The organism is Vibrio sp. R10-SG3-ISO10 (assembly GCF_059834185.1).
Map to the genome: position 1 here is coordinate 230686 of NZ_JCBDHG010000023.1, position 42632 is coordinate 273317.

Here is a 42632-nt window from a genome sequence, read left to right on the forward strand (position 1 = left end):
TAAGTCTTCAAAAAAACGAGCTAAATAGCTCGTTTTTTTCGTCGTTCTTGGGTTACTTTTCTGCTGCAATCACAGAGATTTCAACCAATAAGGCTTCACGTGCCATATCTGCGGTTACACATGCGCGAGCAGGTGCATGACCTTCCGGAACCCAAGCATCCCAAACAGCATTCATTTCTTGGAAATCTTTCATATCCTTGATGTAGATAGTCGCTGAAAGCATATGCTCTTTATCACTGCCCGCTTCTAGCAGTAACTCTTCAACCTTATCTAGCATTGTTTGAGTCTGTTCAGTAATGCCTTTAGTTGCGTCTGCGCAAACTTGGCCACAAAGGTAGATAGTTCCATTGTGCTTTACAATACGGCTCATTCGTTGTTTGGTTTGTTGACGTTCGATCATGTTTATCACTTTGAGGTTAATTGAGATATGCTAAGACCTCGTATGTTACCCAATTAACCGCAATCATGACATGTAAATACTGCAAAAATAGTGACTGGTTCTGGAAGAAAATAGGCCGATGCCAACGCTGCATGGATCAGCTCACTGTCTTATCCGTGTTATGTTGGATCGTCTGGTGGTTCGCTTTTCGTGACAACCCTCAGAGCATCGAATCTATCGCGCTCATTATGGCAGGCTTTGCTTTCAACGGTTTGCTGTTCCTTCATCTCTGGATGCGATTTGTCATCTTGCCTTGGCGAAAAAGGAATGGAAAAGAAGATAAGTAGACGACGCCTAACTCGCTCGCCTCTATTTGCTATGCGCTAAAAAGAAAAAAGCCCCAAAACCAATTATGGTTTGGGGCCTTCTTAGATTCTTCTAAGAAAAAGCAGTGGTACTTTAATAGACCGGGCTTTTTCTTAATAGTTCCCAAAAACTTCGATCTTTTTTGATCTTTTATTTGGATCTTTCTGAATCAGTTACTTAGGCAACGTTAACCCGTGCTATTGCTTGCTCAGCGAGGTTCACTTCTAATGCCACCTCATCACATGCGTGCTGTCTTGGGCACTGGTCGCAATCTTTAAGCACTTTCTCAGGTAGCAAAGACTTCGATGTTGGCAAGAAGGATTGCTTCATAAAGAACTCAGGAGTACGAGTCAAAACGAATACTTTCTTAATCGCCATCTGACGCGCTTTCTCAACCAGATACTGAACAATTGCGCTACCCTGCCCCTGACCTTGCCAGCCCGCTTCAACACCTAGCGAGCGAACTTCTGCTAACCCTGAATCATAGACATACAAAGAGGCGCAGCCAGTAATTTCACCATTGTGTTCAGCTACAGCAAAAGAACCGATATCACGCACTAACTCACTACGTGAACGTGGTAGGTTTTCACCCATGTTCGCCCAATAAGCGACCATACCTTCTAATGATTCGATATCGGTTAAACGAGCCGGACGTACATTCACTGCTGAAGCGTCGCGCTTAATCAGTCGGCCTTCGGCCTGTTCTACTGCGTAAGCAACCTGTTTTGGCGATACGCCACCAAGCGCACTACGTTTCTCTAGGCAAGACTCAATGGTTAATATGTCGTAGACATCCTCTTCAATCACTGGCGAGAACTCTTTTAGCTCAGCAATCGAAAGTTCTTCTAGTGCACAACCTTTAGCTATCGCACCAACAACCGCTACACCCACTATATGGTGTGCTTCGCGGAACGGAATCTTTTTCGCGACTAGGTAATCTGCAAGTTCAGTAGCATTAGCATAGCCTTGCTTAGCCGCTTCTAGAGTACGCTCGCCGTTGACCTTGATACCATCGAAACATAACGCTGCCATTTCCATACAGTCGTTCCAAGTATCTAGGGCATCAAACAGGCCTTCTTTGTCTTCTTGCATATCTTTGTTATATGCAAGCGGCAAAGCCTTCACTGTCATCATCATGCCAGCGAGTGAGCCATAAACGCGCCCCGTTTTACCACGGATAAGCTCAAGAGCATCTGGGTTTTTCTTCTGCGGCATCAGTGAAGAGCCCGACGTTACTGTATCAGCTAGCTCTATAAAGTTGGACTCACCCGAATTGTAGAAGATCATATCTTCAGCAAGACGAGATAAATGCAACATCGAGATTGACGCCACTGACATCAGCTCCATCACATGATCACGATCTGACACTGAATCCAGCGAGTTACGAGTCGCACGACGGAAGCCAAGGTTATGGGCTACTTTTTCACGGTCGATTGGATACGCAGTACCCGCCAAGGCTCCAGAACCTAAAGGACACGTATCAAGACGAGTAATGGCATCTTCTAAACGTGAGTAGTCACGCTCAAACATTTCTACATAGGCGAGACACCAATGGGCAAATGTAACCGGCTGAGCACGCTGCAAGTGGGTATAGCCCGGTAAAACCGTGTCTTGATGCACTTTCGCTACAGAGACCATTTGTGCTTGAAGACGATCAAGCGCCATCAATAACTGCTGACCTTGTTGACGACACCAGAGTTTTAGGTCGGTTGCCACCTGATCATTACGTGAACGCCCAGTGTGAAGCTTTTTACCAAGATCGCCCACTTTGCCAATTAACTGCTGCTCGACCCAAGAGTGGATATCTTCGGCATCAGAACGCAGGATTTGATGTGGGTCTTCCATTACTTCGAGCTTAAGCTCATTCAAAGCAAGCTCTAGTTTTTGCTGTTCTTGTTCCGTTAAAACATCAACAGAGAGTAAAGCCTTTGACCAAGCGATTGAACCCACGATATCTTGTTCAGCTAATCGGTAATCGAAGCGCAATGAGTCGTTAAAATCTTTGAATCTCGTATCTGCTGCTTGGGTAAATCTTCCGCCCCATAATGCCATCGCGTTTCTCCTGATTACCTGTGCTCACTAGTCGTGCTGGTTAGTAAAATTGCTTTCGTTAACTCTGAATTAGATTCAGTATTGTTTGATAGTTCAAAGTTACGGCAAATGAGAACAAAAATAAAGTATTAATTCACTTTTTCAACATATTTATTCAAATCATTATTTGTTAGCCTAACACCACTCAAAAAAAGCAAAAAGCCCACTTGGTTAACCAAGCGGGCTCTAGATTTCTAATCGTTAGTGATTATTTCTTCTGACTATTCAGAGCACGGATACGGCTTGATAGCGAATAAAGGCGGATAAAGCCTTCAGCGTGGCTTTGGTCATAAACTTCATCTTCACCAAAGGTTGCAAACTCTTCACAGTAAAGGCTGTTGTCTGAACGCTTCTGAGTCACTGTCGCTTGGCCTTTGTATAGCTTAACCACGACTTCACCATTCACGTCTTGAGCCAGCTCTTCTGATGCCGCCAAAATTGACTTACATAGCGGAGTAAACCAACGACCGTCATAAACTAGGTGAGAAGCTTTTACACCAAGCTCTTCACGGAACTCAAATGCAGTTTTATCTAGCACAAGCTGCTCTACTGCGCGAAGCGCTTCCATCATAATAGTGCCTCCCGGAGTTTCGTAACAACCACGAGACTTCATCCCTACCAGACGGTTTTCAACGATGTCGATACGTCCAACACCATGCTTCACACCTTTGTCATTCAGGTACACAAGTGCGTTGTACGGTGTCATGTTTTCACCATCAACACCTACCACTTCGCCTTTTTCAACTTTTAGCGTTACGAATTCCGCTTCATTAGGTGCTTGCTCTGGATCGACTGTCCATGCCCAGCAATCATCGTTTGGTGCATTCCAAGTGTCTTCTAACACACCACCTTCTGTCGAGATGTGCCAAGCGTTCGCATCACGTGAATAAATTTTCGTTAGAGAGGCAGTACAAGGGATATTACGCTCCGCTAGGTAATCAAGACACTCTTCACGACTGACAAGATCCCACTCACGCCAAGGAGCAATCACATGTAGGTCCGGTGCAAGTGCCGCAAATGCACCTTCAAAACGAACTTGGTCATTACCTTTACCGGTACAGCCATGACAAAGCGCATCTGCTCCAACTTTACGTGCCACTTCCACTTGCGCTTTAGCTATGATTGGACGAGCCATTGAAGTACCTAATAAGTACTTACCTTCGTAGTAAGCACCTGTTTTTAGAGTTGGGTAGATGTAGTCTGCCACCATTTCTTCTTTGAGGTCAGCAATGTAGCACTCTGATGCACCAGAGGCTTTGGCTTTTTCTTCAATGCCTTCTAGCTCTTCCGCGCCTTGACCGACATCAGCGACGAAAGCAACCACTTCACAATCGTAATTCTCTTTTAGCCATGGAATGATCACTGATGTATCCAGACCGCCAGAATATGCGACAACTACTTTATTTACTTGAACTTTGCTCATTTTTCTTTCTCCAAATCCCGGCGCTGCGCGTGGCGGTCAGTGCTGCGGGTTACTTCCTGTTTAATCTGTTTTTATCACTCAATGCGCTATGCATTCAGCTCTAATTCTTTACTACCAACTACTGTGGTAAAAACTGGGTTCCAATGCTCTGTCCGGCAAATAGCTCGGCGAGCTTTTCTGGATAACGCCATGTTGCAACTTCAATTGGTCGACCCAAGTCATTAGCCGCTTCGAGTGCAGCGTTCACTTTGACAATCATGCCGTCAGTAATCACATGACCATTGATGAGGTTCTGCGCTTCTTTCTCATCAAGGCTTTTGATTAAATGACCTTTGCCATCTAGCACACCGCTGACATCCGACAGTAGAACCAGTTCAGCATCTAAGGCTCCAGCCACAGCTACCGCAGCTTGGTCTGCATTAACATTCATCATCTGGCCTTGCTCGGTTAGGCCGATAGAACTTATGATAGGTAGCGCGCCCGTTTGTAAAATCGCTTGCAGCACGGTTGAGTCTCCCGGTGTCGCCTTACCTACCGCGCCCAGCTCTGGGTCAAGCTCTTTGACATGACATAAGCCGCCATCCGCTAAACTCAAACCAACTGCATTGAGGCCATCTTTGATCGCTTGACCTTGCAACATCTTGTTGGCTGTTCCAGCTAGAGCGCCAGCAATGACTGGGATTTGCTCATAAGGGGTTACGCGAAGACCTTCTTTCTTGATTGTCTCAAGTTGCAGTTTCGCCATTAGATCGTCCACCAGATAACCACCACCGTGAACGATCACAATTCGTCGCTGAGCTTGCTTTTGGTATTGAGCTATCGCACCAAATACCTGGCTTAATGTCTCAGTACACGACAGTGCAGCACCGCCAAATTTGATCACTAATGGAGTAAGTTTGTTATCTGTCATTACTTTTCCTTCCCTGCTCAATTAAACAAGAGCAGTCAGCTCTGGAAATCCGTAGTGGATGTTTAAACATTGCATCGCTTGACTTGATGCACCTTTGAGCAAGTTGTCTATCGCTGAAACAACGATGACGTGCTCGCCTTGAACCTTCCAACCTAAATCGCAGAAAGGTGTATTTTCTACATTTTGAATATTCGGCAATGCTGACTCTAAAAGACGCACTGCCGATTTGTTTTCATAAGCTGCTTTAAACGCAGTGTTAACTTGTTGTTCAGATGCACCAGCCACCAAATTGAGCGTAATAGTGGCGAGAATGCCACGCTTAAAATTGCCAAGATGCGGGGTAAAAATCACATCTGTGCCTAAGTGGCTAGCGATTTCCGGCTGATGACGATGATTAAATACACCGTATGGCTGTAAGCTGACCTCACAAAAACTATTGGTCATCGATGCTTTTCTGCCAGCACCGGAAACACCACTAGTGGCATTAATCACAGGCCATTGAGCCGTATCCACCAAACCCGCTTCGAGTAAAGGCTTAACCGCTAACTGTGAAGCTGTTGGATAACAACCGGGCACCGCAATAAGCTGACTCTGTTTAATCGCTTGTGCGTTCCATTCAGCTAATCCGTAGGCTGAGTTGTCTAACCAAGCATCATGCTGGTGTTCAAAACCATAAAACTCGCTGTAGAAACCTTCTTTTTTAACGCGAAAGGCGCCAGACAAATCAAAGACCTGACAACCTTGCGCTAAAAACTGCGGCGCTAGGTCATGGCTTACTTCATGCGCAGTGGCAAGGAAAACCACATCCGTTTGATTAGCCACAGCTTCAACATCTTTGAGAGGAAGCACTGGTTGACTAATAATTCCGGCCAGCTTGCCGTGAAGCTGTGCGATGTCTTTACCTGCATCAAGGCTATTGGCGGAGACATATAAACCTGATAGCGTAAGTTCAGGGTGTTTATGTACCATCAAAGCAAGCTCTGCTCCGGTATAACCGCTTGCGCCTATGATTGTGGTTTTGAGCATCTCAGACATCCATTTCGAGTAAAAAACGTCATTTCAATAATGACTATAAATTTAAATTATTAAGCTTTTATTGGTTTTTTATTCAATAAAAGTGATTTAATATGTGTTTTACCTTCTTAGCCGAACTCTGTCAACAGGGAATGTAAACTAAATATGCAATTACCAAGTTTTATTGAGGTCTACAGCGGCCTGATTTCTACCTCTTCTATAAGCTCAACGGACTCCAGTTGGGATGAAGGCAACGCAAAAGTGATTGAAAAGTTAGCGACTTGGCTGAAAGACGTAGGCTTTGAAGTAAACTTAACTGAAGTAGAAGCGGGCAAATTTAACCTAATCGCCAAAAAAGGCTCTGGTGAAGGCGGACTGCTTTTGGCAGGGCACATCGATACCGTGCCGTTCGATGAAGGGCGTTGGAATTTCGAGCCACATGCGTTGACGGAAGCGAACAACCGATTTTATGGCTTGGGTACAGCGGATATGAAAGGCTTTTTTGCCTTTATTATAGAAGCGGTTAAAAAAGTTGATTGGAGCAAACAGACCAAACCTCTCTATGTGCTCGCAACATGTGATGAAGAGACAACTATGCTCGGCGCACGCCACTTCACTGAAACCGCCCCATTTAAACCGGATTACTGCATCATCGGCGAACCAACTAGCCTAGTACCTATTCGCGGTCATAAAGGTCATGTTGCCAATGCGGTGCGAGTGACCGGTAAATCGGGCCACTCATCTGATCCTGCTTTAGGGGTTAATGCTATCGAAATCATGCATGAGGTTTTATTTGCCTTAATGCAGCTACGTGACAAGCTGATTAAAGAGTATCACCATCCAGGATTTGCCATTCCTAGCCCGACGTTAAATCTAGGCCACATTCATGGTGGTGACAGTGCTAACCGTATCTGCGGCTGCTGTGAACTGCATTACGATGTTCGTCCTTTGCCGGGCATCAGCCTAGATGGACTAGATAACATGCTGCGCGGCGCACTCAAAGAAATCGAAGCCAAGTGGCCGGGTAGAATCTCGATCACGCCGCTTCACGAGCCTATCCCCGGCTACGAATGTCAGCATGACCATCCATTTATCGGTGGCGTTGAAGAGATCTGTGGCACCAGCTCTGAAACAGTAAACTACTGTACTGAAGCCCCATTCTTGCAGCAGCTATGCCCAACACTGGTTCTAGGCCCTGGCTCCATTGACCAAGCCCACCAGCCAGACGAGTTCCTCGCCTTTGAATTTATCGATCCAACCATAGATGTATTGTCGAAAGCGATGCATAAGTATTGTTTTTAAATACAGAGCGCGAACGCTTTGCTGCGGGATAAAGGAAGCGGGAACGGGCTACGCCCTATGGAAAACTGGAGAGCTGGAGAGCTGGAGAGCTGGAGAGCTGGAGAGCTGGAGAGCTAAAGTTGCTCCACTATGGTTAAGAGTCAAGTCTAGCTTTCCACAAGGGCGCAGCCCGTTCTCGTTTTCCACAGGACGAAGTCCGTTCCTATAGGCGAAGCCTCTCTCTCATTCTGTAAGAAAGTTTCAACATAATTAGTCAATCGGATAGCTCGCAAAGCGTTACATTCATTTGCATAATATTTGCAAACTTAGCCTACAGTATTTGACTCGAAGCGATATTTTTCGCTAGATTGTCTACCTAACAAGGAACATTGGATGTAATTTTTTTACAAGGCAGGATGACAATGAACGAGAAATACTCTGCGCTCAGAAGCAATGTGAGCATGCTAGGACACTTGCTCGGTAACACCATTAAGGATGCACATGGTGACGTACTTCTAGAGAAAGTAGAAACCATTCGTAAACTTTCAAAGTCCGCCCTCGCAGGCAATCAACAAGACAGAGATAGCTTGATTGATGAGATTAAAAGCCTGCCAAATGAGCAATTAACCCCTGTTGCTCACGCATTCAACCAATTTCTCAACCTGACTAACATGGCAGAGCAGTACCATACGATCTCTCGCCACTGTGATGCTCATGTTTGTGAACCAGACGCGATTAACTCCCTATTCTCTAAACTTGCTCAAAATGACATTAGCAAGTTAGATACAGCGCAAGCAGTGCGCGATCTTAATATTGAACTAGTACTGACAGCGCACCCGACCGAAATTACTCGTCGAACCATGATCCACAAGCTCGTGAAGATCAATAAGTGCTTATCTAAGTTAGAGCTTGGTGACCTTTCAGCGAAAGAGCGTCAGAAAACAGAACGCCGCCTAGAGCAATTGATTGCCCAAAGCTGGCACTCAGACACCATTCGTAAGCAACGACCAACGCCGCTTGATGAAGCGAAATGGGGCTTTGCTGTCGTCGAGAACTCACTTTGGGAAGCGGTACCTGACTTTTTGCGCGAACTTGACCAGCGTCTTGAAGGTTACCTTGGCGAAGGTCTGCCGATTGACGCGCGACCAGTGCATTTTTCTTCTTGGATGGGCGGTGACCGCGATGGCAACCCATTCGTAACGCATACCATTACTCGTGAAGTTCTGCTTCTTTCACGCTGGAAGGCGGCTGACCTTTACCTAAATGACATCAATGAGCTGGTTAGCGAACTGTCGATGACTCAGTGTAACGCTGCTGTGCGTTCTCTAGCTGGTGAAGATGAGCATGAACCTTACCGCGCTGTACTAAAAGAACTTCGCGCATTGCTCAATGAAACCAAAGAGATTCTTGATGCGAAGATCCACGGTCAGAAGCTAGCAGTAAAAGCGCCGCTGCAACGCGTCGAGCAGCTTTGGGAACCACTATACGCATGTTACCAATCACTGCACGAGTGTGGCATGGGGATCATTGCTGATGGCTCACTGCTGGATACATTGCGCCGTATTAAAGCGTTCGGTGTCCACCTAGTTCGTCTCGATGTTCGCCAAGAAAGTACTCGTCATTCAGATGTCCTATCTGAGCTGACTCGCTACCTGGGCATTGGCGATTACGATCAGTGGAGTGAGCAAGATAAAGTTGCTTTCTTAACTAACGAATTGGCTTCGAAGCGCCCGCTGCTACCTAGAGACTGGCAACCGTCAGAAGCGGTTAAAGAAGTGCTCGATACTTGTAAAATCGTTGCTGCTCAGCCACGTGAGGCGTTTGGTGCTTATGTTATCTCAATGGCCCGTACAGCTTCTGATGTCCTTGCCGTTCACCTGCTATTGCAAGAATCAGGTTGCCCTTACCGCATGGATGTATGTCCGTTGTTCGAAACACTCGATGACTTGAACAATGCTGAGTCCGTTATCAAACAACTAATGGGCATCGACCTATACCGTGGCTTTATCCAAAACCACCAAATGGTCATGATCGGCTACTCTGATTCAGCCAAAGATGCTGGTGTTATGTCGGCAGGTTGGGCTCAGTACCACGCTATGGAATCACTAGTTAAGGTAGCCGAAGAAGAAGGCGTTGAACTGACTCTATTCCACGGCCGTGGCGGTACTATCGGTCGTGGTGGTGCTCCTGCACACGCTGCACTACTATCTCAGCCACCGAAAAGCTTGAAAGGTGGTCTACGTGTTACTGAACAAGGTGAGATGATCCGCTTTAAACTTGGCCTTCCTGAAGTGGCGGTCAACAGCTTTAGCTTATACGCAAGTGCGATCCTCGAAGCGAACCTGCTGCCACCACCAGAGCCAAAGCAAGAGTGGCGTGACTTGATGAATGTGTTATCGGAAGTCAGCTGTGAAGCTTACCGCAATGTGGTTCGTGGTGAAGCAGACTTTGTTCCTTATTTCCGTCAAACCACACCAGAGCTAGAACTAGGCAAACTGCCGCTAGGTTCAAGACCTGCAAAACGTAACCCGAAAGGTGGCGTAGAAAGCTTACGTGCAATCCCTTGGATCTTCTCATGGAGCCAAAACCGACTGGTGCTTCCTGCTTGGCTTGGTGCCGGTGAAGCCATTCAGTATTCAGTAGATAAAGGCCATCAAGCGCTACTAGAAGAGATGTGTCGAGAGTGGCCATTCTTCTCAACTCGCCTAGGTATGCTAGAAATGGTTTACACCAAGTGTAATCTAGAGATTTCTCGTTACTACGATGAGCGCTTGGTCGACAACAACTTACTGCCTCTTGGTGACCGCCTGCGCGAACAGTTGCAAAAAGATATCAAGTCAGTACTTAACGTAGAAAACAACGAAAACTTGATGCAAAGCGACCCATGGGGCCAAGAGTCTATTCGTCTGCGTAACATCTATGTTGAGCCATTGAACATGCTTCAAGCTGAACTGCTCTATCGCACTCGCCAAGATGAACAGGCAGCGCCAGAGTTGGAAGAAGCCTTAATGGTAACCATTGCCGGCATTGCGGCGGGTATGCGTAATACAGGCTAATTTCCCGTAAAATGTAAAGAAGGTTGGTGTGAACTCACCAACCTTTTTTTATGTCTTTCAGAGCATTTCTTATAGAAAGTCGAACCACAGGTGCGACATTTATACTCAAATTACAAAACATTTCTCTAAATGTGGCGCACTATTGAGATTTTTGTCAGTTTTTTGGGATATTTTGTCCTTCTATTCTACTTTATGCTTATTATTTAGATATACTACTTCACCGCTGTGGCGACTTATATAAAATCAACATGCTGCAGCTCTTCGATATCTTAACTATCGATCCTAGGTGATAAACGGCTTTTTTAGGTGACATGACCAACATTGTTGGTGCCACTTTTTCTACTGATGATCAGTGCCATTAAGAAGCACGACAGAAATTAAGTGGTTGTATTTAGTAGTTTATTGACCATTTGGATTGAAGACATGTCATTACCACACGTTATCTTAACCGTTCTAAGCACACGCGATGCGACTGGATACGATATCACTAAAGAATTTTCAGCCACTATCGGCTATTTCTGGAAAGCGAGCCACCAGCAAGTTTATCGCGAGTTAAACAAGATGGCTCAAAACAACCTAGTAACCTGTGTACTAGAGCCTCAAGAAGGCAAACCAGACCGTAAAGTATATTCAATTACTGATTCTGGTCGTACTGCACTAGGTGAATGGTTTGACCAACCAACCTCTCACCCAACCGTCCGTGACGAGTTTTCAGCTAAGCTTATGGCTTGTGCCGTTCAGCCATCTGCGCCATACCGCGCTCAATTGGCCGAGCTAGTTGAAGAGTCGCGAAAACTGGTTGCTCACTACCAAGAAATCGAAAACGCGTACTACTCAACAACTGCGACGTTAGATAAGCAGCAACGTTTAGAGCGCCTAACGCTACGTAGAAACCTGCTTATCCGCCAAGCGTGGATCGAATGGGCTGAAGAAGTTCTTACTGAACTTGATGCTCTAGGTTAAGCGAGAAGCGAGAAGCGAGAAGCGAGAAGCGAGAAGCGAGAAGCGAGAAGCGAGAAGCGAGAAGCGAGAAGCGAGAAGCGAGAAAAATTAAAGGATTGACACCAAGTGTCAATCCTTTTTATTTAGGAGCAGTTCTCCATGGATTCGGGATGTGCTAGCGAAAAACTCTCGAAGGACGAAGTCCGGTCTCGACTCTCGAAACGCAGTGTTCTCGGAAGACGAAGTCCGTTCTAACTCCTATATCCCATCCCCGCCAATAAAGCTTTGTGAACGACCATTAAATTGTTGGTCCATATCCAAAGATGGCTTATCGGTCTTAGGTCTACCAACAATCTTAGCCGGAACCCCTGCGACTGTGGTATGAGCGGGAACAGCTTGAAGTACTACTGAACAAGAGCCAATCTTAGCCCCTTCTCCAACTTCAATATTACCGAGAATCTTAGCACCAGCACCTATCATCACACCTTCACGAATTTTCGGGTGACGATCGCCGCACTCTTTACCAGTACCACCTAATGTCACGTCCTGTAGGATAGATACATCATTCTCTACAATGGCTGTTTCACCAATCACGATACCCGTGGCGTGGTCTAGCATGATACCGCGACCAATTTTAGCCGCCGGGTGAATATCCACCTGACACGCGACTGAGATTTGGTTTTGTAGGTAAGTAGCGAGCGCAATACGTCCCTGCTTCCACAGCCAGTTTGCTACTCGATAACCTTGCAAGGCGTGATAACCTTTTAGGTACAGCAGCGGCATTGAATACATTGCAACAGCAGGGTCTCGGTTTACCGTGGCACATATGTCACAAGCGGCAGCAGCGCTGATACTTGGGTCTGAGTTTAGGGCTTCTTCAACCACTTCCCTGACCGCCATCGCCGGCATTGACGCTGTATTAAGCTTATTCGCTAAAATATAGCTTAACGCCGCGCTCAAACTATCATGCTTAATAATAGTGGCATGATAGAAGCTTGCTAACATTGGCTCTTGTTCAGAAAGCTCTCTTGCTTCCTTAACAATGGTTTGCCAAACCTTCTGTTTCTCACAATGTTTCATGAATTTTCCTAGTACTGAATCCCTAGTATCTAGATACAAAGTCCAGTGTTGCTATTGTTCTTTATGCTTCCGCTTTCTTATCGCGAGCGAGCAAATCTTTCGCCGCTAAGTTTGCATCCTTCCCTTGATACAATACTTGATATATTTGGTCAACAATTGGCATCTCGACACCCATACGCTCAGCTAACAGGTAGACCTCTTTAGTGTTGCGATAACCTTCGACAACTTGACCAATTTCATCTTGGGCGGTATCGACATCTTTACCCTGACCTAGTGCTAAGCCAAAGCGGCGGTTACGAGATTGGTTATCGGTACAAGTTAATACCAAATCACCCAATCCTGCCATGCCCATAAAGGTTTCTGGCTGTGCACCTAGCGCAGCACCCAATCGGGTCATTTCTGCTAAACCGCGAGTGATCAAAGCCGTACGCGCATTGGCACCAAACCCAATGCCATCAGACATACCTGCGCCAATCGCAATCACGTTCTTAACTGCACCGCCTAATTGCATACCAATGAAGTCACTGTTTGCGTAAACACGGAAAGTTTTGCTGCAATGGATTTTTTCTTGTAGATCAGCCACAAAGTCGTTGTCTGGTGACGCAACAGAAATCGCTGTCGGCATTCCCATTGCAAGCTCTTTCGCAAACGTAGGTCCAGATAAAACCGCCAGAGAGTAGCCTTCACCTAGCGCTTCATTTGCGACTTCTTTCAATAGGCGGCCAGTTTCTGGCTCTAGCCCTTTGGTTGCCCAACATATACGCGAGTCGTCTCTCAAGTGCGGTTTAACATTGTTTAGCACAATGCCAAACACATGACTTGGCACAACCACCAGCAGATCACGACTTGCTTGCACTGCCTTCTCAAGATCAGATTCAACAATCAATGATTGAGGAAACTCAATTCCAGGTAGAAACTCGTGGTTGGCACGATCTGCTTCCAGACGAGCCATATGCTCAGGTTCATGGCCCCAAATTACTACGTTGGCACCATTACGTGCTAAAGAGATGGCAAGCGAAGTACCGTAGGAACCGGCACCAAGTACGGTCATTGCAATTTCTTTCCCGTAGGCATTGTTGGTCTTATCTTTCATTATTCCGCCTGATTGTCATTAGGGTGACTAGAATCTTGCCGCTAACTATTAGTATTGCTACTAAATATCAGTGGCAAGAATCCAATCCTATAAACAAAAAATGCACATCGCATCAAATAGAGACGCTCTGTGCATTTTATACCGCACCTCTGTTACACAGAGGAATCAGTCATTACGCTTCAGCTTCACCTTCTTGCTGAGCTTGCTGCTGTAGGTAGTTCATAAACAGAGCATCAAAGTTAACTGGTGCAAGGTTTAGTTGTGGGAACGTACCTTTAACCACTAGGCTTGAGATAGTTTCGCGAGCGTAAGGGAATAGGATGTTCGGGCAGAATGCACCTAGACAATGCGCTAGTTGGCCAGCTTCCATCTTATCTGCAGTAAAGATACCACCTTGTTGCACTTCACACAGGAACGCAGTCTCTTCAGCGTTCTTAACCGTTACTGTCAGACGTAGAACAACTTCGTATACGCCTTCACCTAGCTCACGGCTTTGAGTGTCAAGATCTAGCTTAACATCTGGATTCCACTCTTTTTGGAACATGTCTGGTGAGTTTGGAGCTTCGAAAGATACGTCTTTAAGGAAGATACGTTGAATTGCGAAGTTTTGTGCTTCTTGTTGTGGTGCTGCTTCAGCCATTTTAAAAATCCTTTAATCCTGCGATAAATAGTCTGATTGGAGACTAACTGAGAGAGCTTGCTATGACTAGGGTTCCAATGAATTTCGTGGAACTCTTCACATCTCTCTAAAACAAACGCCGATTTTTCAATCAGCGTTTAAGGCATTCGGTGTTTGAATTACTTCTTACCTTTCACTAAAGGCATGTTTGCTTCACTCCAAGCAATCAAACCATTTTTAAGCAGACTTACATTTTCGAAGCCCGCTTTAGCAAGAAGGTTAGCGCTCTCTTGAGCCGTTTGACCTGTCTTACACACTACAATGATTGGGTCTGATTTGTGGTTTTCAAGGCTTCCGAAGTTACCTGCTTTGATATCAGACGGCAAAATGTGAAGTGCATCGGTAATGTGTCCTTTACGGAACTCATCTTTACTGCGGATATCAACGACTACACCACTCTGATGGTTCATTAGCTGAGTAGTCTGTGCTGCGGTGATTTCTTTGTATGCAGCTGTCGTTGATTTAACGATATTCATGATAAGGGCGACTAGTAGACCAACCCATACCAGAGATAAAATCATGTTCTCTTGAAAAAATGCGATGTACTCTTGCATGTCCTGTGCTCTTTGATGATAGAGCTGCCACTTCAACAATGAAGGATGTATTCCCAAAATAGTTGGAGTTGCAGCTAGGCGACAAGCCAATTCAGTCCTATGTGATTAGGGTGAATTGGCGTAGTCAACAACGCTGCGGCTTCAACAATGAAGGGAATAGCAGCTCTAGACTAAAAATTCAGATTGGAAGTATAGCGAGGTTAAGATGCCTACGCGAGTCAATTACACTCAGAATAAGAATCTGTTGCACATTTCCTTACGCTATCGGAAACGGAAACGCCGTGACCTGATCAATATGATCGCAACCGATCGCGAGCATGATTAAGCGATCAACCCCTAGTGCCACACCTGCACATTCAGGTAAACCTGACTTGAGTGCTGCGATTAAATGATGATCGATCGGTTGAGGACATAGTCCCATCTCAATGCGCTTGGCATTATCCTGTTCAAATCGCTTGAGTTGTTCTTGCGGATCATCAAGCTCATGGAAACCGTTCGCGAGTTCTATGCCTTTAAAGTAAACCTCAAAGCGATCAGCAACACGTGAGTCTTGCTTATTGATCTTAGCCAGTGCCGCTTGGGAAGCCGGGAAGTCGTAAACAAAAGCCGGGGCACTTTGGCCTATCTTACCTTCGACACCAATACTAAATAGTAGTTGAAGCAAGGTATCACGGTCTTCCTCTGGCTGCGCAATATCACTTAAGCCTAGCTTCTCGGCTGCTAGCTTTAGCTCTGCCATTGTGCCTTCTAATGGGCACACGCCAAGTACATCAATAAAAGCTTGTTGGTAGGTCATTCGCTCCGCTTGACCACATTCAAGAGCGACTTGCAGTAAAGCGTCCATTTCATCCATCAGTTTATGGTGATCAAAGCCGACTCGATACCATTCAAGCATGGTGAACTCTGGGTTATGGAAACGGCCGTTCTCTTCGTTGCGAAACGCTTTATTAATCTGATAGATACAACCACTGCCCGCTGCCAGCAATCGCTTCATATGAAATTCAGGGCTAGTCATTAAATAGAGTTTGCTGCCATCCGCATATCCCGGACCTATAAACTCTGTCTGAAAAGTATGCAGGTGAATATCCGTCACTGTCGCATGGCTCATTGCCGGAGTATCGACCTCCAACACGTTTCGCTCAGCAAAGAATTGCCGTATCTGCGCAAGCACGTTCGCGCGCTGTTTAAGTTGCTTTATCGACGCTGTGGGTTGCCACTGATCACTCATAACTCAAATCTCACTGCTTTATCTGGCTGAAAAAATATCAAGTTTCCTGCTATTTTCCTAGCAAATTACCACCGCTCACAAGCTTACAAGTGAAGCAAGATTTCAACGTATTACAGAACAAAAATTCGCCTAGCCTGTAATAGATATTGCCCAAGCTAATGTCATGTAACAGCGCCTTAACAAACCTCTACTATCTACTGCTCTGTCAATCATTTCTTGCCGTGATTGCAATCACATAACCTATATTTTTTATGCTCTTGAATGCATTACCGGAGCAAAAACCTAAATACATCAATTTTTCTGCAAACTAGCTCTTCTACACTAACCCTACCACTTTTGGGGAATTACCCCATTTAACTATAACAAGCGGATTACTCCGCAAATTCACACTGGAGGATAACTGTGCAAACTATCACCACAGATATCGCAGTCATCGGCGCAGGCGGCGCTGGTCTTCGCACTGCAATTGCAGCAGCTGAAGCAAACCCTGATTTAGAAGTCGCACTCATTTCTAAAGTTTATCCAATGCGTTCTCACACGGTCGCAGCGGAGGGTGGCTCGGCAGCAGTTATCAAGGATGAAGATAGTCTAGACAACCACTTCAACGACACTGTTGGCGGTGGTGACTGGCTATGTGAACAGGACGTTGTTGAATATTTTGTAGAAAACGCGACTCGCGAAATGATCCAAATGGAGCAATGGGGCTGCCCATGGAGTCGTAAAGAAAACGGTGAAGTCAACGTACGCCGATTTGGTGGTATGAAAGTTGAGCGTACATGGTTCGCGGCTGATAAAACTGGCTTCCACATGCTTCACACCCTATTCCAGACATCAATGAAGTACGACAACATCAAGCGTTTTGATGAGTACTTTGTGGTGGATCTGCTTGTCGATGAAGGCGAAGTGCAAGGTCTTATCGCTATTCACATGTCAGAAGGTGAACTCGTTACGATTAAAGCCAAGTCTGTTGTTTTAGCAACAGGTGGCGCAGGTCGTGTTTATCACTGTAATACTAACGGCGGTATCGTAACCGGTGATGGTATGGCAATGGCTTACCGCCATGGCGTACCTCTACGTGATATGGAATTCGTTCAGTACCACCCAACAGGTCTTCCAGGTACAGGTATCCTGATGACCGAAGGCTGTCGTGGTGAAGGTGGTATCATCGTTAACAAGAATGGCTACCGTTACCTACAAGACTACGGCATGGGCCCTGAAACTCCAGTTGGCCAGCCAAAGAACAAATACATGGAACTCGGTCCTCGCGACAAGGTTTCACAGGCTTTCTGGCACGAACAGCAGAAAGGCAACACCATCAAACATCCTCTAGGTGATGTGGTTCATCTAGACCTTCGCCACCTTGGTGAAGAGTACCTGCAAGAGCGTCTACCGTTTATCTGTGAGCTAGCGAAAGCATACGTTAACGTTGACCCTGCGAAAGAGCCGATTCCAATTCGTCCAACGGTGCACTACACCATGGGTGGTATTGAAACTAACGGCGAATGTGAAACGCGCATTAAAGGTCTATTCGCAGTAGGCGAATGTGCTTCTGTTGGTCTTCACGGCGCTAACCGTCTAGGTTCTAACTCACTGGCTGAGTTCGTGGTATTCGGCCGTGTTGCTGGTGAACAAGCAGTGAAGCGTGCAGCGGAATTCAAGGGCTGGAACGAAGAGTCTATTGCAGCTCAAGTCAAAAATGTTGAGCAGCGTATCGCAGCATTAATGAACCAAGAAGGCGATGAAAACTGGGCAGATATCCGTACTGAAATGGGTCATACCATGGAAGCGGGCTGTGGTATCTACCGCCAAGAAGATTTGATGCAAGCGACCATTGATAAAATCACTGAGTTGAAAGAGCGTTACAAGCGCATCAGCATCAAAGACAAAGGCAAAGTGTTCAACACTGACCTTCTGTACGCTATCGAAGTCGGTTACGGCCTAGAAGTCGCAGAAGCTATGGTTCACTCTGCGATCCTACGTAAAGAGTCTCGTGGTGCCCACCAGCGTCTAGATGATGGTTGTACTGAGCGTGATGACGTAGAGTTCCTCAAACACTCGCTGGCTTTCTTCCAGCCAGATGCTGCGCCAACTATCGACTACAGCAAGGTGACTATCACTAAGTCACAGCCTAAAGCTCGTCTATACGGTGAAGCCGCAGAGAAAGCAGCCGCTGAAGAAGCCGCAAAAGCGGCACAGAAGAACGCAGAGGAGCAAGCATAATGTCAGCAAATCGCATCCAAAAAGTAGAGATTCTGCGTTATGACCCAGAAAAAGACGCAGAACCGCACTTCCAGACCTTTGAAGTGCCATTCGATGAAACTATGTCGACCCTTGATGCACTTGGCTACATCAAAGATAACCTAGATAAAGACCTGTCTTACCGTTGGTCTTGTCGTATGGCGATCTGTGGTTCATGCGGCATCATGGTTAACGGCGTGCCGAAACTAGCGTGTAAAAGCTTCCTGCGCGATTACCCAAACGGCGTGAAGATCGAGCCACTGGCAAACTTCCCAATCGAGAAAGACTTGATTGTCGACATGACGCCATTCATTGAGCGCCTTGAAGCTATCAAGCCTTACATCATCGGTAATGATCGTAAACCTGAAGATGGTACTAACCTGCAAACGCCAGAGCAAATGGCCAAGTACAAGCAGTTCGCAGGTTGTATTAACTGTGGTCTATGTTACGCAGCGTGTCCGCAGTTTGGTCTAAACCCTGAGTTTATCGGCCCTGCTGCACTGACTCTTGCCCATCGTTACAACCTCGACAGTCGTGACAATGGTAAAGCAGAGCGTATGGCGATGATCAATGGTGAAAACGGCGCTTGGGGCTGTACCTTCGTGGGCTACTGCTCTGAAGTATGTCCGAAGAACGTCGATCCGGCGGCTGCAGTAAACCAAGGTAAAGTCGAGTCTTCTATGGACTTCGTGATTGCTATGCTGAAGCCTGACGGCACACCAGCAAAAACAGCAGAGGAGGCATAAGAATGAGTAACCGTAAACCTTACGTTCGTGAAGTAAAACGTACTTGGTGGAAAGATCATCCTTTCTACCGCTTCTACATGCTTCGCGAAGCGACTGTACTGCCTCTGATCCTATTTACTGTCTTCCTGACTTTCGGTTTAGGTTCATTAGTGAAAGGTCCCGAAGCTTGGCAAGGCTGGCTTGAGTTTATGGCCAATCCAGTAGTCGTAGCGATTAACATCGTTGCGCTAGCGGGCAGCCTACTGCATGCTCAAACGTTCTTCAGCATGATGCCTCAGGTTATGCCGATTCGCTTAAAAGGTAAGCCAGTGGATAAGAAGATCATTGTGCTGACTCAATGGGCAGCCGTGGCATTTATTTCTCTGATCGTGCTGGTAATCGTTTAAGGAGCTATGACTATGAAACCTAATTTTTCTGTAGATAGAGCCCCTAAGCGTTCTGATGAGCCTATTTGGTGGGGACTGTTTGGCGCTGGCGGTACTTGGTTTGCCATGATTACCCCAGTGACTATTCTGGTTCTTGGTGTACTTGCTCCATTGGGCATCATCAATGCGGAAGCCCTAAGCTACGAGCGAGTGGTTGATTTTGCAACAAGCATCATTGGCGCTCTATTTATCATTGGTACGCTAGCGCTACCGATGTGGCATGCAATGCACCGTGTCCATCATGGTATGCATGACCTTAAGTTCCATACTGGTTTGGTTGGCAAAATCGCCTGTTATGCATTTGCAGGCTTGATCTCAGCCCTCGCAGTGATCTTTATCTTTATGCTTTAATCTAACTAGAACTAATGAAAAATCCCTCGCCTAAGCGAGGGATTTTTTTATCGTACCAATCGGGATAAATCTCTGCTTGGTATCAAATTAACTTCTGTTGCTTGGCCATCTCATGCGCTAACTGCGGTGCCGCCCACAGTGAGGGCAAGATAATAAACGAAGCAGGCACAGCGGTAATGACGATAAAAGATTGCAGTGCAGAGATACCACCTTCCCCCATCGAGATCAGCACTATCGCAATCACCCCCATGACCAGCCCCCAAAATGAGCGAATTAACGCATTCGGTTGACTGTCACCCGTCATGACCATGCTAATGGTATACGTCATTGAATCGCCAGTGGTGACAATAAAAGTAGTGGTCAAAATCAAAAATAGAATGGAAATCAACGTAGGGAAAGGCAGTTGCTGAGTCATGGCTAGCAATGCGCCAGGAAGATTAAAGCCTTCAAAGCCAGCTTTCATACTGCCCGGGTTCGCCAGCTCAAACGCTAAACCACTACCGCCAACAATGCTAAACCAGAAACAGGTAATCAATGGTGCTGCTATGCTGATCGCTAGAATCAATTGGCGAATGGTGCGGCCTCGGGAAATTCGCGCAATAAAGATCGCCATCATAGGCGCGTAACCGATGAACCACCCCCAGAAAAACACTGTCCACCAGCTCAGCCAGTTTGTATCACCGCGATAGAGCGCCATGGCGACAAAGTTGTCTGCCAAATTGCCTACACCTTGGATATAACCATCGATGATAAAGCTAGTTGGCCCGGCAAGCAGGATAAAGACGACTAATGCCAATGAAAGGATGATGTTGTAACGGCTGACTATCTGAATCCCCCTGCTTAAGCCGCTCAGTGCCGACAGGGTATAAGTTGCCATTGCCAGTACAACGACAATGGTTTGAGTCATCAATCCGTCTGGGATGCCAAACAGCTCGTTCACCGCGTAGCTAATTTGCAAACCCAGAAAGCCAATAGGGCCGATGGTACCCGCGGCAACCGCGATGATACTTAAAGCATCCACTAAATTACCCAGCTTGCCATCAATCACTCGCTGGCCAAATATTGGGTAAAGCAAGGTGCGCGGTTTGAGCGGCAGTCCTTTGTCATAGTGAAGATGCATTAGAACAATTGAAGAAAGCGAGCCTAAAATTGCCCAAGCAAGAAAGCCCCAGTGCATAAAGGATTGCGATAATGCATTGATTGCCATGTCACGAGGTTGAGCTTGACCAAACATCGGCGGCGCAGATACATAGTGAGCAATGGGCTCAGCCGCAGCCCAAAACACGCCGCCGCCCGCCAATAAGGTACAAAGTAAAATTGATAGCCATTTAAACGTGCCTATCTCAGGGCGGGGTAAAGACCCTAAGCGCACATAGCCTGTTTGACCAAAAGCTAGATATAAACCGATGAGAAAGTTTGCCAGCATCAGAATCTGCCAATATCCGCCAAAGTATTGCGTGGCATAACCAAAGCCACTGTTCACCAGAGACGTAAGTAACTGGGTATCTATCAGCGCAAGCATGACAAACAAGGTTAGGAAACCACCGCTAAGCCATAACACTGGATTAGATAGCTCAAGTTGAGCGGCAATTTTTGATTTATTCGATAGAGAATATGAAGAGGTCGAATCATCGACATTAGAAGTGCAGGGGTCGCCTGCTGCCAAACTGGCTCTAGACATGTAAGTCTCGCTTTTGCTGCCCGAATAACTCGGGTAGACGAATTTACCTCAACAGTTGCATTAGAATGTGAGGACGGTCATAAAAGCGCGCCATCATACAGACAATAAAACTAAATTGACACCTCAAGTCGATGCTTTTATATACAACTCCGTGGTAGATGCAGCAGCTTATACGCTCAAACCTCGAACAGCGACAAGAGAGAATACTCATTCAAACATAGAGTTAGATATAAAAAAGCCCGCTCGTATTGAGCGGGCTAAACAAGCTATTGGTGATCTAAAGAATAAAGCGGCTTAGGTCTTCATCTTCAATAGTATCGCCTAGTTTGCCTTTCACGTATGCAGCATCAATGGTTAACTTAGAACCAGACTTGTCTGTGGCTTCGAATGAAATCTCATCCATCAGGCGCTCCATTACTGTGTGTAAGCGGCGAGCACCAATGTTTTCTGTTGTCTCATTCACTGTCCAAGCCGCTTCTGCGATTTGAGTGATACCATCTTCAGTAAACTCAACATCGACATCTTCTGTCTTCATTAGCGCAACGTATTGCTCTGTCAGTGATGCTTTAGGCTCAGTCAGGATACGTTTGAAATCATGACTTGAAAGTGCTTCTAGTTCGACACGAATCGGTAGGCGACCTTGAAGTTCAGGGATAAGATCCGATGGCTTAGCCACTTGGAATGCCCCTGACGCAACAAATAGAATGTGGTCTGTTTTCACCATGCCGTGCTTAGTTGAAACTGTGCTACCTTCAATCAGTGGTAGTAGGTCACGTTGCACACCTTCACGAGAGACATCAGGGCCAGAACTTTCGCCACGCTTACAAATCTTATCGATCTCATCGATAAACACGATACCGTTATTCTCAACGTTAAAGATCGCCTGCTCTTTCAGCTCTTCTTGGTTCACAAGCTTAGCTGCTTCTTCTTCGGTCAATGCTTTGAAGGCATCTTTGATCTTCAGTTTACGCTTCTTCTTAGTATCTCCCGCTAGGTTTTGGAACATACCTTGAAGTTGGTTAGTCATCTCTTCCATGCCCGGAGGAGCCATGATCTCGACACCCATTTGCGGAGCCGCAACATCGATTTCGATCTCTTTGTCGTCTAACTTGCCTTCACGAAGCTTCTTGCGGAAGATTTGACGTGTATTAGAAGCGCTATCATCTTGCTGCTCGTTTTGCCCCCAAGCATCGCGAGCAGGCGGTAGCAGAGCATCAAGAATACGTTCTTCAGCTTGCTCTTCAGCGCGGAACTTTACTTTTTCCATCGCTTGTTGATGAGTCATCTTAATTGCAACATCAGTAAGGTCACGGATTATCGTTTCCACTTCCTTACCAACATAACCGACCTCAGTAAACTTAGTCGCTTCAACCTTGATAAACGGTGCATTCGCCAGTTTCGCTAGGCGGCGAGCAATTTCAGTTTTACCGACACCAGTAGGACCAATCATTAGAATGTTTTTTGGTGTCACTTCAACACGCAAGCTCTCTTCAAGCTGCATACGGCGCCAACGGTTACGCAGCGCAATCGCCACTGAGCGCTTTGCGTTCTCTTGGCCGATAATATGGCGGTTAAGCTCATGAACAATTTCGCGGGGAGTCATTTCAGACATAGTCAGTTTCCTTAAATTCTTATAGCCACTATCTTTGCTTGTTCAGCCGTTTTACTCAGCTTGAGCGGCTGGGATTTCTAGTTCTTCGATAGTGTGGTGATGGTTGGTGAACACACAGATATCACCCGCGATTTTGAGTGATTTTTCTGCAACTTCACGTGCATCTAATTCGGTATTTTCTAATAGTGCAGTAGCAGCAGCTTGGGCAAAGTTACCGCCAGATCCAATGGCAATCAGATCGTTTTCAGGCTGTACCACATCACCGTTACCAGTAATGATCAATGATGCAGTTTCATCAGCGACTGCCAACAGTGCTTCTAACTTACGTAAAGCACGGTCACTACGCCAGTCTTTAGCTAACTCTACTGCCGCCTTAGTCAGGTGACCTTGGTGCATTTGCAGTTTACTTTCAAACTTTTCAAACAGCGTGAAGGCATCTGCCGTACCACCAGCAAAGCCAGCGAGCACCTTATTGTTATACAGGCGACGCACTTTACGAGCATTACCCTTCATTACTGTGTTACCCAGAGATACTTGTCCATCACCAGCGATGACGACTTTGTTGTTACGACGTACAGATACAATGGTAGTCACGAGTAGGGCCTCATAGTTGTTTTAATCTCAGTGTTAAGGATTATATGAGGTTATAGCGAGAGGAATTCAAGGGGTAGTGCTAGAGAGCTAGAGAGCTAGAGAGCTAGAGAGCTAGAGAGCTAGAGAGCTAGAGAATCTTGAAGGACTGGCGTATTGCTTCAATCCTTTTTATTTTGGATAACTGGGCAACTAACGTTGAACCGCACTTCAATAAGGAGTCAACCTAACTATCTAGAAGGGCGAAGCCCGATCGAGTTTTCTGTAGGGCGCAGCCCGTTCCAGCTATCCACACAAAAAAACGAACCCATCAGGGTTCGCTTTAAAATATCTTTATTGCGCTTCTTTCCAGATTGCACAAGGCTCGATTTTGGCGCGCTGAAGTTTATGCTTATCGCGTTCAGCATCACGCTTAAACTTGTATGGACCTAGAACGACACGGTACCAACTGCTGCCTTCCTTCTTACGAATTTTGCTGTTGATACCTTGGAATGCGATATCCAGTTTACGTGTCTCTGCTTGCTGAGCGGTTTTGTAAGCGCCACACTGCATAATGTATGGGATTTCCGAAACGACCTGTTCTTTCGCTTTTACCTCAACTTCACGGCTTGGCAAGGTATCGACGTAATCCCACTTCTCTTCTGGAGGAGGTGGCAGCTTCGCTTGTGGCTTTGGTTTAGGCTTAGATTTTACTGGCTCTGCAACAGGAGCAGGCGGCTCTGGATCGTTACTTAGAACATACAATCCATAGCCAAATACACTCGCCAATAAAATGGCAAGTAAACCACTTCGCCATGGTTTGCGTCGCGGGGCAGACTTTTTCTTTGCAGGCTTACGGCTACTTCCGCCACGGCCTCTTTTTACGTAATCTCGATTCGCCACTAGTAAACATCAATACCATCAATTACCACTGCCGATATGTTAAATCAGATTGCTCAGTTATGACAGAGTAGAAATGGAAGCGGCGCATCAAAAATGCGCCGCTTACAAAGGTTAGACTCTAGAGCACTCTTGGTGGCGCAGCGCTTTCACGTACCACGAGTTTGGTTTCAAGCAACCTCGAACCAGCGCGAACATCATGCCCACGTAGCAGTTCAAGCATCATAAGCATTGCTTGACGACCGATCTCATAACGAGGCTGAGAAATGGTCGTTAACGGCGGATCGCAGTATTGAGCAAAGTGAATATCATCAAACCCTACAATAGAAAGGTCTTGAGGAACACGTAAGCCTAGCTTCTTCGCCTCTTGGATCGCACCAATGGCCATCGCATCGTTATGACAGAACACTGCCGTTGGAGCATCTGGCAATGACAATAGTTGACGGATCGCTTTTGCTCCAGCCTCAAAGGTGAAATCACCGGTAGTACAGTAATTCGGGTTCATGGTGATCCCAGCGCGTCGCAGCGCTTGTTGATAACCTTGATGACGGAATTGACATAGAACCGCTGTTTCAGGGCCAGAGATTTGTGCAATTCGCTTGTGGCCCATTTGCGTTAAGTAGTTCACCGCTTCAAAGGCAGAGGTCAAGTTGTCGATATGTACTGTGGGTAGTTCTAACTCTGGTGCAAACTCACAAGCCATTACCATAGGCGGTAAGTTCTTTTGTTCAGGTTTACTAACGTCAAATGGAAGATCTGTACCAAGCAGCAACATACCATCCGCTTGCTTAGTAAATACTAGGTTTACAAATGAGCTTTCACGCTTCTTCTGTTGCCCACTATCACCAAGTAAAACGATGTATCCGTGCTCCATTGCCGCATCTTCAATTCCGCGAATGATCTCGGTGTAGTAGGGATCACAAATATCAGGAATGATTGCGATGATTGTTTTTGATTCGTTACGACGCAAGTTACGCGCTAACGAGTTTGGTGAATAACCAGCTTCTAAAACAGCATCTTCGACTCTTTTCCTTGTCGCTGACGATACCTTTTCTGGATTCATTAGCGCTCTAGACACTGTCGCTGTTGAAACTCCCGCAAGCTGGGCAACATCCTTCATTGTCGCCATATATAATTAACCCTCTTCATTTCCAAATTGGCAGCTCAAGCGCCACCTAAGCCTCTAGTTGAAATGCATCTCATCGGTTGAACGGCCAAATTGATGTCGACTTGTAGGCTAAAATACCTATCTTCTCATTTATTTGCACTGAGCAAACGTTTAACTCACACACAATGACCTGAGAGCAACATATTGCACAAGACCTAGTTTATTCATTTCAAAACACAAAGTTACGGGAGATTTAACAAAATCGGCAGTCAATAGGCGATCTGAATCACAAATAAATGAAAAAGGTGTGAATATGAAGAAACTCAATAGCCTCCAATGGCACGAAGTATCAAAAACTAGGGTAGGTTTTCACACCGTTAACTCAGATCCTGAGGCTCAATGTCTAAACTCCAACGCACTTTCTTCGCATTCGGCAACATTTGGATTGCAGGCTTAGCGCTTGCAAGTAGCTTTTGCATTACGGGGCGACTTTGTGTTTGCAGTAGAAGCTGCCAACGATACTTACCAGCGCGTTTTGCTAGCGGTGCTGGCGTCGGTCCAAGAACTTGGCAATGATCATCAAACAAAGGATGCGCCTCTAGCGTATGACGGACCTGGCGTAAAAACTCCTCGACTGGCTGAGAATGATTCGCTTCAGCCTTAAACAGAGTCAGAAACGAATACGGTGGTAACTGCGCTAGCTTTCTCTCTTGAAGCGCTGTTTCAGCAAAGTGGCGATAACTCTTAGTTAATAACGCTTGCAGTAGGCTATGTTCTGGGTGGTGGGTTTGCAGCACCACCTCACCCGGCTTGCTTGCACGTCCTGCTCGTCCCGCTACCTGTATAAATAGTTGTGCTAGACGCTCGGACGCACGGAAATCACTGCTATAAAGAGAGCCATCCACATCTAATAGTGCCACTAGAGTAACGTCTGGGAAGTGATGACCTTTGGCCAACATTTGCGTACCAATCAAAATTTGATACTCACCATTACGAATCGCCCCTAACGCAGTCTCTAGGCTGCCTTTTCGACGCGTGCTGTCTCGATCAATACGGATGGTTTTAAACTCTGGAAAAAGCTCAGCAAGCTGTTTTTCTAACTGCTCGGTTCCAACACCTACTGTTACCAAGTGCGTTGAACCACAACCCTGACATTGATGGATAATCGGTTGTTGGGAGCCACAATGATGGCAGCGAATTTCATTGCTGTTCTGGTGATAGGTATAATAAGCATCACAACGCTTACATTCCGCAATCCAGCCGCATTCATGACACATCAATGCCGGAGAAAAGCCACGTCGGTTTAAAAACAGCATCACTTGGTTGCCTGCCTTTAAATGGCGGCGCATTTCGGCGATGAGCGGCGCAGAAAGACCACTCTCTAGGTATAGCCCTTTAACATCTAGCACTTTGTTGGTTGTTGGCGTCGCCGCTCCCGCACGAGAAGAAAGCACTAGATGGTGGTACTTGCCACTTAAGGCGTTATGTAGAGTTTCTAAAGCTGGCGTGGCTGAGCCAAGCACAATTGGGATCTGCTCTTTGTTAGCACGCATCACCGCCACATCACGCGCATGGTAGCGCAGACTATCCTGCTGCTTGTACGAAGCATCATGCTCTTCATCAACAATGATAATGCCAAGATTGGCAAAAGGCGTGAGCAGTGCAGAGCGAGTACCAATCACAATGCCAGCGGCGTTATCACGCGCACTAAGCCAAGCATTAAGTCGCTCTGTATCATTTAAACCCGAGTGCACTACCTCAACCGGAACATTAAAACGTTTTCTAAACCGGTTAATTGTTTGCGGCGTTAGCCCTATCTCAGGCACAAGAACTAACGCTTGTCTGCCTTGCTCAAGCACAGGTTTAATCAGGTTGAGGTACACTTCCGTTTTGCCAGAGCCCGTTACCCCTTCTAGCAGGTAACAAGCGAATCCTGCATTACTATTAACCGTCGCAATCGCCACCGCCTGCTCAGAGTTTAGCTTTGGCTTATCGACATCAGCTTCAACGTCGTGTTTCCACTCACGAATCACTGGTCTTTTTTCTATCGATTCAATCCAGCCTTTTTCTGCCAAGGTCTTTAGCACAGATGAACTGATCTCTTCATCGACAAAACGTTGATGCGGAATCGAGCCTGACTCCAGCATATGCATCACTTTGGCTTGTTTAACCGCGCGGCCGAAACCCGCCATCAGCTGGTCACGACCACTCGCGGTGAGCTGCCATTCCACCAGCGTCGCGAAATCAGCGTCTTTACCTTTTCTCAGCGCACTCGGCATGGCATTAAACAAAGTGTCACCAAGCGGATACTGATAAAACTGACTGCACCAAAATAGCAAGGAGTAGAGCTTTTCTGGCCACACAGGCTGGCTATCCAACACGAGCTTGATCGGCTTAAGCTTATCTAGGCTGAACTCTGACTCATTCACCAGCGCAGTGACAATGCCAACCAGAGTTTGACGACCAAAAGGGACAGAGACACGCCCACCAATGATAGGAAATAGGTGGTTAGGAATCTGATAATCAAACTGTTTATCGAGAGGCACAGGCAATGCCACGCGCGCAATTGTTGGTCGCATAATAGGCTATACAGCTAAATGAAAGGTTACGTGAGTTAGTCTAAGGGAAAAGCCTAGCAGTGGAAAGAGAGCGCGATTCAAGCCTGAAGAATAACTTAGGCTAAAAAAGTAGCGATTTCGGGTCTAAACTGGTTGATCCTAAGTCAGGTATTCATTACTATATCGCGCCTTAGTGATATGGCTAGCTTTACAGCAGCGGTATCCGAAAAGGTTTTTTATTAACTACGTGTGGTGTCCGGCTTAGAATCGGATAGCGACACGGCCTATATTTAGAGGTTCTCCCATGAAAGCTGGTATCCACCCAGAATACAAAGCAGTAAAAGCGACTTGTTCTTGCGGTAACTCTTTTGAGTTCAACTCAACTCTAACTAAAGAGTCTATCCACCTAGACGTATGTGACAAATGTCACCCATTCTACACTGGTAAGCAACGTATCGTTGATACAGGCGGCCGTGTTGATCGCTTCAACAAGCGTTTCGGTGCTCTATCAAGCAAGAAGTAATTTCTTCTTAGCCGAATCTAAAAAGGACGCTCTGGCGTCCTTTTTTGTTACCTGTCACTCAAGCAGTATCTATTTTGCAGAGTAATCTGTTATTAATTTAGATATTCGCTAGCCATATCTCTGTTCATCTGGTCTTATCTCCAGTCATTTACTACTTTTTATTGCTTTGGCTCGCATTCTGACCTAGGCAGCTTGACTTAGTTACTCTAGAATGGATTTCCCCTTTCCATATAATTATTAATGAGTACCTACACCTATGTCAGACGACAATCGCCAAGAAGTATCCCCAGAAGAACAATTTCGTCAGCAAGCATTGGATTATCATGCTTATCCAACTCCAGGAAAAATTGCGGTAGCACTGACCACACCAGCAGAAACGGCAAAAGACCTCGCTCTTGCCTATAGCCCAGGTGTTGCGGAACCAGTACGTGAAATCGCACAAAATGCTGACAACGTCTACAAGTACACGTCAAAAGGCAACATGGTTGCTGTTATCTCAAACGGTACGGCGATTCTTGGTCTTGGTAATTTAGGTCCTCTGGCTTCTAAACCTGTAATGGAAGGTAAGTCTCTACTTTTCAAACGCTTCGCGGGTTTAGATTCAATCGACATCGAAGTAAAGCACCGTACTATCGAAGAATTTGTCGATACCGTTGCTAACATTGCCGATACTTTTGGTGGTATTAACCTAGAAGACATCAAAGCACCAGACTGTTTCGAAATCGAAAAGCAGTTGATTGAGCGTTGTGATGTACCTGTTTTCCACGATGACCAGCACGGTACGGCGATTGTTACCGCGGCAGGTATGCTTAATGCCATTGAACTTCAAGGGAAGAAGTTAGAAGACGCAACGATTGTGTGTCTCGGTGCAGGTGCAGCAGCAGTAGCATGTATGGAGCTACTGATTAAGTGTGGCGCGATGCGTGAAAAAATCTACATGCTTGACCGTAAAGGTGTTATCCACACTCGTCGTGACGATCTTAACGAATACAAACAGCTATTCGCCAACAACACCGATAAGCGCACGTTAGAAGACGTTATCGAAGGTGCTGACCTGTTCCTTGGTGTATCCGGCCCTAACCTACTCTCTCCAGAAGCTCTTCAGTTAATGGCAGACAAACCTGTAGTCTTTGCTTGTTCTAACCCAGATCCAGAGATCAAACCTGAACTTGCTCACGACGTACGTAGCGACCTGATCATGGGTACTGGACGTAGTGATTACCCTAACCAAGTGAATAACGTGCTGTGTTTCCCATTCATCTTCCGCGGTGCATTAGACGTGCGCGCAAGTGAAATCAACGATGAAATGAAATTGGCAGCGGTAGACGCTATTCGTCAGCTAGCGAAAGAAGAAGTACCAGCCGAAGTCCTAGCAGCTGCTGGCGTTGATGCTCTGTCGTTTGGTCCTGGCTATATCATTCCAAAACCAATGGATTCGCGTCTACTACCTCGTGTTGCTAAAGCCGTTGCTCAGGCCGCTGTTGACTCAGGTGTTGCTCGCATTGAAATGCCAGAAAACTACATGGCCGAGTAAATTGGCTGAGTAATCTCTTCAAGAACGAAAAAACCGCTGTTAAGACAGCGGTTTTTTTTAATTTCAGTTTCGTCAGCGTGCGAAAATTAGGTGCGACTATTTTTATTATTCGTCGAAAGATTCGAACTCAATTCCCATCTCTGTCATCAGTTTTTTCACTTCAGCAGGAAGATCGTCTGGGCGGTCTTTACGTAAATCTTCATCGGTCGGCAGTGGCTGCCCGGTATATGCATGCAAAAAAGCTTCACACAATAGCTCGCTGTTTGTTGCGTGGCGCAGGTTATTAATCTGGCGGCGGGTACGCTCATCAGTCAAAACCTTTAATACTTTCAATGGAATAGAAACTGTAATCTTCTTTACTTGTTCGCTTTTCTTTCCATGCTCAGCATATGGGCTAATGTATTCGCCATTCCAATCTGCCATTGCGCACCTTTCGTTATTTTTTATGGTTGAAAATAGAATCCCTAATTTTAGCGGTATTTATAGCCACAAGCAAAGACATATAGACGTCTAGAAGTGTTGACGTCCACAAAAATGATAAGTAAAGTGGAAAGGTATGGGATTGGAATAACATATATCTAACAAGATAAAGGTATAGCGTATTCCCAAATAGAAGTCACTAAAGTTCGAAAGGAAACACTTATGAGCACCCGCAAACCAGCCACAATCGCGGTACGTACTGGTATCGAGTCTGACACTCAACATCACGCAGTTGTTCCACCTATTTACCTCTCGACGAATTATGGCTTCCCTGCCTTTGGTGATGTACCAAAGTACGATTACACCCGCTCAGGCAACCCAAACCGCGGACTACTCGAAACTGCTCTGTTTGAACTTGAGTCAGGTAAAGGCGCGGTCGTGACCAACTGTGGTACTTCAGCACTTAATCTATGGGTATCCGCTTTCCTTGGCCCAGATGACCTCATCATTGCACCGCACGACTGCTACGGTGGTACTTACCGTCTATTCAATACCCGTGCAAATAAAGGTGACTTCAAGGTTCTATTTGTTGATCAATCCAATGAGCAAGCCTTTGCTGAGGCCCTAGCTAAAAAGCCCAAACTGATCCTATTGGAAACACCATCGAACCCGCTGGTTCGTGTCGTCGACATCGCAGACGTATGTGACAAAGCCAAACAAGTTGGCGCTCTAGTAGCTGTCGACAATACCTTTTTGACACCTGTGTTCCAAAAACCTTTAGACCTTGGCGCCGACTTTGTTATTCACTCAACTACTAAGTATATCAATGGTCACTCTGATGTTATTGGCGGTGTTGTCATCACCAAAACAGAAGAACATGCTGAAGAACTCGCTTGGTGGGGTAACTGTATTGGTGCGACAGGCACACCATTTGATAGCTACATGACGTTGCGTGGTATCCGAACTCTGGGTGCGCGAATGAAAGTACATGAAGAAAGCTCTCGACAAATTTTAGGCTTCTTACAGACCCAAGACTTAGTCGGTAATATCTATCACCCTAGCCTGCCTGAGCATCCAGGCCATGAGATTGCTAAAAAGCAGCAAACTGGCTTTGGTTCTATGCTCAGCTTCGAATTCGCGGGGAGCTTTGAACAACTTAAATTCTTTGTTGGTGAACTAGAGCTTTTCTCACTTGCTGAATCTCTCGGCGGTGTAGAGAGCCTAATCTGTCACCCTGCTTCAATGACACATAGGGCAATGGGAGAGGAAGCACTTGCAGAGGCTGGTGTTTCCCAACAACTGCTGCGCCTGTCGGTTGGGCTTGAAGATGCAGAAGATTTAATTGCTGACCTAGAACAAGCTTTCGCAAAAGCTAAGGAAGCCTTCTAATGTCTACTACTCAACGTCAACTCCATAAGTTTGGTGGTAGCAGCCTTGCAGATCCTGAGTGCTACCGCCGTGTCGTCGGTATCTTAAAAGAATACTCACAACCAGAAGATCTGATCGTTGTTTCAGCTGCAGGTAAAACGACCAATCGTCTGATTGCATTTCTCGAAGCCCTCAATAAAGATGGCCGTATTGCTCATGAAGAACTTCAAGCACTACGCCAGTTTCAATCCGAGCTAATTGAAACGCTTATTGAAGGAGAAACAAAACCGCAGCTACTCGCCACTTTAAATGATGAGTTCAGCACCTTAGGCGAGTTGACTTATCCGCTCAACGAGGCTGAGAAAGCGGCTGTTTTAGGCCATGGTGAAGTATGGTCTTCACGTCTTTTGGCAGCGCTGCTCAATCAACATTCATTGCCTGCCGTAGCTCAGGATGCGCGCGCTTTTTTACGTGCTGAAGCTGGCACTCAGCCTGAAGTCGACTTTGGTGCTTCTTACCCACTGACTAAAGAAGTATTAGTGCAACACGCTCACCATAGAGTGGTGATCACTGGCTTTATGGCTCAAGATAGCCAAGGACATACGGTGTTACTAGGGCGTAATGGCTCTGACTATTCGGCAACCGTTATCGGCGCGCTGGCAGAAGCGAAACGCGTAACCATCTGGAGTGACGTCGCAGGTGTATACAGTGCAGACCCAAGGTTAGTATCAGATGCCTGTCTTCTGCCGTTATTGCGCTTAGATGAAGCCAGTGAACTCGCAAGACTTGCTGCCCCTGTACTGCATAGCCGTACATTACAGCCCGTTGCTCAAAGTGCGATGGATTTACACCTTCGTTGCAGCTACCAGCCAGAATCTGGTTCTACACGTATTGAACGTGTGCTTGCCTCTGGTCGCGGTGCAAAAATCATCTCATCCCTAGATGAAGTGCTATTAATTCAACTCAATTTCACCTCTGGTCATGATTTCCAGCGAGTCGAAAATGAGGTACTTGCAAGCCTCAAGCGAGCACAGCTTGAACCACTGACTTATGAGGCTCAAGCCGACCAACATTGCTTACGTCTCGCTTATACAAGTGAAATAGTGGGTGGCGCTTTAGAGTATCTCCAAGACGCTGCAATTGAAGCGGAGATTAAGCTTAAAGAAGGTTATTCGATGGTAGCGGCGGTAGGAGCTGGCGTAACCAAGAATGCCAACCACTGCTATGGTTTCTACCAACAACTCAAGTCTTCACCTGTCGAATTTATTTCCGAGTCATTGTCAGGGCTTAGCTTAGTTGCCGTTTTACGCACAACCGATACTAAGCCTTTAGTTAAAGCTATTCATAGCCAATTGTTCCAAGCCCAAAAACGTGTCGCCATTGCCCTATGTGGTAAAGGCAATATAGGCTCAAGCTGGTTAGAACTGTTCACCGAGCAAAAGGGCGAGTTAGAAAAGCGTCATGGCATGAACTTTGAGTTAGTGGCTGTGATCGATAGCCAAACTTATTGGTTCGACCCGAAAGGAATTGATGCGAGCCAAGTCGGATCTCATTTCGATGACGAGGCGATTAGCCACGAAGGAAGCGACTGGATTGAAAAACTCGGTGCCATCCAAGGTTATGATGACCTTGTTGTTTTGGATGTCACTGCCAGTCAAACCTTGGCCCAGCGTTACATAGAAATTGCAGAACAAGGCATGCACCTGATCTCGGCAAATAAAGTTGCTGGTTCAGCCTCGAGCCAATATTACCATCAGGTTCAAGACGCTTTCGCTAAGATCAATCGTCACTGGCTTTACAACGCAACCGTTGGTGCAGGGCTACCAATTAACCACACGGTTCGAGACCTACGTGAAAGTGGTGATGACATTACCGCTTTGTCTGGGATTTTCTCTGGTACTCTCTCGTGGCTGTTTCAACAATACGATGGCAGTGTTCCTTTCGCCGAGCTGGTAGACCTAGCGTGGCAACAAGGTTTAACTGAACCCGACCCGCGCAGTGACTTAGACGGTTCAGACGTTATGCGTAAACTCGTCATCCTCGCGCGCGAGTCAGGCCTTGCATTGGAGCCAGAAGCGGTAAAAGTCGAAAGTTTGGTACCTACAGAGCTCGCAGAGCTATCTCTAGATGAATTTCTTGATAGGAGTGCACTATTAAGCGAACTGCTCGCAGAACGTCTTGAGAAAGCTCAGCGCGAAGACAAAGTGCTTCGCTATGTCGCAAGATTAGAGAAAAATGGCACCGCAACGGTAGGAGTTGAAGCTCTAAGCAAAGAGCATGCTTTAGCGAACTTGCTGCCATGTGACAATATATTCGCTATCGAGAGTAAGTGGTATAAAGATAACCCGCTTGTTATTAGAGGCCCAGGCGCAGGCAAAGAAGTCACCGCAGGTGCGATTCAATCTGATTTGAACCTCCTCTCAAGTTTAATCTAACTCACAAAGGCGCTGATCTCCTCAGCGCCTTTTTACTCTATTCTCTTTCAAGCCTGCATCAATTTAATTCAACCAAACTTGAAGTCAGCTCATGATTAAGTTGAAAAAAATTCATAATCACGTTATTGACATTAAATCGTATTCATTACATTCTGTAGACATATAGACGTCTAAACGTCGATTTGAAATTTTAGAGTTTTATGGCACGGAGTGGCCACAGGGAGAGTAAGATGGGATACACGCACGCGAGTCATATCGACGCCTTAAATCAGAATATCGCCGAACTGTCTGACAATATCAATGTGTCATTCGAGTTTTTTCCACCTAGTAGCGAAAGGATGGAAGAAACACTTTGGAACTCTGTGCACCGCCTTAAGACTCTACAACCAAAATTTGTTTCGGTTACCTATGGTGCTAACTCCGGTGAGCGAGATAGAACACACTCGATTATCAAAGAGATCAAAGATCAAACGGGTCTAGTTGCCGCGCCGCACTTAACCTGTATAGATGCCTCACGCGAAGAACTTATCCAAATCGCCGATGACTACTGGGCAAATGGTATTCAAAGTATTGTCGCGCTGCGTGGTGATATTCCCCCAGGTGGTGGTAAGCCTGAAATGTACGCTTCTGATCTCGTCACACTATTAAAAGATCGTCATGACTTCGATATCTCAGTGGCGGCTTTCCCTGAAGTTCACCCAGAAGCAAAAAGTGCTCAAGCTGACCTACTTAACCTAAAACGTAAGGTAGATGCAGGTGCGAACCGAGCTATCACTCAGTTCTTCTTTGACGTAGAGAGTTACTTGCGATTCCGTGACCGCTGCGTGGCAGCAGGAATAGATGTAGAAATTGTTCCTGGTATTTTACCTGTTTCGAATTTCAAGCAAGCTTCTCGCTTTGCAGCGCAGAACAACGTTAAAGTTCCGGGATGGATGGCTAAGCAGTTTGAAGGTCTGGACGATGACCCAACGACAAGGCAGCTAGTTGGAGCAAGCCAAGCGATTGATATGGTGCGTACATTGAGTCGTGAAGGGGTTAAGGATTTCCATTTCTACACTCTAAACCGTGCGGAAATGACTTACGCCCTGTGCCACACTTTAGGCGTTCGCCCTAAACCATAGGCAATATTCAAATATGACCAATTATTGCTTGGTCATTTTTGTACATAGAAAGCAAAAAGGCTGAACCTGAGTTCAGCCTTTTTTATTCGAGTAGTGATTACTCTACTTCATCCATTTTGCCAAGTAGGCTACGGATGCGCTCTTGCCAAGCAGAGTGCTCTTGCTGCATTTGCTGAGCTTTTTGTTCTAGCTCTTCACGATTGCTACGTAGTTCGTTTGCTTCAGTTGCTAGCTTTTCTTTCTCTTCTTTCAGTTCTTCAACTTCCATTTGTAGAAGAGCAATTGTATCTACTGCAGTTTGGATTTTTGCTTCTAGTTGTTCTAATACTTCAAAAGACATCTTAGCCTACCTATCTATTATTCGGAGAAGGTTTTGGTCACCTATGTTCCAAAACCATTTGCAACCATTCTACTCAGCCGAGAGCGGATAAACACGCCCTATATTGTAGTTTTTTTGCCATTCGATTAAAAAAACAGCGTAAATTGACAATGGCCTTACATCCCTCAAGCGAGCGACATCTATTTGTTAATTTAACCTGTTAGATTGATCCAGTTCAATGGCTGCTCGAGCAAAAAGGCAAACGTTTCCTTTCTGATATGATAAGATCCTGCCGTTTTTGTTTTTCTCTCTTTCCTAACACTTTGGAGTCTTCATGAAACGCGATTTAGCAATGTCATTTTCTCGAGTTACCGAGGGTGCAGCTTTAGCAGGTTACAAGTGGCTTGGCCGCGGCGATAAGAACGCAGCAGATGGCGCTGCTGTTGAAGTCATGCGCAGCTTACTTAATAAAACCGAGATCAGTGGAGAGATCGTGATCGGTGAGGGCGAAATCGACGATGCGCCAATGCTGTACATTGGTGAAAACGTAGGTATTGGTGGAGACGAAGTAGACATCGCTGTCGATCCTATTGAAGGCACGCGTATGACTGCAATGGGTCAATCTAACGCTTTAGCAGTGCTAGCTGCCGGTGAAAAAGGCAGCTTCCTTAAAGCTCCAGACATGTACATGGAGAAGTTAGTTGTTGGCCCTGGTGCAAAGGGCTGTATTGATCTCAATAAACCTCTAAAAGAAAACCTAGAGAACATCGCGCAAGCGCTGAACAAGACTTTAGATACACTTGTGGTCATTACCTTAGCAAAGCCTCGTCACGATGAGGTTATCGCAGAGATGCAGGCAATGGGTGTTCGCGTCTTTGCTGTGCCAGATGGCGATGTTGCTGCGTCTATTCTAACCTGTATGCCTGATAGCGAAGTCGACGTCATGTACTGTATCGGTGGCGCTCCTGAAGGTGTTGTTTCAGCGGCTGTCATTCGCGCCTTAGACGGTGATATGCATGGTCAACTACTGCCTCGCCATGAAGTGAAAGGTGATAGTGAAGAAAACCGCATCTATGGCGCTGCAGAGCTTAAACGCTGCGAAGAAATGGGCGTGAAAGCGAATGTCGTACTTAAGATGGAAGACATGGCACGTAGTGATAACGTTGTATTCTCTGCAACTGGCATTACTAAAGGAGACCTACTTGAAGGTATCTCTCGCCAAGGTAATATCGCTACGACTGAAACTCTGTTAATCCGTGGTCGATGCCGTACTATTCGTCGTATTAAATCGACTCACTACCTAGAGCGTAAAGATCCTGAAGTAAGAGATATTATTCTTTAATAGGTGAACATCAAATTCATAGAAGGTCAGCAGTCGCTGGCCTTTTTTGTTTGGGATACGGGAACGGACTTCGTCCTACGGAGAACTGGTTGAGAGAGTGTGCATGATTCTGTGTGATTGTGTCTTCTAGGAGACAAGTGCTGTCAACACCTTCTGAACCCTCGGCTCTATCAACTTAATTTCAACGCTCACCTCTCGCATCTCAAGCGAAGCGTTCCCGAGGACGCAGTCCGTTCCATTCCTCTTAAACGCAAGAAGCCCGTTGCGTCAGCAACGGGCTTCTAAAACGACGAAAGCCTAGTCGTAAGACTAGGCTTTCTAAATAAGTGGCTGTCGGCCGGGGTTGCGGGCAACCGGGACTCGTTGGTCGCAGAGCAAAATAATACCGCAGATACAAAAAGACCCCAGCATTGCTGCTGAGGTCTGGAATAAGTGGCGGAGCGGACGGGACTCGAACCCGCGACCCCCGGCGTGACAGGCCGGTATTCTAACCAACTGAACTACCGCTCCGCACTGGTTAGACCTAAAGTCTAAATTTAAAGCCTGGCGATGTCCTACTCTCACATGGGGAAGCCCCACACTACCATCGGCGCTAATTCGTTTCACTTCTGAGTTCGGCATGGAATCAGGTGGGTCCAAATCGCTATGGTCGCCAAGCAAATTCTTTAATTCGGAAAGCTGTTATTGTGTTCTCATACACATTCAAATCTGTTCTTGCTTTGAGTCCATCAAAACCCTTTGGGTGTTGTATGGTTAAGCCTCACGGGCAATTAGTACAGGTTAGCTCAACGCCTCACAACGCTTACACACCCTGCCTATCAACGTTCTAGTCTCGAACAACCCTTTAGGACCCTCAAGGGGTCAGGGAAGACTCATCTCAGGGCTCGCTTCCCGCTTAGATGCTTTCAGCGGTTATCGATTCCGAACTTAGCTACCGGGCAATGCGTCTGGCGACACAACCCGAACACCAGAGGTTCGTCCACTCCGGTCCTCTCGTACTAGGAGCAGCCCCCTTCAATCTTCCAACGCCCACGGCAGATAGGGACCGAACTGTCTCACGACGTTCTAAACCCAGCTCGCGTACCACTTTAAATGGCGAACAGCCATACCCTTGGGACCGACTTCAGCCCCAGGATGTGATGAGCCGACATCGAGGTGCCAAACACCGCCGTCGATATGAACTCTTGGGCGGTATCAGCCTGTTATCCCCGGAGTACCTTTTATCCGTTGAGCGATGGCCCTTCCATACAGAACCACCGGATCACTATGACCTGCTTTCGCACCTGCTCGAATTGTCATTCTCGCAGTCAAGCGGGCTTATGCCATTGCACTAACCTCACGATGTCCAACCGTGATTAGCCCACCTTCGTGCTCCTCCGTTACTCTTTGGGAGGAGACCGCCCCAGTCAAACTACCCACCAGGCACTGTCCTCAACCCGGATAACGGGTCTAAGTTAGAACATCAACACTACAAGGGTGGTATTTCAAGGACGGCTCCACCGATACTGGCGTACCGGTTTCAAAGCCTCCCACCTATCCTACACATGTAGGGTCAATGTTCAGTGCCAAGCTGTAGTAAAGGTTCACGGGGTCTTTCCGTCTAGCCGCGGGTACACTGCATCTTCACAGCGATTTCAATTTCACTGAGTCTCGGGTGGAGACAGCGTGGCCATCATTACGCCATTCGTGCAGGTCGGAACTTACCCGACAAGGAATTTCGCTACCTTAGGACCGTTATAGTTACGGCCGCCGTTTACCGGGGCTTCGATCAAGAGCTTCGACTTACGTCTAACCCCATCAATTAACCTTCCGGCACCGGGCAGGCGTCACACCGTATACGTCATCTTACGATTTTGCACAGTGCTGTGTTTTTAATAAACAGTTGCAGCCACCTGGTATCTGCGACTCTCAATAGCTCCATCCGCAAGGGACTTCACCGTCAAGAGCGTACCTTCTCCCGAAGTTACGGTACCATTTTGCCTAGTTCCTTCACCCGAGTTCTCTCAAGCGCCTTGGTATTCTCTACCCGACCACCTGTGTCGGTTTGGGGTACGATTCCTTACAATCTGAAGCTTAGAGGCTTTTCCTGGAAGCATGGCATCAATGACTTCACTACCGTAGTAGCTCGACATCGTGTCTCAGCCTTAAAGAGAGCCGGATTTACCTAACTCTCAAGCCTACGCACTTGAACCTGGACAACCGTCGCCAGGCCCACCTAGCCTTCTCCGTCCCCCCATCGCAATTGTAAGAAGTACGGGAATATTAACCCGTTTCCCATCGACTACGCCTTTCGGCCTCGCCTTAGGGGTCGACTTACCCTGCCCCGATTAACGTTGGACAGGAACCCTTGGTCTTCCGGCGAGGAGGTTTTTCACCCCCTTTATCGTTACTCATGTCAGCATTCGCACTTCTGATACCTCCAGCAGACTTTACAATCCACCTTCAACGGCTTACAGAACGCTCCCCTACCCAATACAATAAATTGCATTGCCGCAGCTTCGGTTTATAGCTTAGCCCCGTTACATCTTCCGCGCAGGCCGACTCGACTAGTGAGCTATTACGCTTTCTTTAAATGATGGCTGCTTCTAAGCCAACATCCTAGCTGTCTAAGCCTTCCCACATCGTTTCCCACTTAGCTATAATTTGGGACCTTAGCTGGCGGTCTGGGTTGTTTCCCTCTCCACGACGGACGTTAGCACCCGCCGTGTGTCTCCCGGATAGTACTTACTGGTATTCGGAGTTTGCAAAGGGTTGGTAAGTCGGGATGACCCCCTAGCCTTAACAGTGCTCTACCCCCAGTAGTATTCGTCCGAGGCTCTACCTAAATAGATTTCGGGGAGAACCAGCTATCTCCAGGTTTGATTGGCCTTTCACCCCTAGCCACAAGTCATCCGCTAATTTTTCAACATTAGTCGGTTCGGTCCTCCAGTTGATGTTACTCAACCTTCAACCTGCCCATGGCTAGATCACCTGGTTTCGGGTCTATATCCAGCAACTCGACGCCCAGTTAAGACTCGATTTCTCTACGGCTCCCCTAGATGGTTAACCTTGCTACTGAATATAAGTCGCTGACCCATTATACAAAAGGTACGCAGTCACACCACGAAGGTGCTCCTACTGCTTGTACGTACACGGTTTCAGGTTCTATTTCACTCCCCTCACAGGGGTTCTTTTCGCCTTTCCCTCACGGTACTGGTTCACTATCGGTCAGTCAGTAGTATTTAGCCTTGGAGGATGGTCCCCCCATATTCAGACAGGATATCACGTGTCCCGCCCTACTCGATTTCACTGATGATGAGATGTCGGTTACGGGGCTATCACCCTGTATCGCTGAGCTTTCCAGCTCATTCACCTGTCTCATTAAAAGCTTAAGGGCTAGTCCAATTTCGCTCGCCGCTACTTTCGGAATCTCGGTTGATTTCTTTTCCTTCGGGTACTTAGATGTTTCAGTTCCCCGAGTTCGCCCTGTTAACCTATGTATTCAGTTAACAGTAATTGCTTATGCAATTGGGTTTCCCCATTCAGAAATCCCAGACTCAAATGGTTGTTACTACCTAATCTGGGCTTATCGCAAGTTACTACGTCTTTCATCGCCTCTGACTGCCAAGGCATCCACCGTGTACGCTTAGTCACTTAACCATACAACCCCAAAGGGTCTTCTGTTTAAACAACCAAAGTTGTCTGCATTTTTATACATGTGCAGACACGATTTTGCCGGACTCAAATTTCCAAGAACACTTGAATGTGTGTTGGTACCTAATAACATAAGTCATTAGGATTTGAGAACTTTTAATTGAATAACAACGCATCTCAAAGAGATGGGGATTGTTGTTATTCGTCAGCTTTCCAAATTGTTAAAAGAGCTAGATTTTCTGATGAAAACCATTTTTAAGAACACTTACGCAAATGCGCTTAAAGATGGTGGAGCTAAGCAGGATCGAACTGCTGACCTCCTGCGTGCAAGGCAGGCGCTCTCCCAGCTGAGCTATAGCCCCATCAGGTGTTGATACTGTGTGCCAATTCTTCTGGGAGGAAGATTGGTGGGTCTGAGTGGACTTGAACCACCGACCTCTCGCTTATCAGGCGAACGCTCTAACCACCTGAGCTACAGACCCAGTATCGTCTCTTAACGTGTATAAACATATCAATCTGTGTGAACACTCATCGCAATAATCATCGTATAAGGAGGTGATCCAGCCCCAGGTTCCCCTAGGGCTACCTTGTTACGACTTCACCCCAGTCATGAACCACAAAGTGGTGAGCGTCCTCCCGAAGGTTAAACTACCCACTTCTTTTGCAGCCCACTCCCATGGTGTGACGGGCGGTGTGTACAAGGCCCGGGAACGTATTCACCGTGGCATTCTGATCCACGATTACTAGCGATTCCGACTTCACGGAGTCGAGTTGCAGACTCCGATCCGGACTACGACGCACTTTTTGGGATTCGCTCACTTTCGCAAGTTGGCCGCCCTCTGTATGCGCCATTGTAGCACGTGTGTAGCCCTACTCGTAAGGGCCATGATGACTTGACGTCGTCCCCACCTTCCTCCGGTTTATCACCGGCAGTCTCCCTGGAGTTCCCGACATTACTCGCTGGCAAACAAGGATAAGGGTTGCGCTCGTTGCGGGACTTAACCCAACATTTCACAACACGAGCTGACGACAGCCATGCAGCACCTGTCTCAGAGTTCCCGAAGGCACCAATCCATCTCTGGAAAGTTCTCTGGATGTCAAGAGTAGGTAAGGTTCTTCGCGTTGCATCGAATTAAACCACATGCTCCACCGCTTGTGCGGGCCCCCGTCAATTCATTTGAGTTTTAATCTTGCGACCGTACTCCCCAGGCGGTCTACTTAACGCGTTAGCTCCGAAAGCCACGGCTCAAGGCCACAACCTCCAAGTAGACATCGTTTACGGCGTGGACTACCAGGGTATCTAATCCTGTTTGCTCCCCACGCTTTCGCATCTGAGTGTCAGTATCTGTCCAGGGGGCCGCCTTCGCCACCGGTATTCCTTCAGATCTCTACGCATTTCACCGCTACACCTGAAATTCTACCCCCCTCTACAGTACTCTAGTCTGCCAGTTTCAAATGCAATTCCGAGGTTGAGCCCCGGGCTTTCACATCTGACTTAACAAACCACCTGCATGCGCTTTACGCCCAGTAATTCCGATTAACGCTCGCACCCTCCGTATTACCGCGGCTGCTGGCACGGAGTTAGCCGGTGCTTCTTCTGCAGCTAACGTCAAATCCATACGCTATTAACGCATGAACCTTCCTCACTGCTG

At 46.6% G+C, this 42632-nt stretch carries 32 protein-coding genes, 3 tRNA genes and 3 rRNA genes; 14 read left to right on the forward strand and 24 right to left on the reverse strand.

Going from position 1 to position 42632, the window contains the following annotated elements:
* Nucleotides 1–52: 52 nt before the first annotated feature.
* On the reverse strand, nt 53–400 hold the full coding sequence (locus AC6R16_RS19420) for a RidA family protein (RefSeq protein ID WP_004743292.1): 348 nt from the start codon (nt 398–400) through the stop codon (nt 53–55).
* A 65-nt stretch (nt 401–465) separates the two neighbouring features.
* Here AC6R16_RS19420 and AC6R16_RS19425 point away from each other — a divergent pair, with 65 nt between their 5' ends.
* Nucleotides 466–726 carry a DUF3624 domain-containing protein gene (locus AC6R16_RS19425; protein ID WP_069667487.1) on the forward strand — a complete coding sequence of 87 codons (261 nt, stop codon included), beginning with the start codon at nt 466–468 and terminating at the stop codon, nt 724–726.
* A 196-nt stretch (nt 727–922) separates the two neighbouring features.
* Here the strand turns inward: AC6R16_RS19425 and argH are convergent, their stop codons facing one another.
* From argH to argC, 4 genes are all read right to left on the reverse strand, one after another.
* Nucleotides 923–2797, reverse strand: a complete 1875-nt coding sequence (gene argH / locus AC6R16_RS19430; protein WP_004743289.1) for an argininosuccinate lyase — start codon at nt 2795–2797, stop codon at nt 923–925.
* A 247-nt stretch (nt 2798–3044) separates the two neighbouring features.
* Nucleotides 3045–4259, reverse strand: coding sequence for an argininosuccinate synthase (locus AC6R16_RS19435; RefSeq protein ID WP_004743288.1), 1215 nt, complete (start codon nt 4257–4259; stop codon nt 3045–3047).
* Nucleotides 4260–4377: 118 nt separating this feature from the next.
* Nucleotides 4378–5169 (reverse strand): acetylglutamate kinase, encoded by a 792-nt coding sequence (argB, locus tag AC6R16_RS19440; RefSeq protein WP_500675474.1) that lies wholly within the window; start codon nt 5167–5169, stop codon nt 4378–4380.
* A gap of 21 nt (nt 5170–5190) precedes the next feature.
* Nucleotides 5191–6195, reverse strand: a complete 1005-nt coding sequence (gene argC / locus AC6R16_RS19445) for an N-acetyl-gamma-glutamyl-phosphate reductase (protein WP_500675475.1) — start codon at nt 6193–6195, stop codon at nt 5191–5193.
* A gap of 153 nt (nt 6196–6348) precedes the next feature.
* Between argC and argE the strand changes: the two genes are divergently transcribed.
* From argE to AC6R16_RS19460, 3 genes are all read left to right on the forward strand, one after another.
* The gene (gene argE / locus AC6R16_RS19450; RefSeq protein ID WP_500675476.1) at nt 6349–7485 is read left to right on the forward strand and encodes an acetylornithine deacetylase; all 1137 of its coding nucleotides are present in this window, start codon (nt 6349–6351) and stop codon (nt 7483–7485) included.
* Between the two features lie 401 nt (nt 7486–7886).
* Nucleotides 7887–10520: a phosphoenolpyruvate carboxylase gene (ppc, locus tag AC6R16_RS19455; protein WP_500675477.1), complete on the forward strand. Its 2634-nt coding sequence runs from the start codon at nt 7887–7889 to the stop codon at nt 10518–10520.
* A gap of 423 nt (nt 10521–10943) precedes the next feature.
* Nucleotides 10944–11483 (forward strand): PadR family transcriptional regulator, encoded by a 540-nt coding sequence (locus tag AC6R16_RS19460; protein WP_004743283.1) that lies wholly within the window; start codon nt 10944–10946, stop codon nt 11481–11483.
* 237 nt (nt 11484–11720) lie between these two features.
* Here the strand turns inward: AC6R16_RS19460 and cysE are convergent, their stop codons facing one another.
* The 5 genes from cysE to epmA all read right to left on the reverse strand — a co-directional run bounded on the left by cysE (nt 11721) and on the right by epmA (nt 16096).
* The gene (cysE, locus tag AC6R16_RS19465) at nt 11721–12542 is read right to left on the reverse strand and encodes a serine O-acetyltransferase (RefSeq protein WP_004743282.1); all 822 of its coding nucleotides are present in this window, start codon (nt 12540–12542) and stop codon (nt 11721–11723) included.
* 61 nt (nt 12543–12603) lie between these two features.
* A complete protein-coding gene (gene gpsA / locus AC6R16_RS19470) occupies nt 12604–13635 on the reverse strand; it encodes an NAD(P)H-dependent glycerol-3-phosphate dehydrogenase (protein WP_004743281.1) in 1032 nt (343 codons plus the stop codon).
* A 172-nt stretch (nt 13636–13807) separates the two neighbouring features.
* Nucleotides 13808–14275: a protein-export chaperone SecB gene (gene secB / locus AC6R16_RS19475; protein WP_004743280.1), complete on the reverse strand. Its 468-nt coding sequence runs from the start codon at nt 14273–14275 to the stop codon at nt 13808–13810.
* 158 nt (nt 14276–14433) lie between these two features.
* Complete coding sequence (locus AC6R16_RS19480; protein ID WP_049842983.1) at nt 14434–14868, reverse strand: rhodanese-like domain-containing protein; 435 nt, start codon at nt 14866–14868, stop codon at nt 14434–14436.
* A gap of 256 nt (nt 14869–15124) precedes the next feature.
* Nucleotides 15125–16096, reverse strand: a complete 972-nt coding sequence (epmA, locus tag AC6R16_RS19485) for an elongation factor P--(R)-beta-lysine ligase (protein WP_500675478.1) — start codon at nt 16094–16096, stop codon at nt 15125–15127.
* Between the two features lie 402 nt (nt 16097–16498).
* Between epmA and frdA the strand changes: the two genes are divergently transcribed.
* Genes frdA through frdD form a run of 4 tightly spaced genes read left to right on the forward strand, consistent with a single transcriptional unit; the run spans nt 16499 to nt 19856 of the window.
* Entirely contained in the window at nt 16499–18316 is a 1818-nt protein-coding gene (gene frdA, locus AC6R16_RS19490; protein ID WP_500675479.1) for a fumarate reductase (quinol) flavoprotein subunit, read from the forward strand.
* Nucleotides 18316–19080 carry a succinate dehydrogenase/fumarate reductase iron-sulfur subunit gene (locus AC6R16_RS19495; protein ID WP_045975826.1) on the forward strand — a complete coding sequence of 255 codons (765 nt, stop codon included), beginning with the start codon at nt 18316–18318 and terminating at the stop codon, nt 19078–19080. The genes frdA and AC6R16_RS19495 overlap by 1 nt, the downstream gene beginning before the upstream one ends.
* A gap of 2 nt (nt 19081–19082) precedes the next feature.
* A complete protein-coding gene (gene frdC, locus AC6R16_RS19500; protein ID WP_004743268.1) occupies nt 19083–19466 on the forward strand; it encodes a fumarate reductase subunit FrdC in 384 nt (127 codons plus the stop codon).
* 12 nt (nt 19467–19478) lie between these two features.
* Nucleotides 19479–19856 (forward strand): fumarate reductase subunit FrdD, encoded by a 378-nt coding sequence (gene frdD, locus AC6R16_RS19505; protein WP_069667309.1) that lies wholly within the window; start codon nt 19479–19481, stop codon nt 19854–19856.
* 82 nt (nt 19857–19938) lie between these two features.
* Here the strand turns inward: frdD and AC6R16_RS19510 are convergent, their stop codons facing one another.
* From AC6R16_RS19510 to priA, 6 genes are all read right to left on the reverse strand, one after another.
* Nucleotides 19939–21537: a BCCT family transporter gene (locus tag AC6R16_RS19510; protein WP_500675480.1), complete on the reverse strand. Its 1599-nt coding sequence runs from the start codon at nt 21535–21537 to the stop codon at nt 19939–19941.
* A 277-nt stretch (nt 21538–21814) separates the two neighbouring features.
* A complete protein-coding gene (hslU, locus tag AC6R16_RS19515; RefSeq protein WP_004743264.1) occupies nt 21815–23149 on the reverse strand; it encodes an ATP-dependent protease ATPase subunit HslU in 1335 nt (444 codons plus the stop codon).
* Between the two features lie 51 nt (nt 23150–23200).
* A complete protein-coding gene (gene hslV, locus AC6R16_RS19520) occupies nt 23201–23743 on the reverse strand; it encodes an ATP-dependent protease subunit HslV (RefSeq protein WP_239827322.1) in 543 nt (180 codons plus the stop codon).
* Between the two features lie 330 nt (nt 23744–24073).
* On the reverse strand, nt 24074–24622 hold the full coding sequence (ftsN, locus tag AC6R16_RS19525) for a cell division protein FtsN (RefSeq protein ID WP_239852797.1): 549 nt from the start codon (nt 24620–24622) through the stop codon (nt 24074–24076).
* A 118-nt stretch (nt 24623–24740) separates the two neighbouring features.
* Complete coding sequence (gene cytR, locus AC6R16_RS19530) at nt 24741–25748, reverse strand: DNA-binding transcriptional regulator CytR (protein WP_239852794.1); 1008 nt, start codon at nt 25746–25748, stop codon at nt 24741–24743.
* A 356-nt stretch (nt 25749–26104) separates the two neighbouring features.
* Nucleotides 26105–28306: a primosomal protein N' gene (priA, locus tag AC6R16_RS19535; protein WP_500675481.1), complete on the reverse strand. Its 2202-nt coding sequence runs from the start codon at nt 28304–28306 to the stop codon at nt 26105–26107.
* Between the two features lie 283 nt (nt 28307–28589).
* Here priA and rpmE point away from each other — a divergent pair, with 283 nt between their 5' ends.
* On the forward strand, nt 28590–28808 hold the full coding sequence (gene rpmE, locus AC6R16_RS19540) for a 50S ribosomal protein L31 (RefSeq protein ID WP_006963341.1): 219 nt from the start codon (nt 28590–28592) through the stop codon (nt 28806–28808).
* Nucleotides 28809–29064: 256 nt separating this feature from the next.
* Nucleotides 29065–30342, forward strand: coding sequence for a malic enzyme-like NAD(P)-binding protein (locus AC6R16_RS19545; RefSeq protein ID WP_004743258.1), 1278 nt, complete (start codon nt 29065–29067; stop codon nt 30340–30342).
* A 105-nt stretch (nt 30343–30447) separates the two neighbouring features.
* Here AC6R16_RS19545 and metJ read toward each other — a convergent pair whose 3' ends face one another.
* On the reverse strand, nt 30448–30765 hold the full coding sequence (metJ, locus tag AC6R16_RS19550) for a met regulon transcriptional regulator MetJ (protein WP_004743257.1): 318 nt from the start codon (nt 30763–30765) through the stop codon (nt 30448–30450).
* Nucleotides 30766–30984: 219 nt separating this feature from the next.
* Here metJ and AC6R16_RS19555 point away from each other — a divergent pair, with 219 nt between their 5' ends.
* The 3 genes from AC6R16_RS19555 (at nt 30985) to metF (ending at nt 35686) form a co-directional block, all read left to right on the forward strand.
* Nucleotides 30985–32151, forward strand: coding sequence for an O-succinylhomoserine (thiol)-lyase (locus tag AC6R16_RS19555; RefSeq protein ID WP_500675482.1), 1167 nt, complete (start codon nt 30985–30987; stop codon nt 32149–32151).
* Nucleotides 32151–34565, forward strand: a complete 2415-nt coding sequence (locus AC6R16_RS19560) for a bifunctional aspartate kinase/homoserine dehydrogenase II (RefSeq protein ID WP_500675483.1) — start codon at nt 32151–32153, stop codon at nt 34563–34565. The genes AC6R16_RS19555 and AC6R16_RS19560 overlap by 1 nt, the downstream gene beginning before the upstream one ends.
* Before the next feature lie 230 nt (nt 34566–34795).
* Nucleotides 34796–35686: a methylenetetrahydrofolate reductase gene (metF, locus tag AC6R16_RS19565; RefSeq protein WP_500675484.1), complete on the forward strand. Its 891-nt coding sequence runs from the start codon at nt 34796–34798 to the stop codon at nt 35684–35686.
* A gap of 97 nt (nt 35687–35783) precedes the next feature.
* Here metF and zapB read toward each other — a convergent pair whose 3' ends face one another.
* Complete coding sequence (gene zapB / locus AC6R16_RS19570) at nt 35784–36026, reverse strand: cell division protein ZapB (protein ID WP_171325587.1); 243 nt, start codon at nt 36024–36026, stop codon at nt 35784–35786.
* A 313-nt stretch (nt 36027–36339) separates the two neighbouring features.
* Between zapB and glpX the strand changes: the two genes are divergently transcribed.
* Nucleotides 36340–37347 carry a class II fructose-bisphosphatase gene (gene glpX, locus AC6R16_RS19575; protein WP_500640430.1) on the forward strand — a complete coding sequence of 336 codons (1008 nt, stop codon included), beginning with the start codon at nt 36340–36342 and terminating at the stop codon, nt 37345–37347.
* A 433-nt stretch (nt 37348–37780) separates the two neighbouring features.
* Here glpX and AC6R16_RS19580 read toward each other — a convergent pair.
* From AC6R16_RS19580 to AC6R16_RS19605, 6 genes are all read right to left on the reverse strand, one after another.
* Nucleotides 37781–37857: transfer RNA gene (locus AC6R16_RS19580), tRNA-Asp, on the reverse strand.
* A 31-nt stretch (nt 37858–37888) separates the two neighbouring features.
* Nucleotides 37889–38004, reverse strand: a 5S ribosomal RNA gene (rrf, locus tag AC6R16_RS19585).
* Between the two features lie 92 nt (nt 38005–38096).
* Nucleotides 38097–40986, reverse strand: a 23S ribosomal RNA gene (locus tag AC6R16_RS19590).
* Nucleotides 40987–41266: 280 nt separating this feature from the next.
* Nucleotides 41267–41342 (reverse strand) — tRNA-Ala (locus AC6R16_RS19595).
* A 43-nt stretch (nt 41343–41385) separates the two neighbouring features.
* Nucleotides 41386–41462 (reverse strand) — tRNA-Ile (locus AC6R16_RS19600).
* 66 nt (nt 41463–41528) lie between these two features.
* A 16S ribosomal RNA gene (locus AC6R16_RS19605) occupies nt 41529–42632 on the reverse strand; the annotation flags it as partial.

What these genes read in the sequence shown, in the direction of transcription:
- priA (WP_500675481.1), bottom strand. Translation starts at nt 28,306, where the DNA reads ATGCGACCAACAATTGCGCGCGTGGCATTGCCTGTGCCTCTCGATAAA.
- argH (WP_004743289.1), bottom strand. Translation starts at nt 2,797, where the DNA reads ATGGCATTATGGGGCGGAAGATTTACCCAAGCAGCAGATACGAGATTC.
- gpsA (WP_004743281.1), bottom strand. Translation starts at nt 13,635, where the DNA reads ATGAAAGATAAGACCAACAATGCCTACGGGAAAGAAATTGCAATGACC.
- cysE (WP_004743282.1), bottom strand. Translation starts at nt 12,542, where the DNA reads ATGAAACATTGTGAGAAACAGAAGGTTTGGCAAACCATTGTTAAGGAA.
- glpX (WP_500640430.1), top strand. Translation starts at nt 36,340, where the DNA reads ATGAAACGCGATTTAGCAATGTCATTTTCTCGAGTTACCGAGGGTGCA.
- hslU (WP_004743264.1), bottom strand. Translation starts at nt 23,149, where the DNA reads ATGTCTGAAATGACTCCCCGCGAAATTGTTCATGAGCTTAACCGCCAT.
- AC6R16_RS19460 (WP_004743283.1), top strand. Translation starts at nt 10,944, where the DNA reads ATGTCATTACCACACGTTATCTTAACCGTTCTAAGCACACGCGATGCG.
- AC6R16_RS19495 (WP_045975826.1), top strand. Translation starts at nt 18,316, where the DNA reads ATGTCAGCAAATCGCATCCAAAAAGTAGAGATTCTGCGTTATGACCCA.
- metF (WP_500675484.1), top strand. Translation starts at nt 34,796, where the DNA reads ATGGGATACACGCACGCGAGTCATATCGACGCCTTAAATCAGAATATC.
- metJ (WP_004743257.1), bottom strand. Translation starts at nt 30,765, where the DNA reads ATGGCAGATTGGAATGGCGAATACATTAGCCCATATGCTGAGCATGGA.
- AC6R16_RS19425 (WP_069667487.1), top strand. Translation starts at nt 466, where the DNA reads ATGACATGTAAATACTGCAAAAATAGTGACTGGTTCTGGAAGAAAATA.
- rpmE (WP_006963341.1), top strand. Translation starts at nt 28,590, where the DNA reads ATGAAAGCTGGTATCCACCCAGAATACAAAGCAGTAAAAGCGACTTGT.
- AC6R16_RS19420 (WP_004743292.1), bottom strand. Translation starts at nt 400, where the DNA reads ATGATCGAACGTCAACAAACCAAACAACGAATGAGCCGTATTGTAAAG.
- AC6R16_RS19560 (WP_500675483.1), top strand. Translation starts at nt 32,151, where the DNA reads ATGTCTACTACTCAACGTCAACTCCATAAGTTTGGTGGTAGCAGCCTT.
- cytR (WP_239852794.1), bottom strand. Translation starts at nt 25,748, where the DNA reads ATGGCGACAATGAAGGATGTTGCCCAGCTTGCGGGAGTTTCAACAGCG.
- AC6R16_RS19545 (WP_004743258.1), top strand. Translation starts at nt 29,065, where the DNA reads ATGTCAGACGACAATCGCCAAGAAGTATCCCCAGAAGAACAATTTCGT.
- argE (WP_500675476.1), top strand. Translation starts at nt 6,349, where the DNA reads ATGCAATTACCAAGTTTTATTGAGGTCTACAGCGGCCTGATTTCTACC.
- zapB (WP_171325587.1), bottom strand. Translation starts at nt 36,026, where the DNA reads ATGTCTTTTGAAGTATTAGAACAACTAGAAGCAAAAATCCAAACTGCA.
- frdC (WP_004743268.1), top strand. Translation starts at nt 19,083, where the DNA reads ATGAGTAACCGTAAACCTTACGTTCGTGAAGTAAAACGTACTTGGTGG.
- AC6R16_RS19480 (WP_049842983.1), bottom strand. Translation starts at nt 14,868, where the DNA reads ATGCAAGAGTACATCGCATTTTTTCAAGAGAACATGATTTTATCTCTG.
- argB (WP_500675474.1), bottom strand. Translation starts at nt 5,169, where the DNA reads ATGACAGATAACAAACTTACTCCATTAGTGATCAAATTTGGCGGTGCT.
- AC6R16_RS19555 (WP_500675482.1), top strand. Translation starts at nt 30,985, where the DNA reads ATGAGCACCCGCAAACCAGCCACAATCGCGGTACGTACTGGTATCGAG.
- epmA (WP_500675478.1), bottom strand. Translation starts at nt 16,096, where the DNA reads ATGAGTGATCAGTGGCAACCCACAGCGTCGATAAAGCAACTTAAACAG.
- secB (WP_004743280.1), bottom strand. Translation starts at nt 14,275, where the DNA reads ATGGCTGAAGCAGCACCACAACAAGAAGCACAAAACTTCGCAATTCAA.
- argC (WP_500675475.1), bottom strand. Translation starts at nt 6,195, where the DNA reads ATGCTCAAAACCACAATCATAGGCGCAAGCGGTTATACCGGAGCAGAG.
- ppc (WP_500675477.1), top strand. Translation starts at nt 7,887, where the DNA reads ATGAACGAGAAATACTCTGCGCTCAGAAGCAATGTGAGCATGCTAGGA.
- AC6R16_RS19435 (WP_004743288.1), bottom strand. Translation starts at nt 4,259, where the DNA reads ATGAGCAAAGTTCAAGTAAATAAAGTAGTTGTCGCATATTCTGGCGGT.
- frdD (WP_069667309.1), top strand. Translation starts at nt 19,479, where the DNA reads ATGAAACCTAATTTTTCTGTAGATAGAGCCCCTAAGCGTTCTGATGAG.
- AC6R16_RS19510 (WP_500675480.1), bottom strand. Translation starts at nt 21,537, where the DNA reads ATGTCTAGAGCCAGTTTGGCAGCAGGCGACCCCTGCACTTCTAATGTC.